The sequence below is a fragment of the Streptomyces sp. NPDC029169 genome (assembly GCF_055563935.1).
The window spans coordinates 1-56,776 of the sequence record NZ_JBVHXA010000008.1 but is presented as its reverse complement, the minus strand read 5'-3'; the positions used below and the strand labels follow the sequence as shown (position 1 = coordinate 56,776).

Annotated in this window: 45 protein-coding genes, 1 tRNA gene and 1 pseudogene (1 of these 47 cut by a window edge); 19 read left to right on the top strand and 28 right to left on the bottom strand. The window is 71.4% G+C overall.

The window, feature by feature from the left end; genetic code table 11:
* The 3 genes from pfkB to ACZ4VI_RS17215 all read right to left on the bottom strand — a co-directional run.
* Nucleotides 1–923, bottom strand: partial view of a 1-phosphofructokinase gene (gene pfkB, locus ACZ4VI_RS17225; protein ID WP_468000034.1) — the 5' portion only. It extends 31 nt beyond the left edge of the window; 923 of the gene's 954 nt are visible here — the first part of the coding sequence; the start codon lies at nucleotides 921–923; its stop codon lies off the left edge, out of view.
* The gene (locus ACZ4VI_RS17220; RefSeq protein WP_468000301.1) at nucleotides 920–1,681 is read right to left on the bottom strand and encodes a DeoR/GlpR family DNA-binding transcription regulator; all 762 of its coding nucleotides are present in this window, start codon (nucleotides 1,679–1,681) and stop codon (nucleotides 920–922) included. The genes pfkB and ACZ4VI_RS17220 overlap by 4 nt, the downstream gene beginning before the upstream one ends.
* A gap of 197 nt (nucleotides 1,682–1,878) precedes the next feature.
* Nucleotides 1,879–3,393: an MFS transporter gene (locus ACZ4VI_RS17215; protein WP_468000033.1), complete on the bottom strand. Its 1,515-nt coding sequence runs from the start codon at nucleotides 3,391–3,393 to the stop codon at nucleotides 1,879–1,881.
* A gap of 62 nt (nucleotides 3,394–3,455) precedes the next feature.
* On the opposite strand from ACZ4VI_RS17215, the gene ACZ4VI_RS17210 reads away from it, so the two are divergent.
* On the top strand, nucleotides 3,456–4,421 hold the full coding sequence (locus ACZ4VI_RS17210) for a helix-turn-helix transcriptional regulator (RefSeq protein ID WP_468000032.1): 966 nt from the start codon (nucleotides 3,456–3,458) through the stop codon (nucleotides 4,419–4,421).
* A gap of 118 nt (nucleotides 4,422–4,539) precedes the next feature.
* Here the strand turns inward: ACZ4VI_RS17210 and ACZ4VI_RS17205 are convergent, their stop codons facing one another.
* Entirely contained in the window at nucleotides 4,540–5,559 is a 1,020-nt protein-coding gene (locus tag ACZ4VI_RS17205) for a sigma-70 family RNA polymerase sigma factor (RefSeq protein ID WP_468000031.1), read from the bottom strand.
* Nucleotides 5,560–5,707: 148 nt separating this feature from the next.
* Here ACZ4VI_RS17205 and ACZ4VI_RS17200 point away from each other — a divergent pair, with 148 nt between their 5' ends.
* Nucleotides 5,708–6,235, top strand: a complete 528-nt coding sequence (locus ACZ4VI_RS17200; protein WP_468000030.1) for a GNAT family N-acetyltransferase — start codon at nucleotides 5,708–5,710, stop codon at nucleotides 6,233–6,235.
* A gap of 4 nt (nucleotides 6,236–6,239) precedes the next feature.
* On the opposite strand, the gene ACZ4VI_RS17195 is transcribed toward ACZ4VI_RS17200, so the two are convergent.
* Nucleotides 6,240–7,028 carry a dioxygenase family protein gene (locus tag ACZ4VI_RS17195; protein WP_468000299.1) on the bottom strand — a complete coding sequence of 263 codons (789 nt, stop codon included), beginning with the start codon at nucleotides 7,026–7,028 and terminating at the stop codon, nucleotides 6,240–6,242.
* Nucleotides 7,029–7,133: 105 nt separating this feature from the next.
* Here ACZ4VI_RS17195 and ACZ4VI_RS17190 point away from each other — a divergent pair, with 105 nt between their 5' ends.
* On the top strand, nucleotides 7,134–7,646 hold the full coding sequence (locus ACZ4VI_RS17190) for a MarR family winged helix-turn-helix transcriptional regulator (RefSeq protein WP_468000029.1): 513 nt from the start codon (nucleotides 7,134–7,136) through the stop codon (nucleotides 7,644–7,646).
* Nucleotides 7,647–7,679: 33 nt separating this feature from the next.
* On the opposite strand, the gene ACZ4VI_RS17185 is transcribed toward ACZ4VI_RS17190, so the two are convergent.
* Both ACZ4VI_RS17185 and ACZ4VI_RS17180 read right to left on the bottom strand, forming a co-directional pair.
* On the bottom strand, nucleotides 7,680–9,191 hold the full coding sequence (locus tag ACZ4VI_RS17185) for an MFS transporter (RefSeq protein WP_468000028.1): 1,512 nt from the start codon (nucleotides 9,189–9,191) through the stop codon (nucleotides 7,680–7,682).
* An 88-nt stretch (nucleotides 9,192–9,279) separates the two neighbouring features.
* Nucleotides 9,280–9,954 carry a TetR/AcrR family transcriptional regulator gene (locus ACZ4VI_RS17180; protein ID WP_468000027.1) on the bottom strand — a complete coding sequence of 225 codons (675 nt, stop codon included), beginning with the start codon at nucleotides 9,952–9,954 and terminating at the stop codon, nucleotides 9,280–9,282.
* 227 nt (nucleotides 9,955–10,181) lie between these two features.
* Here ACZ4VI_RS17180 and ACZ4VI_RS17175 point away from each other — a divergent pair, with 227 nt between their 5' ends.
* Nucleotides 10,182–11,456 carry a M6 family metalloprotease domain-containing protein gene (locus tag ACZ4VI_RS17175; protein ID WP_468000026.1) on the top strand — a complete coding sequence of 425 codons (1,275 nt, stop codon included), beginning with the start codon at nucleotides 10,182–10,184 and terminating at the stop codon, nucleotides 11,454–11,456.
* Here ACZ4VI_RS17175 and ACZ4VI_RS17170 read toward each other — a convergent pair.
* The 5 genes from ACZ4VI_RS17170 to ACZ4VI_RS17150 form a co-directional block, all read right to left on the bottom strand.
* Nucleotides 11,429–13,084: a class I adenylate-forming enzyme family protein gene (locus ACZ4VI_RS17170; protein WP_468000025.1), complete on the bottom strand. Its 1,656-nt coding sequence runs from the start codon at nucleotides 13,082–13,084 to the stop codon at nucleotides 11,429–11,431. The two genes, ACZ4VI_RS17175 and ACZ4VI_RS17170, sit on opposite strands and share 28 nt — an antisense overlap.
* Nucleotides 13,085–13,993: 909 nt before the next feature.
* On the bottom strand, nucleotides 13,994–15,106 hold the full coding sequence (locus tag ACZ4VI_RS17165; RefSeq protein WP_468000024.1) for an EcsC family protein: 1,113 nt from the start codon (nucleotides 15,104–15,106) through the stop codon (nucleotides 13,994–13,996).
* A 165-nt stretch (nucleotides 15,107–15,271) separates the two neighbouring features.
* A complete protein-coding gene (locus ACZ4VI_RS17160) occupies nucleotides 15,272–18,688 on the bottom strand; it encodes a HelD family protein (protein WP_468000023.1) in 3,417 nt (1,138 codons plus the stop codon).
* 93 nt (nucleotides 18,689–18,781) lie between these two features.
* Nucleotides 18,782–19,156, bottom strand: coding sequence for a hypothetical protein (locus ACZ4VI_RS17155; RefSeq protein ID WP_468000022.1), 375 nt, complete (start codon nucleotides 19,154–19,156; stop codon nucleotides 18,782–18,784).
* Nucleotides 19,153–20,175: an AAA family ATPase gene (locus ACZ4VI_RS17150; protein WP_468000021.1), complete on the bottom strand. Its 1,023-nt coding sequence runs from the start codon at nucleotides 20,173–20,175 to the stop codon at nucleotides 19,153–19,155. Before ACZ4VI_RS17150 ends, ACZ4VI_RS17155 begins: the two co-directional genes overlap by 4 nt.
* A 1,431-nt stretch (nucleotides 20,176–21,606) precedes the next feature.
* Here ACZ4VI_RS17150 and ACZ4VI_RS17145 point away from each other — a divergent pair.
* On the top strand, nucleotides 21,607–21,924 hold the full coding sequence (locus ACZ4VI_RS17145; RefSeq protein WP_468000020.1) for a hypothetical protein: 318 nt from the start codon (nucleotides 21,607–21,609) through the stop codon (nucleotides 21,922–21,924).
* A gap of 191 nt (nucleotides 21,925–22,115) precedes the next feature.
* A tRNA-Arg gene (locus tag ACZ4VI_RS17140) sits at nucleotides 22,116–22,188 on the top strand.
* Nucleotides 22,189–22,356: 168 nt separating this feature from the next.
* On the opposite strand, the gene ACZ4VI_RS17135 is transcribed toward ACZ4VI_RS17140, so the two are convergent.
* Entirely contained in the window at nucleotides 22,357–23,886 is a 1,530-nt protein-coding gene (locus ACZ4VI_RS17135; RefSeq protein WP_468000019.1) for a hypothetical protein, read from the bottom strand.
* Between the two features lie 111 nt (nucleotides 23,887–23,997).
* Here ACZ4VI_RS17135 and ACZ4VI_RS17130 point away from each other — a divergent pair, with 111 nt between their 5' ends.
* Together ACZ4VI_RS17130 and ACZ4VI_RS17125 are read left to right on the top strand one after the other, a co-directional pair.
* Nucleotides 23,998–25,176 (top strand): sensor histidine kinase, encoded by a 1,179-nt coding sequence (locus ACZ4VI_RS17130; RefSeq protein WP_468000018.1) that lies wholly within the window; start codon nucleotides 23,998–24,000, stop codon nucleotides 25,174–25,176.
* Between the two features lie 4 nt (nucleotides 25,177–25,180).
* Nucleotides 25,181–25,852, top strand: a complete 672-nt coding sequence (locus tag ACZ4VI_RS17125; RefSeq protein ID WP_468000017.1) for a response regulator transcription factor — start codon at nucleotides 25,181–25,183, stop codon at nucleotides 25,850–25,852.
* A 96-nt stretch (nucleotides 25,853–25,948) separates the two neighbouring features.
* Here ACZ4VI_RS17125 and ACZ4VI_RS17120 read toward each other — a convergent pair whose 3' ends face one another.
* A complete protein-coding gene (locus ACZ4VI_RS17120; protein ID WP_468000016.1) occupies nucleotides 25,949–26,917 on the bottom strand; it encodes a LysR family transcriptional regulator in 969 nt (322 codons plus the stop codon).
* Between the two features lie 88 nt (nucleotides 26,918–27,005).
* Here ACZ4VI_RS17120 and ACZ4VI_RS17115 point away from each other — a divergent pair, with 88 nt between their 5' ends.
* Nucleotides 27,006–27,929 (top strand): serine hydrolase, encoded by a 924-nt coding sequence (locus ACZ4VI_RS17115; protein ID WP_468000297.1) that lies wholly within the window; start codon nucleotides 27,006–27,008, stop codon nucleotides 27,927–27,929.
* Between the two features lie 83 nt (nucleotides 27,930–28,012).
* Nucleotides 28,013–29,038 (top strand): MBL fold metallo-hydrolase, encoded by a 1,026-nt coding sequence (locus tag ACZ4VI_RS17110; protein WP_468000015.1) that lies wholly within the window; start codon nucleotides 28,013–28,015, stop codon nucleotides 29,036–29,038.
* Nucleotides 29,039–29,106: 68 nt separating this feature from the next.
* On the opposite strand, the gene ACZ4VI_RS17105 is transcribed toward ACZ4VI_RS17110, so the two are convergent.
* From ACZ4VI_RS17105 to ACZ4VI_RS17090, 4 genes are all read right to left on the bottom strand, one after another.
* Complete coding sequence (locus tag ACZ4VI_RS17105; protein WP_468000014.1) at nucleotides 29,107–29,337, bottom strand: hypothetical protein; 231 nt, start codon at nucleotides 29,335–29,337, stop codon at nucleotides 29,107–29,109.
* A gap of 42 nt (nucleotides 29,338–29,379) precedes the next feature.
* The gene (locus ACZ4VI_RS17100) at nucleotides 29,380–29,847 is read right to left on the bottom strand and encodes a hypothetical protein (RefSeq protein WP_468000013.1); all 468 of its coding nucleotides are present in this window, start codon (nucleotides 29,845–29,847) and stop codon (nucleotides 29,380–29,382) included.
* A gap of 406 nt (nucleotides 29,848–30,253) precedes the next feature.
* On the bottom strand, nucleotides 30,254–32,170 hold the full coding sequence (locus ACZ4VI_RS17095) for an MFS transporter (protein ID WP_468000012.1): 1,917 nt from the start codon (nucleotides 32,168–32,170) through the stop codon (nucleotides 30,254–30,256).
* A gap of 107 nt (nucleotides 32,171–32,277) precedes the next feature.
* Nucleotides 32,278–34,824, bottom strand: a complete 2,547-nt coding sequence (locus ACZ4VI_RS17090) for a D-alanyl-D-alanine carboxypeptidase family protein (protein WP_468000011.1) — start codon at nucleotides 34,822–34,824, stop codon at nucleotides 32,278–32,280.
* A 162-nt stretch (nucleotides 34,825–34,986) separates the two neighbouring features.
* Between ACZ4VI_RS17090 and ACZ4VI_RS17085 the strand changes: the two genes are divergently transcribed.
* From ACZ4VI_RS17085 to ACZ4VI_RS17075, 3 genes are all read left to right on the top strand, one after another.
* Nucleotides 34,987–35,697, top strand: a complete 711-nt coding sequence (locus tag ACZ4VI_RS17085; protein WP_468000010.1) for a GOLPH3/VPS74 family protein — start codon at nucleotides 34,987–34,989, stop codon at nucleotides 35,695–35,697.
* A 206-nt stretch (nucleotides 35,698–35,903) separates the two neighbouring features.
* Entirely contained in the window at nucleotides 35,904–36,764 is an 861-nt protein-coding gene (locus tag ACZ4VI_RS17080; RefSeq protein ID WP_468000009.1) for a helix-turn-helix domain-containing protein, read from the top strand.
* Nucleotides 36,765–36,985: 221 nt separating this feature from the next.
* On the top strand, nucleotides 36,986–37,186 hold the full coding sequence (locus ACZ4VI_RS17075) for a DUF397 domain-containing protein (protein WP_137988782.1): 201 nt from the start codon (nucleotides 36,986–36,988) through the stop codon (nucleotides 37,184–37,186).
* Nucleotides 37,187–37,286: 100 nt separating this feature from the next.
* Here ACZ4VI_RS17075 and ACZ4VI_RS17070 read toward each other — a convergent pair whose 3' ends face one another.
* Complete coding sequence (locus ACZ4VI_RS17070; RefSeq protein WP_468000008.1) at nucleotides 37,287–38,123, bottom strand: hypothetical protein; 837 nt, start codon at nucleotides 38,121–38,123, stop codon at nucleotides 37,287–37,289.
* A gap of 82 nt (nucleotides 38,124–38,205) precedes the next feature.
* Between ACZ4VI_RS17070 and ACZ4VI_RS17065 the strand changes: the two genes are divergently transcribed.
* Both ACZ4VI_RS17065 and ACZ4VI_RS17060 read left to right on the top strand, forming a co-directional pair.
* Entirely contained in the window at nucleotides 38,206–38,988 is a 783-nt protein-coding gene (locus ACZ4VI_RS17065; RefSeq protein WP_468000007.1) for an SDR family oxidoreductase, read from the top strand.
* 209 nt (nucleotides 38,989–39,197) lie between these two features.
* Entirely contained in the window at nucleotides 39,198–40,736 is a 1,539-nt protein-coding gene (locus ACZ4VI_RS17060; protein WP_468000006.1) for a sodium:solute symporter family protein, read from the top strand.
* Here the strand turns inward: ACZ4VI_RS17060 and ACZ4VI_RS17055 are convergent.
* The 5 genes from ACZ4VI_RS17055 to ACZ4VI_RS17035 form a co-directional block, all read right to left on the bottom strand.
* Nucleotides 40,721–41,839 (bottom strand): ADP-ribosylglycohydrolase family protein, encoded by a 1,119-nt coding sequence (locus ACZ4VI_RS17055; protein ID WP_468000005.1) that lies wholly within the window; start codon nucleotides 41,837–41,839, stop codon nucleotides 40,721–40,723. The genes ACZ4VI_RS17060 and ACZ4VI_RS17055 overlap by 16 nt on opposite strands.
* Nucleotides 41,840–42,039: 200 nt before the next feature.
* Nucleotides 42,040–45,672 (bottom strand): tetratricopeptide repeat protein, encoded by a 3,633-nt coding sequence (locus tag ACZ4VI_RS17050; protein WP_468000004.1) that lies wholly within the window; start codon nucleotides 45,670–45,672, stop codon nucleotides 42,040–42,042.
* Nucleotides 45,673–45,721: 49 nt separating this feature from the next.
* Complete coding sequence (locus ACZ4VI_RS17045) at nucleotides 45,722–48,322, bottom strand: bifunctional FO biosynthesis protein CofGH (RefSeq protein ID WP_468000003.1); 2,601 nt, start codon at nucleotides 48,320–48,322, stop codon at nucleotides 45,722–45,724.
* A gap of 58 nt (nucleotides 48,323–48,380) precedes the next feature.
* Nucleotides 48,381–48,734: a hypothetical protein gene (locus ACZ4VI_RS17040; protein WP_468000002.1), complete on the bottom strand. Its 354-nt coding sequence runs from the start codon at nucleotides 48,732–48,734 to the stop codon at nucleotides 48,381–48,383.
* Complete coding sequence (locus ACZ4VI_RS17035) at nucleotides 48,731–49,192, bottom strand: prevent-host-death family protein (protein ID WP_468000001.1); 462 nt, start codon at nucleotides 49,190–49,192, stop codon at nucleotides 48,731–48,733. The genes ACZ4VI_RS17040 and ACZ4VI_RS17035 overlap by 4 nt, the downstream gene beginning before the upstream one ends.
* Nucleotides 49,193–49,310: 118 nt before the next feature.
* Between ACZ4VI_RS17035 and ACZ4VI_RS17030 the strand changes: the two genes are divergently transcribed.
* Entirely contained in the window at nucleotides 49,311–49,985 is a 675-nt protein-coding gene (locus ACZ4VI_RS17030) for a hypothetical protein (RefSeq protein WP_468000000.1), read from the top strand.
* A 19-nt stretch (nucleotides 49,986–50,004) separates the two neighbouring features.
* Here ACZ4VI_RS17030 and ACZ4VI_RS17025 read toward each other — a convergent pair whose 3' ends face one another.
* Nucleotides 50,005–50,838, bottom strand: a complete 834-nt coding sequence (locus tag ACZ4VI_RS17025) for an LLM class F420-dependent oxidoreductase (protein ID WP_467999999.1) — start codon at nucleotides 50,836–50,838, stop codon at nucleotides 50,005–50,007.
* A 101-nt stretch (nucleotides 50,839–50,939) separates the two neighbouring features.
* Between ACZ4VI_RS17025 and ACZ4VI_RS17020 the strand changes: the two genes are divergently transcribed.
* Nucleotides 50,940–52,430 (top strand): CehA/McbA family metallohydrolase, encoded by a 1,491-nt coding sequence (locus tag ACZ4VI_RS17020; RefSeq protein WP_467999998.1) that lies wholly within the window; start codon nucleotides 50,940–50,942, stop codon nucleotides 52,428–52,430.
* Here ACZ4VI_RS17020 and ACZ4VI_RS17015 read toward each other — a convergent pair.
* On the bottom strand, nucleotides 52,411–52,944 hold the full coding sequence (locus ACZ4VI_RS17015; RefSeq protein WP_467999997.1) for a GNAT family N-acetyltransferase: 534 nt from the start codon (nucleotides 52,942–52,944) through the stop codon (nucleotides 52,411–52,413). The two genes, ACZ4VI_RS17020 and ACZ4VI_RS17015, sit on opposite strands and share 20 nt — an antisense overlap.
* 109 nt (nucleotides 52,945–53,053) lie before the next feature.
* Between ACZ4VI_RS17015 and ACZ4VI_RS17010 the strand changes: the two genes are divergently transcribed.
* Nucleotides 53,054–53,803, top strand: coding sequence for a GNAT family N-acetyltransferase (locus tag ACZ4VI_RS17010; protein WP_467999996.1), 750 nt, complete (start codon nucleotides 53,054–53,056; stop codon nucleotides 53,801–53,803).
* Nucleotides 53,804–53,847: 44 nt separating this feature from the next.
* On the opposite strand, the pseudogene ACZ4VI_RS17005 reads toward ACZ4VI_RS17010, so the two are convergent.
* Together ACZ4VI_RS17005 and ACZ4VI_RS17000 are read right to left on the bottom strand one after the other, a co-directional pair.
* Nucleotides 53,848–54,294 (bottom strand): annotated as a pseudogene (locus ACZ4VI_RS17005) (GNAT family N-acetyltransferase); the annotation flags it as partial.
* A gap of 29 nt (nucleotides 54,295–54,323) precedes the next feature.
* Complete coding sequence (locus ACZ4VI_RS17000) at nucleotides 54,324–56,222, bottom strand: sensor histidine kinase (RefSeq protein ID WP_467999995.1); 1,899 nt, start codon at nucleotides 56,220–56,222, stop codon at nucleotides 54,324–54,326.
* Between the two features lie 188 nt (nucleotides 56,223–56,410).
* Here ACZ4VI_RS17000 and ACZ4VI_RS16995 point away from each other — a divergent pair, with 188 nt between their 5' ends.
* Nucleotides 56,411–56,632, top strand: a complete 222-nt coding sequence (locus tag ACZ4VI_RS16995) for a hypothetical protein (RefSeq protein ID WP_467999994.1) — start codon at nucleotides 56,411–56,413, stop codon at nucleotides 56,630–56,632.
* The last annotated feature ends 144 nt before the right edge of the window (nucleotides 56,633–56,776 follow it).

The following is a 56,776-nucleotide window of genomic DNA, read 5'->3' as shown; positions in this document are numbered from 1 at the left end:
CGGTCGAGGGGTACGTCGTCGGTCACCGTGACCGCCGACGGGTTCAGATCGGCCGGGGTGGGCATCTCGCTCCCCGGCAGTTGGACGGCCGCCGCGCCGTGCGCGACCGCCGCGGCCAGGGCCTCGGGGCCTTCTCCCCCCGCCGCGAGGAAGCCGGCCAGGGACGCGTCGCCCGCGCCCACATTGGAGCGGACGGTGTCGACGGCCGCCGTGGCGTACCAGGTGCCCGCCCCGGAGACGAGGAGCTGGCCGTCCGCGCCGAGGCTCGCGAGCACCGCGCCCGCGCCCAGGTCCCGCAGTTCCTCCGCGGCCTTCACCGCGTCGCCGACGGTCGCCAGGGGCCGGCCCACCGCCTCGGCCAGTTCGTCGGCGTTCGGCTTGACGACGTCCGGCCGGGCCGCGAGGGCCGCGAGCAGCGAGGGGCCGGAGGTGTCGAGGGCGATCCGGGCGCCCGCGCCGTGCGCGCGGGTGACCAGCTCGGCGTACCACTCCGGCGCGAGGCCGCGCGGCAGGCTGCCGCAGCAGGCGATCCAGTCGGCGGCCGGGGAGTAGGCGCCGACGGTGGCGAGGATGGTCTCGGACTCGTCCGAAGTGAGCTGCGGTCCTGGTGCGTTGACCTTCGTCAGCGTGCCGTCCGGCTCCGCGATCGCGATGTTGGAACGGGTGTGGCCGGCCACCGGCACCGGCGCGACCTCGATCCCCTGTTCCGCCAGGAGCTGGGCGACCAGCGCGCCGGGCGCCCCGCCGAGCGGGACGACGGCCACGGTCCGCCGGCCGGCGGCGGCGACGGCCCGGGAGACGTTGACACCCTTGCCGCCGGGATCCATCCGCTCGGCGGAGGCCCGCAGCACCTCGCCGCGTTCCAGGGCCGGGACCTCGTACGTCCGGTCGAGCGACGGGTTGGGGGTGACGGTGAGGATCATGTGCGTACGACTTCCGTTCCCGCGGCCTCGATCGCCGCGGCGTCCTCGGGGCTGAGCCCGCTGTCGGTGATGAGCAGGTCGACGTCGTTGAGGGTGCCGAAGCGGGCGAAGTGCTCCTCGCCGTGCTTGGCGGAGTCGGCGAGGAGCACGACCCGGCGGGCGGAGGCGATCACGGCCCGCTTGACGGCGGCCTCGGCGAGGTCGGGGGTGGTGAGCCCGTGGTCGGCCGAGTAGCCGTTGGCGCCGAGGAAGGCGACGTCGGCGCGGATCTCTCCGTACGCGCGCAGCGCCCAGGCATCGACGGCGGCCCGGGTACGGTGCCGGACCCGGCCGCCCACGAGGTGGAGGTCGATGCCGGGGTGGTCGGCGAGCCGGGCGGCGACGGGCAGGGCGTGGGTGACGACGGTCAGTCCGCATTCGAGGGGGAACTCGGCGGCGAGCCGGGCGACGGTGGTGCCGGCGTCGAGCACGACGCTGCCCTCGTCGGGGAGTTCGGCGAGGGCGGCCCGGACGATCCGGTCCTTCTCGTCGGCGGCGTGGGCCTCGCGCTCGGCGAGGTCGGGCTCGAAGTCGAGCCGCCCGGCCGGTATCGCGCCGCCGTGCACCCGGCGTACCAGTCCGGCCCGGTCGAGGGCCTTGAGGTCGCGCCGTACGGTCTCGGCGGTGACCTGGAACTCCTCGGCGAGGGAGAGGACGTCGACGCGTCCGCTCTCACGGGCGAGCCGGAGGATCGCTTGCTGTCGCTCGGGTGCGTACATGTGGGTTTGCATCCGTTTCATGCCCGAACCTGTGGTTTCTCTGCAGAGTACGTCCGGGTTTCCGCAAAGTAAACAGATTCGGGCATCAATTCAGGCATCGAAACGGGCACGGTACAGAGGGACGACGAAGCGACAGCGAAGGGCCCCGGCTCCCGGGACGTCCATCCCAGGTGCCGGGGCCCTTCGGGCTGCCCTGCTCAGGAGGCGAGCGCGGGCTCCTTGCCCAGCACGTCGGCCGAGTCGTCGTCCTCCGCGCCCTCGACGTGCTGCTTCGGCTTCGCCGGCAGCGCGAACATCACCAGGAAGATCCCGGCGACCACCGCCACCGCCCACCCGAGCGCGTTCTGGAACGCGTCCGCGAACGCCGCACCGACCTCGGCCGGGGCCTGCTTCAGACGCTCCTCGTCGATCACGCCGAAGAAGACGACCGACACGAGCCCGAGTCCGAGCGCGTTGCCCATCTGCCCGGTCGTGTTGATGAGGCCCGAGGCCGAGCCCGCGTGCTCGCGCGGCACGTCCGAGAGGACCGCGTCCGTCAACGGCGCCACGATCAGGCCCATGCCCAGGCCCATCACGACGAGCGGCGCGATCATCTGCCAGGGGGCGATGGAGGTCCCGTACCGGCCGGCCTCCCACAGGTAGAGCAGCATGCCCGCGGCCATCGTCACCGCGCCCGCCTGGAGCACCTTGCGGCCGAAGCGGGGGACGAGCTTCTGCACCGACAGACCGGCCGCCGTCGAGACGGCGATCGAGAACGGCACGCCCGTCAGACCGGCCTTCAGCGGGCTCCAGCCGAGCCCGATCTGCATGTACAGCGTCCAGACCAGGAAGAAGATGCCCATCACGACACCGAAGGTCAGCTGTACCGCGATGCCGGCCGCGAAGCTCTTCACCCTGAACAGCGACAGCTCGACCAGCGGGGAGCCATCCTTCTTCGTCTTGTACTTCTCGTACGCGACGAGGGCGGCGAAGACGACGAGGCTGCCGGCCATGCAGAGGTGGCCCCAGAGCGGCCAGTCCAGCTCGCGGCCGCGCGTCAGCGGGTAGATCAGCATCAGCAGCGCCAGCGTCACGAGCAGCACGCCGACCATGTCGAGGCGGAGCGCCTTCGGCGCCTTCGACTCGGTGATGAACTTCCGGCCCAGGATCAGGCCCGCGATGCCGACCGGCAGGTTGATGAGGAAGATCGGGCGCCACTCCAGGCCGGCGATGTTCCACTGCGTGAGCAGCGCGCCGAGGAGGGGTCCGGAGACCGCGCCGAGGCCGATGATCGCGCCGAACATGCCGAAGACCTTGCCGCGCTCGTGGGCGGGGAAGGTGACGTGGATGATCGACAGGACCTGCGGCACCATCATCGCCGCGGCCGCGCCCTGGAGGAGGCGGGAGGCGACCAGCATCTCCGGGTTCGCGGCGAAGCCGCAGAGCGCGGAGGCGACGGTGAACCCGGCGGTGCCGAGGAGGAACAGCCGCTTGCGGCCGTAGATGTCGCCGAGCCGGCCGCCGGTGATCAGACCGGCGGCGAACGCGAGGGCGTACCCGGCGGTGATCCACTGGATGGCACCGAAGGTGGCGCCGAGGTTCCGCTCGATGCTGGGGATCGCGATGTTGACGATCGTGGCGTCGACCAGGTCCATGAAGGCGGCGGTCATGACGATGGCGAGGGCTATCCAGCGCCTCTTGTCCGCGGCTCCGGCGGCGTCGTGTGAACTCATGCGATGAACATAGAGGCCATATAGGTCAGCTGATGTCCTAGATACGGCGCATGCTGGAACACATGACGGACACTCCGGCACGACTCCTGAATCTGCTCTCGCTGCTCCAGACGCCGCGCGAGTGGCCGGGCAGCGAGCTCGCCGAGCGGCTCTCGGTCTCCGCGCGCACGATCCGCCGGGACATCGACCGGCTCCGGGAGCTCGGCTACCCGGTGGAGGCGACGAAGGGCGCGGTGGGCGGGTACCGCCTGGTCGCCGGTACGGCCATGCCGCCGCTGCTCCTCGACGACGAGGAGGCGGTCGCGATCGCGGTGGGGCTGCGGGCGGGGGCCGGGCACGCGATCGAGGGGGTGGAGGAGGCGTCGGTGCGGGCGCTCGCCAAGCTGGAGCAGGTGCTGCCGTCGCGGCTGCGGCATCGGGTCTCCACGCTGCAGAACGCGACGATCCCGTTGACGCGCGGGGACGGGGCGACGGTCGCGCCGTCGACGCTGACGGCGCTCGCGGGCGCGGTGACGGCGCAGGAGCGGCTGCGCTTCGGCTACCGGGCGGGGGACGGGACGGAGTCGCGCCGCCAGGTCGAGCCGTACCGGCTCGTGTCGACGGGGTGGCGGTGGTATCTCGTGGCGTACGACCTGGAGCGCGAGGACTGGCGCACGTTCCGGGTGGACCGGGTGTCCGACCCCTTCGCCACGGGGGCGCGCTTCGCCCCGCGGGAGCTGCCGGCGGGCGGGGCGGCCGAGCTCATGTCGCGCTCGATGTCCCGCGCCCAGCCGGAACTGGACCTGGACGTGACCTTCGAGGCCCCCGCCGACTTCGTGACCGCCCGCCTCCCGGCCCACCTGACCCCGACCCCGACGGGCCCGACCACCTGCCGCGTCCGTACCCGCACCACGGACTCCACGGAGTGGCTGGCCCTCCGCCTGGCCCTGGTGGACGCCCCGTTCACGATCCACGCGCCGACGTCACTGGTCACGTACGCGAGAGACTTGGGCGCGCGCCTGGCAGTAGCGACGGCACCGCCCTCGTAGGCACCGCAGGAACGGGGGGCGGGAGCGCCCGCAAGGGCGCCGTCCCGTTGTGCCCACCCGTCCCGCCCCAGCGGGACGAATGCCCACAACGGGACGGGGCTGGTTGTCGCCGGCCGCTCTAGGCCACCGCGTCGAAGCCTGTGTCGCGGGCCATCTTTTTCAGTTCCAGGAGCGCGTGCTTCTCGATCTGGCGGATGCGCTCGCGGGTCAGGCCGTGCTCCTTGCCGACCTCCGTCAGCGTGCGCTCGCGGCCGTCCTCGATGCCGTACCGCATCCGGATGATCGACGCCGTGCGGTGGTCGAGCTTGTCGATGAGGTCGTCGAGCTCCTCGCTGCGCAGCAGCGTCAGGACGGACTGCTCCGGCGACACCGCGGAGGTGTCCTCCAGGAGGTCACCGAACTGCGTCTCGCCCTCGTCGTCCACGTGCATGTTCAGCGAGACGGGATCCCGCGCCCAGTCCAGGACGTCCACGACCCGCTCCTGCGTCGAGCCCAGCTCCGTCGCGATCTCCACCGGCTCCGGCTCCCTGCCGTGCTCCCGGTTGAACTCTCGCTGCACACGCCGGATCCGCCCCAGCTCCTCCACCAGGTGGACGGGCAGCCGGATCGTGCGCGACTGGTCTGCTATGGACCGCGTGATGGCCTGGCGGATCCACCACGTGGCGTACGTGGAGAACTTGAAGCCCTTGGCGTAGTCGAACTTCTCGACCGCGCGCACCAGGCCCGCGTTCCCTTCCTGGATCAGGTCGAGCAGCGGCAGCCCGCTGCGCGGATAGCGTCGCGCGACCGCGACGACCAGCCGCAGGTTCGACTTGATGAAGAGGTCCTTGGCACGCTCGCCCGCCGCGTACAGCGCTTCGAGCTCCTCGGGGGTGGCGCCGGACGCCTCGCTCTCCACCTCGCCGTCGAGGATCTGCCGGGCGAACACACCCGCCTCGATGGTCTGGGAGAGCTCGACCTCCTTGGCGGCGTCGAGCAGGGGCGTGCGCGCGATCTCGTCGAGGTACATGCCGACCAGGTCGCGGTCGGCGATGTCCCCGCCCACGGCGCGAACGCTGCTTGCCCGGCTGCTGCCGCTACCGCTACCACTGCCGCTGGTGGCGGAGGACTGACGACGGGCGACGGCACGGGTTGCCATGCGTGCTCCCTTGCTGAGTAGGTCGCGACACCCTTAGCGGGTGCCCTGCATCCGACGGAAACAACGACTGGAATCAGGACAGAATTCCCACGCGGCGCATCGATTTTCGCGATCATGCAGTACCCTGTGCCGCCACCGAGGGGGATGCATGGTGTCTGAACGCACAGAGACGCAGGTCAGGCCGGGCACGGAGGGTGACCTCGAGGCGCTCACGGAGCTGTACAACCACTACGTCCGCGAGACCGCGATCACCTTCGACACCGAGCCCTTCACGCCGGAGCAGCGACTTCCCTGGCTCCGCTCCCACCCTGAAGACGGCCCGCACCGCCTCCTGGTTGCTCGCGATGTCCGGAAAGGGGCGAAAAGCCGAATTCTCGGATATGTGACCAGCAGCGCTTTCCGCCCGAAGCCCGCGTACTCCACATCCGTCGAGGTCAGCGCCTACCTCTCCCCCGACGCCACCGGCCGCGGCATCGGCGCACTCCTCTACGAGCGGCTCTTCGAGGCCCTTGCGGGCGAGGACGTCCACCGCGCCTACGCGGGCATCGCCCTGCCGAACGAGCCCTCGGTCCGCCTCCACACCCGGTTCGGCTTCCGCCACATCGGTACGTACGGAGAGGTGGGCCGGAAGTTCGGCCAGTACTGGGACGTGGCCTGGTACCAGAAGGACCTCTAGCGACCTATCCGAACTGGACCGAGCGCTTCGCAAGCCCCATCCAGAAGCCGTCGATCACGCTCCGCCCGCCGTCCAGGTCCCCGGCCGCGTCCGCCGCGCCCAGGGTGACGAAGAGCGGTGCGAAGTGCTCGGTGCGCGGGTGGGCCAGGCGGCCCGCCGGGGACGTGTGCTCGAAGTCCAGGAGCGCGTCGACGTCCCGCGCCTCCAGCGCGTGGCGGCCCCACTCGTCGAACTCCGCCGACCAGCCGGGCACCCCCGCCCCGGCGTGCCGCAGCGCGGCCAGGTTGTGGGTGAAGAAGCCGCTGCCGACGATCAGTACGCCCTCGTCGCGCAGCGGCGCGAGCCGGCGGCCGATGTCCATCAGCTTCCGCGGGTCGAGGGTGGGCATGGAGACCTGGAGTACGGGGATGTCGGCCTCCGGGAACATCTCCACCAGCGGGACGTACGCGCCGTGGTCGAGGCCCCGGTCGGGGATGTCCTGCACCGGCGTGCCGGGGCCGTGCAGCAGCTTGCGGACCGAGGCGGCGAGCTCGGGTGCGCCCGGGGCCGCGTACCGCACCCGGTAGTAGTGCTCGGGGAAGCCCCAGAAGTCGTAGACGAGCGGCACGGTCTCGGTCGCGCCGAGGGCGAGCGGGGCCTCCTCCCAGTGGGCGGAGACCATGAGGATCGCCTTCGGCCGGGGCAGCCCGGCGGACCAGGCGGCGAGTTCGCCGGGCCAGACCGGGTCGTCGGCGAGCGGCGGGGCGCCGTGCGAGAGGTAGAGGGCGGGCATCCGTTCCTGCGTGGCGTCCATGACGACCGCCTCCAGACGTGACCGTGGAAGGTTCATTGAAAGTTCAAGCTATGCGCCTACACAGCCTAGAACTACGTAGTTCAACTTTCAAGAACGAGTCGTACGATGGATGGCATGACGACCGCACCCAACGACGCGCCTCGCTGGCTCAGCGACGAGGAACAGTGCGTCTGGCGCGCGTACCTCCACGCCACCACCCTCCTCGAGGACCATCTCGACCGCCAGTTGCAGCGCGACGCCGGGATGCCGCACATCTACTACGGCCTGCTCGTCCAGCTCTCCCAGGCGCCCCGGCGGCGGATGCGGATGACCGAGCTCGCCAAGGGCGCCAAGATCACCCGTTCCCGGCTCTCCCACGCCGTCGCGCGCCTGGAGAAGAGCGGCTGGGTGCTGCGCCAGGACTGCCCATCCGACAAGCGCGGCCAGTTCGCGCACCTCACGGACGAGGGGTACGAGGTGCTGAGGCGGACGGCCCCCGGCCATGTCGCCGCCGTGCGCCAGGCGATGTTCGACCGGCTCAGCCCGGAGCAGGTGGCCCAGCTCGGCGAGATCATGAAGGTGATGGCGGAGGGCCTCCAGCCGGACGGCCCGGACGCGGACCTGCCCTGGCTCCGCTGAGCGGAACCAGGGCAGGACACCAGGCCGTAAAGGTCAGTGCGCGACTACCGGGATCTTCACCTCGTCCTCCGCGCCCTCACCCGACCCGGAGCCCGTCACCACGCCCGTCTCCGGCTTCCCGGTGTTGATGAAGGTGACGGCGATCGCGGCCGAGACGACCAGGATGCCGACGGCCCACCAGATGGCCGCCGCGTAGCCCTCGACCATGCCCTGGAGCTGGAGCAGCTTCTGGGCGCCCCCGGTCGTGGCACCGGCCGCGTGGTCGGCGATGTACGCGGTCGTGGCCGAGGCCGCGATCGTGTTCAGCAGCGCCGTACCGATCGCGCCGCCGACCTGCTGCGAGGTGTTGACCATCGCGGAGGCCACACCGGCGTCCCGCGGGTCCACGCCGTGCGTGGCGAGCGACATGGCCGGCATGAACGCCGTACCCATGCCGAGGCCGAGCAGCAGCTGGGCGGGCAGGATCAGACCGGCGTACGAGGTGCCGATCTCCAGCTGCGTGAGCAGCAGCATGCCGACGCCGGCGGCCAGGAAGCCCGGGCCCATCAGCCAGCGCGGGGGGACCCGCGTCATCAGCCGCGTACCGATCTGGGTCGAGCCGACGATCATGCCCGCGATCATCGGGAGGAACGCGAAGCCCGTCTTGACCGGCGAGTACCCCTTCACGACCTGGAGGTAGTACGTCAGGAAGAGGAACAGGCCGAACATCGCGATGACGGCGAGGCCCAGCGAGAGGTACACACCGCCGCGGTTGCGCTCGGTCAGGACGCGCAGCGGCAGCAGCGGGGACGTGACCTTCGCCTCGGTGAGGGCGAAGGCGGCGAGGAGCACGGCGGAGGCGACGAACATGCCGATCGTCGTGGCGTCCGACCAGCCCTCGGACTCGGCGCGGGTGAAGCCGTAGACCAGCGCGACCAGGCCGAGGGTGGACAGGACCACGCCCGGGATGTCGAGCGGCGAGCGGTTGCGGCCGCCGGCCGGCTCACGGATCACGAAGTACGCGCCCGCGGCCGCGACGATCGCGAAGGGGATGTTGACGAAGAAGGTCCAGCGCCAGTCCAGGTACTCGGTGAGGAATCCGCCGAGGATCAGGCCCACGGCGCCACCGCCACCGGCGATCGCACCGTAGATGCCGAAGGCCTTGGCGCGCTCCTTGGTGTCGGTGAACATCACGGCGAGCAGGGAGAGCGCGGCGGGCGCGAGCAGCGCGCCGAACGCGCCCTGGAGCGCGCGGGCGCCGAGCATCATCGCCTCGCCGGTCGCGGCACCGCCGAGCGCGGAGGCGGCGGCGAAGCCGATCAGACCCACGACGAAGGTGCGCTTACGGCCCCAGAGGTCGGCGATGCGGCCGCCGAAGAGCAGCAGACCGCCGAAGGCGAGGGCGTAGGCCGTGATGACCCACTGCCGGTTGCCGTCCGAGATCCCCAGGTCCTGCTGGGCGGAGGGCAGCGCGATGTTCACGATCGTCGCGTCGAGCACGACCATCAGCTGGGCGAGGGCGATGAAGACCAGCGCTTTCCAGCGCCTGGGATCTGTTTCGGACATGGGGGTAGCCACCTCTTGGTGCGGAAAGGTCAAAACGGGACGTAAGTAGATGGGTGCCGGCGTGCGTTACGGGACGGTCAGCTCGGGATCACGACTCGCAGGAGTCGCCCCGCAGGTCCTCCAGAGTGGCGGCCGAGCCGGGCAGCACGGAACGCGCGGGCGTTTCGAGTCCGTCCAGGAACAGCTGCAGATGGCGGTGGACGAAACGGTCCATGTGGGGGCAGGCGGTGCCCGGGAGCGGGCGGGTCAGCTGGGCGACGGCCACGATCAGGTCCCCGACACCGACGTCGGTGCGGAGGCTGCCCGCCGCGTGCGCGCGGTCGACGAGGCCCTGAACGGCCGCCTCAAGACGCTCGCGCTCGGCGTGCAGTTCGGGGTGGTTCTTGTCGAAGGCGTCGTCGAGCATCGGGCACAGAGCGCCGATGCGTTCTTCGGCGGCGCCATGGGTGAAGCGGCGCAGCGCGTCGAAGGCACCGGACTCCCCGGCGTCGACGGCCGCGGCCGCCTGCTCCGCGAGGTCCGTGGTGCGGGAGGTGACGGAGACGACGACCTCGTGGATGAGGTCACCGCGCTCGGGGAAGTTGCGGTAGAGCGTGGCGTTGCCGACCCCGGCGCGGCGCGCGATCTCGTCGAGCGGCACCTGGGGGCCGAACTCGACGAACATCTCGCGGGCCGCCGTCACGATCCGCTCGCGATTGCGCAGGGCGTCGGCCCGCGGGCGGGGTACGCGGCGGACGGGCGCGGTCTCGGCTTCGGTGGTCACGCCACGGCCTCCTTCCGGTGATCCGGGGACCAAGTCCCCACTTCCTCGAACACAGGCGTAAACGGGGAGTGAGTCCCCGGTTATTTCCCGGGCTGCTTGTGACCTGAGTCACACCCCTGGGACCTCGCGGAATACCCACGATCGGTCCAACCCGGCGCGCGCCCCCGCACCTCTCGACACAGGCTGATCGAACAGCAGCGCTGACCGCTGACCAGAGAGGCGACCGCATGCAGCAGCCCCGCCGGCACATACGCAGAACCGTCGCTCTCGCCGCGGCGACGGCCCTCGCCCTCGCCGCCCTCGCCTCGGCCAGCAGCACGCTCCCCGGCCCGCCACCGGCCTCGGCGGGCCCCGTGGCCACCGCGCCCGCCGAGGCCGCCGCGCTCGGGCCGTGCAGGATCGCGACGACGATGGGTGTGCAGATGTCGGAGGGGATGCCCACCGCCCCCGGGTACGTCCGCTCCACGGGCCGCATCACGGCCCTCAACCTGATGGTCGACTTCCCGGACGCGCCCGGGGACGGCACGGCACTCGACCGCTACGCCGAGTTCTTCCCGAAGACCACCGAGTGGTTCACCACCAGCTCGTACGGGCGCCTGCACTACGACCCCGAGACCCCGATACCCGACTGGCTGCGGATGCCGCGGCCGTTCTCCGCGTACGGGATAGAGCGCGGCTCACCGTACGAACCGGGCTACCGCGGCCTCGTCGAGGACATCGTGAAGTCCGCCGACCCGAAGGTGGACTTCAGCGCGTACGACCTGGTCAACGTCCTGGTCACCCCGAACGCCGGGCCCTCGGCCGTGGACACCGTCCTCTCCGTCACCTTCTCCGGAAACGACGAGGCGCCTTACGCGGACGGGGTCCCGCTCGCCAACACGTCCTTCGTCTACAGCCGCCAGGACGACGGCTCGGGGACGTACGCCGAGACCGGCTACCGCGTCCTGCCGCACGAGAACGGCCATGTCTTCGGCCTGCCCGACCTCTACACCGTGGACGGCGGGGGCACCGTCGGGCACTGGGACATCATGTCCGAGGACTGGGGGGCCAACAACGACCTGCTGGGCTGGCACAAGTGGAAGCTGGGCTGGCTCGACGACGACCAGGTCGGCTGCGCGTCCCGGAAGGGCACCCGCGAGTACCTCCTGACCCCGCTGCCCGCGGCGGGCGGCCCGAAGCTGGCCTTCGTACCGCTCTCCGAGAAGTCGGGGTACGCGGTCGAGGTCCGCACCCGGGGAGGCAACGACGAGGCCGTCTGCGAGCCGGGCGTCCTGATCTACCGGGTCGAGTCGGACGTCGACACCGGGCACGGCCCGGTGAGCGTGGCGGACAGCGACAGGGACAGCGGCGGCTGCACGCGCCGCCCGAACGTCCACGCGGAGCTGTCGGACGCGCCGTACGGCCCGGGCGAGACCTTCACCGACCGGACGAACGGCATCCGGATCACCGTCCTCGACGAGGACGCGTCGGGCGGCTACCGCGTGCGCATCACGCGCAGCTGACCTCGAGCCTCCTGCCTGAGCTCTCGCTTGAGCACCTTCCCGGTGGCGTTGCGGGGCAGTGCGGTGTCCCGTACGAAGACGTGGGCGGGCACCTTGAAGGCGGCCAGCCGGGCCCCGACATGCGCCGCGAGCTCCTCGGCGGTGACGCTCGCCCCCTCCCGTACGCGCACGACGGCGGCGACCTCCTCCCCCAGGGTGGGGTGGGGCACGCCGAGGACGGCGGCGTCGAGGACGGCGGGGTGGTCGTGGAGGACGGCCTCGACCTCGACGCAGTACACGTTCTCGCCGCCGCGGATGACCATGTCCTTGAGCCGGTCGACGATGGTGACGCGCCCGTCGCGGAGGTGGGCGAGGTCGCCGGTGCGGAACCACCCGTCGTCGGTGAAGGCGTTCCTCGTCGCCTCCTCATCGCCCCAGTAGCCGCGGACGAGGGACTGCCCGCGCAGCAGCAGCTCGCCCACGCCGTCGGCGTCGGGCCGGTCGATGCGGACCTCGGTGGCCGGGGTGGGCCGGCCGACGCTGCGCGGATGGGCGCGGTACTCGGCGCCGAAGTTCGCGAACACGCCGCCGCAGGTCTCGGTGAGCCCGTAGCCGTTGCGGGGCTCGACGCGCTCTCCGTACGCGGCGGTGATGCGGGCGACGATCTCGGGCGGGGCGGCGGCGCCTCCGGTGTTGAGCATGGTGAGGCTCTCGAGCGGATCGCCGGTCCGCTCGGCGAGGTCGAGAAGCTGGAGGGCGGTGGTCGGGACACCGGCGTAGTGGGTGACGCGATGGCGCCGGATGAGTTCGAGCGCGTGTCCGGCGTCCCACTTCCGCATGAGGACGAGGGTCCCGCCGGCGGCCATGACGGAGTAGAACGAGGTGAAGGCGGCCACGTGGAAGAACGGGAACGTGGTGAGCGAGACGGGCGCGGGCCCCTGCCCGGGGACGGTGCCGCGCCCGAGGGCGGAGGCGGCGGCGTAGTACCGCGGGTTCATCGCGGCTCCGGCCTGCGCGAGGTGGGTGGCGACGGCGCCCTTGGGGCGGCCGGTGGTGCCAGAGGTGTAGATGATGGTGGCGTCGTGCTCGGGCAGGACGTCGACGGGCGGCGGCCCGAGGACGGAGTCGGTGTCCCGCACGTAGGCCTGGAACCCCTCCTCCGCCTCCCCGTGGAACACGATCCCGGGCACGCGGTTCTTCCGCGCCCACGCCCGCACCCTCGGGACACGCTCCCCGTCGACGAGGAGGACGCGGGGCGAACAGTCGTCGAGGGCGTACGCGCACTCGTCCTCGGTCCACCAGGCGTTGAGGGGTACGGCGACGAGGCCGGCGAGCTGGGCGGCCCAGAAGGCGATCTGCCACTCGGGATGGTTCCGCATCGCGACGACGGCCCGGTCCCCCGGCCTGAGCCCGTACTGCCCGACGAGGCTCCGGGCAAGCCCGCAGGCGGCGTCGAAGAACTCCCGGTAGCTCAGCACCCCGCCCTCGGACACGAGGAACGGCCGGTCCCCGTACGCCCAGGTGGCCTCGACGAACTCCCGCAGCGTGCGGGGCCCCTCGACGTACACCCCGCCCTCGACGGCGAAGGGCGCCCCGGGCGCGGCCAACCGGGCGGCGACAGCCTCCGCCGCCGTCTCTCCTGCGCCCACGATCGCCCCTCTCCCCGCGCTTGCAGCCGTGCCGTCGGCCGACGGCACGGCTGATTCTGCCCGCAAACGCAAAAAAGCGCCCCACCCGAAGGTGGGGCGCTCATTGGGGACTGTTCTGAGTGATACCCCGGGGGCACCGCGCCTGGAACGACGCGCAAGATGGCTGCTTTTACCCCACAAGAATCCCCGCCCCTCAGGCCCCTCCCTTCCCCCGGTCCCCAACCAACAGACAAGTCTGTTTGTTATGAACGGACACGGCGAGGCCGAGGTACCGGAAGGAAGGAGGGAGGGAGCTGGACGACGGAGCGCTCCGCCGCAGATCAGGGCGAATGCACTGGAAGGCCAGCAAACGCGCCAGGGCATTTTTCCCAACGAGTTTCCAGGTTCGCGCAGGTCACGCCAGGCCCCACGCCGTTCACCGGCTGCCACTCGGAGCGCTGACTGAAGCACCTCAGCCCATCCCTCTGGACCCGTCAGCTCACCCATCTGACGGCTCAGGAGTTGCTACTCAAATAGCATCGCGTGAGGCTTGAGACGTGACTCTTCACGCTGCCCCTTGGGTGCCCTGGCCCCGCTTCGACGGCGGCGCGCACCCACAGGTCCGCATGACAAGCGGGGCCCGGTTCATGGAGTCTACGGATTCCGGCAGTCGCGCGCCGGCGACAACTGGGAGTTCGATCGCGTGACGGCGGCACGTGTCTTCATCGTCCGCATCAGCGACACCGAGGGGGCGGCAATCGAGCAGAGATCACCCACACACCCTCGATGGGGTGTCGCAGACCTACGAAGACGGAGGCGGGAGATCCACCCTGAGGGCATCGTCTTGCTGACCACCGGATACACCGGGGGGCAGAACAAGACTTGCCCAGCTCTCTTTCGACCCGTGCCGGGCATGTGAACCGCCTCGATTCAGCGGAGGTCGGGGCCGCCCGCCTCTGCGAGTTCGCCGAGCAGGCTGATCTCCTCGTCGGTATCCTCCTGAGCCTCCGGGCCGACATCAGGGAACGATTCGGCTTCTTCCCCTTCACCGAGATGTGGGTACTTCTCAAGGAGGAACCGCCGCCGGTACGCCGTGTCAGCGGCGTCGACGATCGCCTCCAAGGTGGTCCAGTTAAGGGTGCCTCCGACGATAATCCCGAACGCGGGTACGGCCTTGCCAAGTCCCTTCTTGGTGAGACGAAAGCCGAATGCCTTCGCGAACTGCTGGGAGACCTTGGCGACTACCGCCTCGTTCAGGACGTCCCACGCCTTACCGCGGACGAGTGCTTGGGTGAGCCGTGAGATGTCGGCCATCGCGGCGCTCTTGGCGGTGGCCGACGTCGCCGTCCCGGCGTTGACGACAGACATCACGAAGAGCTTCTCGGCGGGCTCTTCGGGGTCGTAGCCGTAGAGCAGCGAGATCTGGCCGACAGAGCGAGACGCGAGTCCGAGGACGACCGCGGCATCAGCGGTGAAAGCGCCGACGATCGCACCTCCTGAAGGCGCTGCCGCAGCGCCGGCGGAGGCGGCGACGGCGAGCTGCCCGCCGGAGATCACAAGGCCTGCGCTCGCTCCCGAGAGCGCTGCGGCGGCCGGGTAGTACCAACTCGCCGCTCGTCCACGGACAGCGTCGATCTGCTCGAGGTCAAGGCGGCGCAGATCGGACAGCGATGCGATGTCGTGCCCGCGCTTCGTGTGGAGCGCCACCACTCGTTTGGAGGAGAGTCCCGCTCGCGAGACCCGCCCCACCGTCTGCCGTACGGACTGAAAGGCGGTGCCGCTCCAGTCGGGGAGGGCATCGGTGGCTCCACGGGCCCCGGCGCTGACCTTGCGAGCGCCCTTGGCAGCGATCTCTTGCCCACGCGAAACCGCCGACCGGGCCCGTGGGTGGTTCTCCAAGTACTTCGTGGCACGCTTGCCGAGCTCCGCGGCGCCAGTGGCCACTTGTTCGCCAGCGCTCCTCATCACTCGTGACAGAGGGCGGCCCTTGAACCGTTGGATGTCACGCCATGCCGCGAGCTCGTAGTCCGAGGGATCTGCCATACCGCGATGGTAAGGGCCGAGGCCTACGCACAGTGCCGTAATGCCGAACATCGGATCACACGCACAACAGGGCCTCCACTCTCCCGACTTCACTACCAACCGACGTGGCAACATCTGCGCCTGCTTCGTCTGCTCCAGCAGGCGAAGGAGCGAACTGAACAACGGCTATTGGTGATTACTCACCCCGGAGGAGCCAAAGGCGGTGTGCGCGTTCTCGCCGCCCCAGCCGGTCGGGCTGCGCCAGATGACATTGACACGGAAGACGTCGCGAATCGTGTCTACAGACCAGTCTTCGGCAGGCGGTTCGGAGAGGACGAGGTAGAGACCGTCGGCCGGCGCGGGCAGCGTGTGGTTGATCTCGAGCAGGCGGGTCGCGCCCGATCGCAGGTCCGCATAGGTGGAGCAGCCTGCACCCAGGGCCTCGTAGAGGAAGAGACCGTGCTGGGTGACGCAGCTGACATCGACGACCGAGGAGTCGGCCGGCTGGAGGTCCGCCCAGAGAAGTGCTGCCTTCAGCGCATGGCGGACCGCCTCGTGCTTCTTGCAAGTACGGTCGTCCCCGGCAGCCGCTTCCAGCGCACGGAGGAAACTGTCCTTCGTGGTCGCAGCCGGTGTTGCGGCGGTGGTGTCCGCGATGGTCATCTGCACCTCTTCCTTCTGATCGGGTTGCGTCGGGGCGACGGGGACCGCGCCGTCGGACGGTGAGTTCGGCTTCGTCGCCGTGCCGAAGCGCTCCTGGAGCTCTCGCCGTGCTTCAGCGAGGGGCCCTGCCCAGCCGGAAGCATCCAGCCCCTCCGCGAGCCGACCTGCGTCGAAAGTGCCCTCCTTGAGTGCACGGTTGGTTGTCGCGGCAAGGTCTCGAAGAACTCCGAGTCGTTCTCTGTCCGGATCACCGAACAGGTGAAGCACGTCGACCCAGTCGGCCTGGTCCCGGCGAAGGATGCGGTTGGCCATGCCCTGGAGTTCGGAGAGGCGGCTGCGGGCCTCGGGAACGTCGCCGTCGCTGCCGGTCAGCTCTCCCAGCACGTCCAGCGCCGCGACATAGCGCCCCGCCATCCGCTCCGAGACGGGCGACCGGCCACGCTGATCGGCGGTGAGCACCGTCTGACTCGTGTCGTTCGCGAACACCCAGCAGTCCAGCTCGTCACCCCGGCGCGGGGGAACCGAGCCCTGGCGGACGGTGAGCACGAGCGGCCGACCGATCACCGAAGACAGCGGCCTGACCTTGTACCGACCGCCAGAGACGTGGCCCACGACCTCGACCCGGACATCGCTGCCGATCCGGGGAAGGCGATCCGCCGCGCCCGCCGGCCGGGCGTCCGGTGCCGCGGGTTCGGTGTCGTCCGCGGAGGCGGTGAGCGCCTCCGGCAGCGGGGCGGTGTGCAGGACGGTCAGGCTCTGGGTGCTGCGGGTGAGGGCCACGTACAACTGGCGCAGTCCCGCAGGGCCGCGGTCGGCGATGGTGGCGGGCTCGATGACCAGGACGTGGTCGTACTCCATGCCCTTGGCCTGGGTGGCGGCCAGTACGGACACAGCCTCGCGGTGCTGCTCGCCGATGGCATCACCCTCGTCGATCCTGCGGCTGATCGCGTCCAGCCAGTCCGAGTCGTCGGGAACGATGACGGCCACGGAGCGGGGGGTGCTGCCATCACTGGTGTCCATGAGCCGGGCCACGTGGGCGACGGTGTCGTCGAGCAGCTTCCACGGCTCGGTCGCCACGGTCCGTACGGCGTCCGCTCCCGCCTCCCGGACAGCCTGCGGGTACGGCAGGGCCGGAGCGATCGTCCGTGCGAGCGGAGCAACGAACTCCATGATCTCGGCGGGGACGCGGTAGCTGGTGGTGAGCTGAGCCACGCTCCAGTCGCCGTGGTCGGAGAGGAGTGCGCCGAGCAGGTCCCAGCTAGTCGGGATGTGGGCGCCCGTCGCCTGCGCGAGGTCGCCCAGGACGGTCATGGAGCCGCCCACGGCGCAGCGCCGTCGCAGGGAGCGGGCCTGCATGGGCGTGAGGTCCTGGGCCTCGTCGACGACGATGTGGCCGTATCGCGGTGGGGTGTCGCCGCTGATCAGCACCCGGAGCTCTTCAAGGCAGACCTGGTCGTCGAGGGTCCACGGATCGGCGTCGGCGCTGGCGGCGCGGGCCCGCAGCAGGGCCGCCTGCTCGTCCTCGTCGAGGATGCCGTCGGCGCAGTCCCGCAGGTGGTCGGCCGAGTCGTAGAGGCTGCGCAGGGCCTCCCGGGGGCCGGGGGACGGCCAGACGCGTTCGACGAGGCGCTCGACCCGACGGTTGCGCTCCAGGTCACGGCGGATCGTGCTGGCCTGCCCGCGGCGTGGTGCGATGTCGGCGAGCTCCTGGAGGAGCCGGTCAACGAAGAGGCCTCGGAAACGGTCGCGACGCTCCCGGAAGGGCCCGTCGCCGGCGTGAGCGCGGTCGAGGAGGGCGAGGACCTCGGACTTCGGCACGCGAAGGGTCGTACTGCCGGCGGTGACGACGATCGCGGGCTCGTCGCCCTCGAAAGAGGGATCGACGGTGAGGGCGTCGAGAGCCTCAGGGCGGTAGTCGCTCTCGACGCGACGCCGCAGGACGGCCGCCATGCGTTCGTCCGACTTCACGAGGCGCGCCTTCGAGGAGTCGGTGCCGAGGATCTCGCCCTCCCACAGGCGGTCCAGCTGGACGGCGTTGACGTCCCGGGTACCGAGGGTGGGGAGGACCTGGCCAACGTAGTCGAGGAACCGCTGGTGCGGGCCGATGACGAGGATGTCCTGAGCCTTGAAGTGCTCATTGTTGACGAGCCAGGTCACCCGGTGGAGGCCGACCGCCGACTTGCCGGTACCGGGGCCGCCCTGCACGACGAGGATGTCCGAGGGCGAGCCGGTGACCAGCTCCATCTGGTCGCGACGGATGGTCTCGACGATGTCCCGCATCCGGCCGCCGCGCGACCGCTGGAGCTCCCGCAGCAGGAAGTCGTCCGGCTGGAGCGCCTTGCGCCGCTGCCGCCGTACGACGTCGCTGGGGGTGGGGGCCAACGTACGCTCCGGGGCGGGAGACGCGTCCATCTCCTCCGCCGCGCTGTCGTCGGCGGCCTGGCGGGGCTCCGGTACGGCGGCGGGCTCGGGTACGTCCAAGGGAACGGGAGCGGGCGTCGGCAGGGAGATCTCGTCGAAGTAGCTCTCGACGATCCGCTGCACGCAGCGGAGCTGCCGCCGCAGGACCACCTCGCCCGGGTTCTCGGGCCGGGTCTCGATCCACTTCTTCGCCAGGGGGCTGGTCCACAGCAGGACCACCGGCTCGTGCGAGGCGTCGTGCACGCCGCGGCGTCCGATGTACCAGGGACGGGGGTCTCCTCCCGGGTCCTCCGGCGCGTCGACGCGGGCGAAGACCAGGGCTTCGTCGCCGAGCCCTCCGTAGGCCTCCGCACGAGCCTCGGCCTCGGCCCGGTTGGCGATTCCGTCCTTGCCGCTCGCCGAGGCGGTGGCGGCCGAAGTGCCGCTCAGTTCGGCCAGTTTCGAGGTGTAGCAGTCGTACGCGTGGTCCACCGCCCGCTGCTCGCCGGCGAGGATCTCGTCCCGAGTGGTGGTGCTCATGTGCGTCCTCCCTGCGGTGCCGGGCGACACCGCCACGGGCATGTGCCCGTACCCCGCTGAAACAACTATCAGAAACTGGATAGTGACGAACAGTCAGTGGATCAGTTCTCGGACGAGGTCGTCGACCTCGGTCCGCCAGACCCGTACCTGGTCGTACGTGGGCCCGAGCTCGTACAGGTGGTAGTGGCATCCCAGACTCAGCTGGGACCAGAGGGCCTTCGCCCGTCGGGCCGTCTCCGCCGGCGCGACGGAGTGCAGGAGGAGCAGCTTGGCGCGCCCAGTGGTGCGGGACAGGCCGGGCGTCGCGGCTTCCAGCGCCCGGTCGACGCAGAGCTCCAGCGCGGTCCGCAGCGTGAGGCAGGCGCCGCGGTGCCGGCCGGCGGTGGTGGCGTCGGCGAGTTCGCCGTCGAGGAGGTAGTCGGCCGTAAGCAGCAGACCTTCGACGGAAGCGGGGGAAGGGGTGGTCATGCGGTCACCTCCAGCTTGCGGATCTTCTGCGCCAGGTTCTCGACGTCCGTGACGAAGCGGTGGGGGTTGGGGATCGTGGCGCCGTCGGGGTGGGCTCCCTTCTGGCACTGCTGGATCAGGGAGCATGCCGGGCTTCCGTAGCGGCGGCGCACCTCCTCCCTGACGTCGGTGCCGCGCTCCACGTCGCCGAAGAGGGCGAAGGCCGCGACCTCCTGGAACCTTTCCGCGCTGTCGATCGCGGTCTGGAGGTCGTGCTCCGAGCCGCCAGTGCGGTGGTGGCGGATCCAGGCGGCCTCCAGGAACGCGTTCTCAAGGGCGATCCGGCACAGGCCGGGCAGCACGTGGCTGTACGTCTCGGGGGGAAGTCCCGGAGTGGCGGCGATGGCCCGGGCGTCGCCGATGGCCTGCGCGACCGGGTCGTCGACGCAGTCAACCTTCACCCGGGACCCCTCGCCACGCGTCACCTGGAAGACCGTGACCGGCAGCTCCTGGTCGGTGAACGCCTTCTGCAGACGGGGATCGTGGGTGAAGACGACGATCTGCCGGTGCCTGCCCAACTCGTGCAGCACCTGGGCGAGTCCGTGCACCTTGGTCGGGTCCATGGACTGCACGGGGTCGTCGATGACGAGGAAGCCGAACGGGCTGTCCGCGGTCGTGGCCCTCGGCAGGAAGAGGGAGAGCGCGAGGGAGTGCAGCTCCCCCTGGCTCATGACGTCGAGCGCCGGGGCGTCCTGGCCGTCGACGGAAGCCGCCATGAACTTGCCGCCCGTCGACCAGCCCGCCAGGACGTGCCCACCGTCGACACCGTACGCATCGCCATTCCAGGAAATCCCTGCCTTCGCCTCGAGACCGTGCGGGCGCACGTCGTCGCTGAACCAGCGCCCCGGCCAGGGCGCGGAGAACCAGCGGACCTCGCCGGTGTCGGCGGCCTTCGCCTCGACGGTGTAGCCGTTCGATGCGACGTGCAGCATGGCGATCAAACCGGAGCGCGGTGCGGCGGTCACGGGAGTGGTCCGCACCGCTCCTGGAACCCAGGTCAAGGTTGCGTTCCACCCGTTGGCCGGGTCGTAGGCCGAGGGCAGGTTCAGCTCTTCGAGCGGCTACGCCTGGCTGGTCGGCTGGGCAAACCCGTTCTCGCCTTGATCGCGGCCGTCGCCGGCGGCACAGCCCGCCACCAGAGCCGCCGCCAAGACAACCCCGCCCACCGACGTGGCCACACGCATGTCGCTCTCCCTCTTCACCCCCATGACACCCCCTGGGTGCCGTGATCAAGCGTTCAGCAACGCTACCAGGGGTGACTACACATGCATTACGGGCAATTACCCTCTGTTTGCAGGCGCGGTACGTTCACCTGGTCTTCCGGCTGGCACCGTGGAAGCAGCGCCAGTGCGCCCGGCGTGGAAGCACGTACAGATTGGCTGATACGGGCCTCTGTATGGCGGGGAGCTGACCTTGACCGGGCTTCGTGGGAGCTGGTCCGCTTATGCGCGATGGGGGGCGTCGGAATCGGGGGTTGCCTTCGTGACCAGATCGATAGTGGGAAGGCTGAGCCGCGCCGCAGGCTGCCAACCTGAACGGGCCAATCCCTGCTCCAGTCAGACCCCGCGCGCATGAGACTACGGCGGGGAATCGCGGTCGCCGTCGTGGCCGCCGGCGGAGCCGTCACGACCATGCTCGTCGGGCTCGTCACCAACGCGGTGTCCGAGTCGGAGTGGCCTGGGTGGCTGGGATGGTTGCATCAGCATGCCTGGTTCTCGTTCGCCATGCTGGGCGGAGCACTGGTCGGGCTGACCGTGCTGCTTGCCGCGCTGTCGGGAACGCAGGAACGCCCTGCCGAGGTGGCGCCACAACCGGAGGAAGGGGCGGAGCCTCCCGGTGCCGCCCTCGTGCTGCGCTCTCTGCCACGCGACACAACCGCGTTCACCGATCGGACTGCCGAGCTGGAGGCGCTCGTGCGGTCCGTCCGGAACTCGCAGGAGGGTGGCGAGGCTCTGCCTGTGCATGTGATCGATGGAATGCCGGGCGTCGGGAAGACGACATTCGCCGTGCACGCAGGCCATGTGCTGTCGGAGCGGTTTCCTGACGGCCAGCTCTTCGTGAACACCTCAACGGTCACACGACGGGCAGACCCCCTGTACAGGCCACCGAGGCGCTGGCCTCCTTGCTGGCGGCGACCGGAGTGCCGGCGCAGCGGATTCCCGTCGGCAGCGACCTGGGCGCGGTTACCGAAGCTCGGGCCGCCATGTGGCGGAGCCAGCTCGCGGACAAGAAGGCGCTGCTCATCCTCGACAACGCGGCCAGCTATCGGCAGCTGGAGCCCCTGCTGCCTGGCGGGAGCAGCTGTCTCGTGCTGGTGACCAGTCGGAAGCGGCTGGCTGCGTACGAGGAAGTGGTCCTGCCCGTGGAAGCGTTACCCCCGGAACACGCGGTCGATCTATTCGTACGGCTCAGTGGACGGTCTGCTGACTCGCTCGATCGAGCTGATCCCCGTCTATGAGACGAAGGAGGACAGGGCACTCGACCCCAGAACCGAGCGACCGAAATTCAACCGCTGCGAGCACCTCCGCCAGATCCCACCGCACACCGACCTCGGGGTCCACCTCAAGGGATTCCGCCAGGACAGCGAGTCCACCAACTGCACCCTCGACTACTCCCACTGGGACAAGCGCCTCCCCGCCTATGGCGCCCCTGGAGCCGCTCATCTACCTCGGCTTCGCCTGGTGATCAACTCCATCGCCCTCGGCACAGTGGGTGAGCCAGGCAGGTGACGCGCCGCCTGGCTGGCGGCCGGGCAGCCGTCCGCCCGGCGCCGGGCGGGTAACCCCCTCGCCTGCGCACCCCCACCCGCTACACTGACGGCGGCGCGCCAGTCCGCTGGCGCACCGCTGGATCAGTGGACCGATGTGTCCGGGATCGCGGCTTCCGCCGCAATTTCCTACACATTTTCCTACAGATCCCCGCCTTCGTAGCTCAGGGGATAGAGCACCGCTCTCCTAAAGCGGGTGTCGCAGGTTCGAATCCTGCCGGGGGCACAACGTATTACCGCTCTGACCTGGGGTTTATCCCCCAGGGAGGGGTCCTGGTCGGCCTCGGACGTCTCGTCCGGGGCCGTTTGCGTGAGCGGACGGATCGCCAGGCCCTGAAATTTCACTCGGTCCAGCGTTCCGCAGGGATCTCGTGGGCTCCTGCGCCGTCATGTGTCACCTCCAGTCCCCGGGCTGCTCGGCCCGCTCATCTCCCTGCGGCAGGCGGTTCAGAGCGAGCCCCAGAAGCATCACCGTGTACGCACACAGCACTGCGATCCCGGCCCACCACGGAAGCGGGAAGTATCCGGCGGAGGGCGCGTAGTGGGCGACGACCTGCGGATGTTCGACGAGGGTCTGCTGGGCGGCGAAGCCGGCGGCCGGAGTGACGCGCAGCAGCCACTGTGACAGGCCGTCGGGCAGCAGCGGGATGGAGGTCACGACGTACGGGACCGCGATCGTCAGGACGGCGACGAGGATCGCGAGCCAGGTGCGCCGCAGCAGGGAGCCGAGCGAGAGGGCGAGCACGGCGGCGAGGGCCAGGGCGGTGGCCGTGCCGACGGCGACCCGTGTGCCGGTGAGCGCGGACACCGCGCTGACGGGGATCCCGTTGTCCTTCAGGATCGTCACGCCGGCCGGGATCACGATGCTCATGGCGAGGAGCGCGGTCGCGAACGTGACGGCTGCGACGACGATCGCCTTCGCCGCGAGTCGGGGGCGGGTGACCGTCCCGTCGCCTGCGGGCCCGGCTCGGTGCGCGGTGGTGGCGAACCGCACCGCGACCACGAGCACGATGAGCAGCGCCAGGGCCAGGCCGCTCAGGGTGCGTTCCACCGGGCGGGCGCCGTCCTCGGCGCCTGCCGGGCCGATGTCGCCGGTGCCGGTGACGGTGATCGTGCCGTTCTTCTCCACCGCCCCGGACGCCAGGTGGTACTTCTCCCAGTCCGTCCGGTTCCGCTCGCCGACGGCGTCATCGCTCCAGCCCCCGGCGGCTGCGCCCTGGAGGGCGATGTTGTCGAAGGTGCCGCCGGCCTGTGTCCAGCGCACCTGTTCCGTGGCGCCGCCCAGGCCGGTCTGCCGCAGCGTCAGGTCTCCGGGGGAGGTGGCGAACAGGCCGACCTGCGCGGTCTTGGGAAGTCCGGGCAGCCGCACGGTGCCGACCTTCGTCCACGTCGTGCCGTCGGCGGACTCGTGGCCGGTGACGGTGTCGCCCGACCGGGTCAGCCGCAGCCAGCGCGGCGCCCCACCCGCGATCCCTCTGCCGCTGCCGGCGATGTCATGGCGGTAGTCGTACTGCATCCGCACGCCGTGGCTGCCGGTCACCATCAGCGCCGCGTACGAGGAGCCCGGGCGGACACCGTCCTTGATGATGATCCCGGCCTTCGCCCACGGCACCAGTCCCGGGACGATCTGATCGTGGTTCGGTGGCGGGTAGGTGATCGTGCCCGTCATGGACGTCAGCCGGACCGTGATGCTGCCGTCGGTGCCCATGTCGCGGTGCAGGAAGGAGAACTGGTCGTTGACGAGGGAGCCGTCCGGCCCGGTCGGTTCGGCCGGGCAGGGGCCGTCGCACGAGGCGTGGTTGCCGGACGCGTAGAGCAGACCCAGGGCGACGACGGCCAGGGCCGCGACCGCCATCGCGACCAGCCTGCCGATACGCCGGAACTCAGTCCACTCCCGCCGGAGTTGTTCGTTGGTCGGAAACATGCTTCTGGTCTACGGATACGGCCATAACGCGGTCCGAACCGCGGCTGTCACATCGCTGTTAGGTGCGGCCGGGCATGCTGGGTCCGGCCGGACGCGAAAGGGTGGTGGACCATGGGCAGGCTGCGGGGCGGGACCGTCCGCCGGCGATTCACGATCCTTTACGCCGGGGGGTTCCTCGGGTCCGGAATCGTGCTGCTCGCCCTGACCTACCTGATGTCCGGAAGCCGAGTCACCACGCTCGCCCCCGAACAGATTCCGAAACAGGTCCCGGAACCGGTCCCGACGGGTCGGTCCGACCTCGCCTCCGCCGAGCAGCAGATCCGGGATCTGGGGAGGCAGCTCTGGGACGTGCACGCGCAGCAGAACCACCAGTTTCTGGTCGGCTCGCTGACCGCGCTGGCGGTGATGGCGGGCGTCTCGCTCCTGCTCGGCCGGATCCTCGCCGACCGGGTACTGCGCCCGCTGCGGCTGATCACCGCCGCGACACGGCGGATCTCCGCGGAGAACCTGTATCAGCGGCTCGCCGTGGCCGGACCCGCCGACGAGGTCAAGGAGCTCGCCGACACGGTCGACGGTCTTCTGGAACGCCTCGAAGCCTCGTTCGTCGCACAGCGCCGGTTCGTCGGCAACGCCTCGCACGAACTGCGTACGCCGCTGGCGACGATGCGGGCGTCGCTGGACGTCGCCGTCGCCAAACCGGAGCCGGCGGCACAGACCGTCGCACTCGCCGGCCGGTTGCGGGCCGAACTCGACCGGGTGGATCACCTGCTTGACGGCTTTCTCGTCCTTGCGCGGGCGCAGCACGGCACCCTGGCCGACCGGAGCCCCGTGTCGCTCGGCGAGCTGGCACGCAAGGCGCTGACCGCCCGGGCCGCCGACATCGCCGCGAAGACACTGACCGTCGACGACGAGGTGCGGGCGAACGTCTGGACGGAGGGCAGTGAGGCGCTGCTGTCCCGGATGGTGGAGAACATGGTCGACAACGCGATCGTGCACAACGAGGACAGCGGCTGGATCCGGATCTCCACCGAACACACCGCTACGGAGGCGCGCCTGGTCGTCGAGACCGGCGGCCGCCTCCTCGACCAGGACCAAGTTGACCGGCTGACGCAGCCGTTCGAGCGGCTCGGCGCCGACCGGACAAGGTCGGAAGGAAGTTCCGGACTGGGGCTGTCGATCGTCGCAGCGATCGTCGCAGCGCACGGCGGCCGCCTCGCCCTCCTGGCCCGGCCGGAGGGCGGCCTGCGCGTTGCGGCGGCACTGCCGTCGGCAACCGGTTCGGAAGGGTGACACGGTGAGGGTTCTCGTCGTGGAGGACGCGCGGTCGCTGGCGGAGGTCGTCGCCGAGGGACTGCGGGATCAGGGGATGGCCGTCGACCTCGCGCACGACGGTCTGGCCGCCGCCGCCAAGCTCGACATGAACACGTACGACGTGGTGGTCCTCGACCGCGACCTGCCCGGCATCCATGGCGACACTCTCTGCCAGATGATCAGCGAGCGGGACGATCGCGCGATGGTGCTGATGCTGACGGCAGCCGGGGCGCCCGGCGACCGCGTCAGCGGCCTCACCCTCGGCGCCGACGACTACCTCGCCAAGCCCTTCCACTTCCCGGAGCTGATCCTGCGCATCCGGTCCCTGGCCCGCCGCAGGCCGGCCGCCCGGGCCCGCACGCTGCGCGCCGCCGGCCTCGAACTCGACCCCATACGCAGGACCGCCCTCCGCGACGGCCGTCCGCTGGAGCTGTCCGTCAAGGAATTCGCCGTCCTGGAGGCGCTGCTGCGCGCCAGTCCGGGCTTCCTGAGCACCGAGGAACTCCTGGAACAGGTGTGGGACGAGAACGCCGACCCGTTCACCAACACGGTGACCGTCACCATCGGCCGGTTGCGCCGCAAGCTGGGCAGCCCGCCGGTCATCACGACGACGCCCGGGGTGGGCTATCGCATCACCGAGACTCCGACCGTCTGATGGACCTCCGAAGAATGCGTACCCGGCGGCGTCCATGCCCTTGTCCCAGGATGAAGCGGCGGAACGGCGTGCACACACGAGCAACAGGGCTCGAACCTATCCGTAGACCACCGACCACGGGCGCGGGGAATCGTCCGGCGGGCGGGGGACGCCCTCGCGCCTTGGGGTTGCGGTGTGGTCGCGGGCCAGGACGTCGGCCGCGAGTTCGGCGAAGCGGCGGGCGGCCGGGTGGGCTCCGCGGCCGGTGGGCCAGGCACCGCTGATACGCAGGGTCAGGGGGCGGTCCGCCAGCGGCCGCCAGGCGACGCGGGGCTCTTTGCGGGCCACCGGCCCCTGGTCGAAGGCGACTCCGTGACCCGCCGTCACCAGGGCGAGCAGGAACTCCGGGTTGGAAGCGTGTCGGAGGCGGCCTGGGACGAAGCCTTCGGCGCGGCACACGTCGAGAATCCGGTCGTACCGGCCGGGTGCATGTGCCCGCGGGAAGAGCACCAGGTCATGGCCGGAGAGCTCGCCGAGCGCCACCTCCGGCAGCCGGGCCAGCGACGAAGTCCGTGGCAGGACGACACCCAGGTCGAGTGAGATCTCGGGGCCGAGCTGCAGTTCGGTGGCGTCGACGGGATGGTGCACGAGTCCGACGTCCAGGCCGCCGGAGGAGAGCAGCCGCATTTGCTCCTCGGTGGTGACCTCCTGCAGGTCGACGGACAGCCCCGGAGAGCGCTCCGCGCAGGCGGAGAGCAATGCGGACAGCACGGCGGCCGTGGTGTCGGGCGGTACGCCCGCGCGGAGCGTGCCGAGTCCACCGTCGGCGGCGCGGCGGGCCAGCGTGCGCAACCTCTCCTCCCGGGCAAGGAGTTCGTGGGCCTCGTCCAGCAGCGCCGCCCCGGCGGCGCTCAACCGGACGCCGCGCTGCGAGCGGTCGAAGAGCTCGGCACCGAGCTCCTTCTCCAGCCTGCGGATCGCCTGGCTGAGCGGTGGCTGCGCCATGCCCAGCCGCTCGGCGGCCCGGCTGAAGTGCAGCTCGTCGGCTACGGTGACGAAAAGACGCAGGTGGCGTAAGAGGTCCACGATCAACGACTCTACGTGAGGGCCGCGGCCGGCAGGACGGATCAATGGGGCAGGGGCCGACCAACCGATGGCCAGGGGGGACGAAACGGTGATCGAGGAACGGATCCGACAGGTTTTCGCCGAGACGGGCGCCGAAGGGCAGCTGCACGCCATCCCCGTCCACGTGCGCTCGACGGTCGCTGGTGAGGACGGCGCGGAGCCGGGTCCCCGTGAAGTCGCCGTGGGCGCCGACGATCCCGTCGTGATCGCCTCGATCTTCAAGGTGCTGCTGGTGCTGGAGTTCGCCCGGCAGGTCGTTGCCGGCCAGCTCGACCCACGGGAGCGGGTGCGGGTGACCGCCGCCGACCGGCTCGGCGGCTGGGGAACCGCCGGCTGTCTGGACGACGTCGAGCTGTCGCTGCGCGACCTGGCCTACTTCACGATGTCGGTCAGCGACAACTCGGCGGCCGACCTGCTGCTTGCCCGCGTCGGCCTGGACACCGTCCGACTGCTCGCGAAGGAACTCGGACTGGGCCGGACCCGGATCGTGGGCGGCCCGCGAGACCTGTTGGAGTCGATGCTCGCGGAGGTCGGGGCGCGCGACGAGAGAGAGTTCGCCCTCCGCTACCCGGCGCTGCCGGACGACCACAAGAGACGGCTGGCCGTGCTGGATCCCCGCCACACCACGGCGAGCACACCCCGCGAGATCACGCGGCTGCTCCGGCTCATCTGGAGCGACGCCGCCGGGCCGCCGGAAGCCTGCGCGCTCGTACGCGACCTGATGAGCCGCCAGGTCTTCCGCCACCGGCTGGTGACGGGCTTCCCGGACGACGTCACGGTGGCGGCCAAGACCGGAACCCTGCCGGGGCTGCACATGGAAGCGGGCGTCGCCCGCTACCCCGACGGCGAGTGCTATGCGATCGCCGTCTTCGCCCGCACGCACGACCTGACCGCTTCCCGCCCCACGGTGGACGCCGCGATAGGCACCGCCGCCGGAATCGCGGCGGGCTTCCTCCGCGGCGACGGCCGGTGACCAGATCACATATGCGTTCGCGTATCGGAAGGGCGGGAATCTGGTCTTGGACACAGGAGTTCGCGCCCTGATCTCCTGACGCCATGACTCAGGACCCACATGTCACGGGCGGATCCGACGCGCCCTCCAGCCGCAGGCTCGACCGTCGTACGGTGCTGCGCGGCGCCGCGCTCGGCGTAGCCTCCCCGCTGATCCCGGTCACGGCCGCCACGGCGTCCACGACCGCGGGCCGCGGCCGAGGCAGTGGCGGAGCTGCTGGTTCCGTATCGTTCCGCTGGCTCGGCACCGCCGGCTGGCGCATCGACGTCGGCGACCGGACCGTGCTCTTCGATCCGTACCTCACCCGCTTCACCACAGGCCTGTTCGACGGCGCCTTCGACCCGCGGACCCGACTGGAAAGCCGGCCCGCGGTCGTGGACGCGCACATCGGCCGCCCCGAACTCGTCCTGGTGAGCCACTCCCACTGGGACCACCTCGCCGACGTGCCCCACATCGCCAGGACCACCGGCGCCCGTGTCATCGGCACCGAGACCACGTATCACCTCCTGGTCGCCCTGGGGGTCGACGCGGGCCAGATCTCCGTGGTGAAGGGCGGGGAGGTGCTGGACTTCGGCGGGATCACCGTCGAGGTCGTGCCGAGCCTGCACAGCCGCAACAAGAAGTGCGCCTACTTCGCCCCCGGCACGCTTAACTCCACACCCTCGATGGTCCCGAGCACCATCTCGGACCTGCCGGAGGGCGACACCCTCGCCTTCCAGGTGATGGCTGGGGACAGTGGCCCGTCGGCGTTCCTCATGGGAGCCAGCGACTTCTCCGAGCGTGCGGTACGGGACCTGCGCCCCGACCTCGCGATGATCGCCGTACCCTCCAGCACCGCCACCCACCGCTACGTGCCCCGGCTGCTGCGCGCGCTGGACACTCCAGGCATCGTCGTCCCCGTCCACTGGGACAACTTCGAGGTGCCGCTGACCGGTTCCCCGGTACGTGACCCTGCGATGGACCTGGACGCGTTTCTCACCCAGGTCGAGAAGGTGTCTCCCGCAACACGGGTCGTCACCCCGGACTACCACACCGTGTACGACGACGACATGCGCCCCCGCAGTAACTAGCGGCCACGGTTCTGTGTGTTGTTCGCGGGTGCCGACCTACGGTGCATGCCGGCCGGCTGGCGGGCTCGTCACGGCAAGATCCAGAGACCCACCGAGGCCGGCGCCAGCAGGGCGATCCCCACGCCGGTGAGCACGAACGCGCCCACCGGCAGCACGAGCCGGTTGCCGCCGCGCGCGACCCAGAGGCGTCGGGCGAGCCAGGACGCGCCCAGGACGACGAGGACCGCGCCGCCGATCCAGACCAGCAGCAGGGCCAACTGGACGAGGAAGAGCAACGCGTACGACAGCAGCACACCCATGCCCCGATCCCCCTCCCTCGCGCGTGATCCACGGCAATGAGATCAGCTCGATCGAACCGCGTCAACGCATGTCAGGCGCATCTGGCCCGCCGCATGGTGCGCCCCTTCCCGGGCCGCCGTGCCCCAGTCCTGGCCGCGGTCCAGGAGGCGCACCGTGAACGTGGGCGTGCGCAGGACGTGGGTGCCGGCAGAGAGGAGGGTGCCGGGGTGGGCGGCCTGGTCGAGGGTGAAGGTGGCGTACAGGGTGCCGTTCGCCAGGACCTGGTAGACCGACGGGTCGCCCGCCGCGTCCCGCGCGCGTGGCGGGCTGGGGATGTGGACCGCCAGGGCGCACGTGCGGTAGCCGGGGCCGACGTGCCAGCTCCAGGTGGCCGCGTTGTCATGGTCCTCCGTCGGGCTGCCCGACATCGGCAGGGCCGAGAAGCGCCCGTCGCAGCCGCCGCCCCGGTAGCCGCCCGTCGCCACCGTGTACCAGCCCTCGTCGCCGTCCTCGTACCTCCCCGTCTCCACGTACGACCCGCCCGCACAGCCCGGGCCCGCCCACACCTCGTAGGGAGGAGGCGAGGTGGGTGTACGTGTACGAGTCGGAGCGGCGGTCCTTGGCGGCGCGCTCTGTGTCGCCGCTTCCCCGCCCGGGCCCGGGAACCCCGTCGGACCGTTCCTCGTCGGCAGCATCGGCAACGTCCGCACCGGCGGCTCGCCCCCCGTCCGCGCCGGCGCTTCGGTTTCCTCGGCCGTCAGCGACACCGCCGCAACCACGCACCCGACGGCCACCATCACCGCGACCGCCACCCGCACTCGGCCCCGCCGCGACCCCACCGAACCGCCGCAGTGCCGGCACGCCATTCCCGGCAGCGGGCCCCGGCCCACACCGCCGCACTCGTCGCACGCCATAGCGGCACACCCTAAGGCCGACTCAGCGGAGTTCCTCCGGGCATGCGGTGCCTCGCGGAAAGAACTTGTACGGCGCCGACAGCCGGTACACGCCCGCCTTCGGAGCCACCAGCTCCGTCCACTCGTCGCCCTCCCCGTCCGCCTCCGCCTTCAGCAGACAGCCGGACTCGTTGAGGAAGACCTTCTCCAGCTCCGTCGCCGACGCCTCCCGCGCCGCCTTCGACGCCTCCGTCTCCTCCGGCGGCTCGATCTTGCCGCCGTTCTCGTCGACCAGCGCCAGCCACGGCGAGTACGGCACCCGGATCAGGACCCGGCCCGGGGCGTCGACCTCGATCACGACCTCGTTCGCGCCCGCCCGCCGCACCTCGGCCGGCGGGTCCGCCAGCGGGGTCGGGTTCTCCACCTCGTACAGCCGCCAGTTCTCGTCCGACCAGACCTGCCTCAGATACGGCAGCCCGTCCCCGACCAGCTCCGCCTCCAGCTCGGCGCCCGAGTCCGGTGCCCCGGTCGGCAGGACCACGTAGTGCACCGCCCAGCGGTCCAGCCAGTCCTGGTAGTTCACGGCGTTGAGGGTGTCGTCGTAGAAGAGCGGGTTCCGCTCCATGTCCGCCTGCCGGTTCCAGCCCCGCGCCAGGTTGATGTACGGGCTGAGCGCCGAGGACTCGCGGTGGCTGGACGCCGGCACGACCTCCACCCGCGCCTTCTCCGCCCCGCGCACCTGGAGCTGGTTGATCAGCGGCGCGACCTCCCGCGTCCACGACGCGTCAGGGGCGGTACGGATGACGTCGTCGACGCCCTTGAAGCCGATCCAGAAGTTCAGCCCCACGAACGCGAGCACGATCGCGTACCACTTACGGGAGCTCGGCACCGCGTACGGCAGCGCGGCGAGCAGCACGACGCCCGCGAAGAGCATCACGAGCCGCGAGACGTTCGACCCGATCTGCGAGTCGATCAGCCAGGTCAGCAGCGTGCCCGCCGCGTACACGGCCGCGCCGGTACGGACCGTGCGCCAGTCGCGCGGTACGAGCAGGAAGCACAGCACCCCGAAGAGGAACGGCAGCGCCGTCGACGCCCACGACATCGGCTGCGTACCGGAGAAGGGGAACAGCCAGGAGGAGAGCGCGACGACCAGGACCGGGGCGAGGCCGAGGGCGTACGCGCCCGGCCGGCGCCGGTTCAGGAAGAGCGCCGCCGCCGCGACCCCGAGGAAGAGCCCGGCGACCGGGCTGCAGGCGGTCGCGACACCGGCGAGCGGGGCGGCGACCGCCGCCTTCGCCCACCGCTTACGGCGCCAGCGGTGCGGCCAGCAGAACACGGCCGCGACCGCGCCCAGCGCGAACATCATGCCGAGCCCGAACGTCACCCGCCCCGACAGCGCGTTGCACAGGAACGCGAAGACCCCGGCCAGCGAGCACGCCAGCGGATTGCGCACCGCCCGCACCCGCACCAGGATCAGCGCCGTGAGCCCGGCCGAGACCGTGCCCGCGATCATCATCGTCGAACGGACGCCGAGCACCGACATCACGTACGGCGAGACGACGCTGTACGAGACCGGGTGCATCCCCCCGTACCAGGCGAGGTTGTACGCGGAGTCCGGGTGACGGCCCACGAACTCGGCCCACGCGTCCTGCGCGGCGAGGTCGCCGCCACTGTTCGCGAACAGGAAGAACCAGAGGACGTGGGTGAGCGCGGCCACGGCCGTCGCGATCATGACGGGGTAACGACGGCGGCGCCGGGGACGCCGCCCGGGAGACGCCTCGGCGGGCTGCCGGGGGGTCGGGACGTCTACCGGGAGGTCTGCGGCGACGTCCGCCGGGAGGTCTACGGGGACGTCTGCCGGGACGTCTGCCGGGACGTCTGCCCGGGGGTCTATTCGCGAGGGCAGAGAGGTTCGCGGCGACGCACTCTCGTCGGCGCGTGCCGGCTCGGCGGTGGTCACTCGCGGCCCTCTCCCGTGCTGCTCCCGAACTGCCTTTCGCCCATGTCCTGGTCCCCGGAACGCTAACAGCAGGGCGTCCCCTTCGAGACCGGGGACGCCCTGACACGTCAGCCCAGACGGGTCAGCTTCCTGTCGAAACCGGGCTCCACGAGGTCGGTCTGGAGGGAGACGGGTGAGCTGACCTTGCCGGCGCCGGTGCCGATGGACACCTGGCCGACGATGTCGCCCGCCTTGCCGGCGTGCGGAACGGCCCTGCCGCCGTCGGTCAGCGCCAGGTCGACCTTCAGGCCCGGCCAGCCGACGGCCTTGAGCTCCTTGTCCGCGACGACGGGGGTGCGGCCGCCGAGACCGTCGTCGACGTAGCCGACGACCTGGCCCTTGCGGACCACGGCGGCGGAGGTGACGTCCTTCTGGGCCTGCTGGATCAGCTTGAGGCTGTAGTCGATCGACAGCTGGAGCTTCTCGTGCAGCAGACCGGCGTCCTTCGCACCCATCACGACACCGAGGATCCGGCGCTCCTTGCCGTCGACCACGGTGTTCGCAGACCAGAGGAGGTTGCCGCCGGCCGGGGTGGACGAGCCGGTCTTGATGCCGGAGACACCGGGCTCGAGAAGGATGTTGTTGTTGTTCTCGATCCGGCCGGGGATGCCGTCGACAGTCAGGTTCGGCATGTTCACGATCTCGCGGAACACGTCGTACTGCATGACCGCCTTCGCCAGCTTCAGCTGGTCCAGCGGGGTGGAGACGGTGGTCGACTGAAGGCCGGACGGGTCGGTGTACGTCGAGTCCGTCATCCCGAGGTCCTTGGCGGCGGCGTTCATCTTCTCGACGAACGCGGCCTCCGAGCCGGCGTCCCAGCGGGCGAGGCGCCGCGCGATGTTGTTCGCGGATGGGATCATGAGGAGCTGGAGGAGCTCCTTCTCCGTGTACGTCTGGCCTTCCCTGACGGCGGCCGTCGACTCGTCCTGGGAACCGGCCTCGTCGGCGGCCTTCTTGTCGATGCTGATCTCGGGACCGTTCTCGTTCCCCTTGATGGGGTGGTCGCGGAGGATCACGTATGCCGTCATCGTCTTGGCCACGCTGGCGAGCGGGGCGGGCTTCTGGGCCCCGTACGTCCCGAGCGAGCCGACGCCCTCGACCTCGGCGGCGCCCTGGCCCTCGGTGGGCCACGGCATCTGGAGCTCGCCGCCCGCGAAGGTGAAGGTGGGGGCGGCGGAGAGGGTGAGGGTGGGCGCCGGGAGCGGCCGTACGAACTGTACGACCGCAAAGACGATCAGCAGCAGGACGACGAGCGGCGTCCAGATCCGCACCCGCCGAAGGGTGGTGCGGAGGGGGGTCGGCGGCGGGGGCGGGGTGTTGGTCAGCTCGGCGAGCAGGTCGAGCGGGGGCAGCGGCGGCATGGGCTGCTGCTTGGTCCGCTCGGCCTCGGTGAGCGAGGGCGGCGGCGGGGGTACGGGGGTGGGGGCGGGGGCGGCGGGTGCCTTGGGGGCCGGGGCCTTGCCGTGGACGTCGGGGCGCAGGGGCACGAACGCGCTCGTGCGCTCGGCGTCGGGCTCCGGGGCGCTCGGGGTCTTGGGCAGCGGCGGGATCTTCAGCGCGGTCGTCGGCTGATCCACGACGGCGGGCCGGACGGCCTTGAACACGGTGGTGGGCTGATCGACGGCGGCGCCCTCCTCCCCGCCGGTCTTCCGCGTGGCGAACCAGGACTCCCCGGCGGGGCGAGCCTCGCTGCCGGGTTCGGTGCCGGTGCCGGTGCCGGTGCCGACGGAAGCCTCACGGGCCGCCGGACGGGCTTCGGTGCCGACGGAAGGCCCGTCGGCCGGCGCCTGGGGCTCGCCGGAGCGGGCGCCGGACGCGTCCTGGGAGCCGTCGTCGGCACCCGCGGCGGCAGCGGCGGGAGTGCCGTCGCCAGGAACGTCCGCCGAACCGACGGCAGCCCTGCCGTCGCCGTCGGCGGCGTCCCCGCCGGACCGGTCGGCCTCATCGGCCACGGGGTCGGGGACGGTACCTGCGGAAGCCTCGTCGGCCGCCGGGGCGGCGGCCGTGTCCGACGCCTCGTCGCTGACGGTCCCTGCACCCTGCGGCGCCGTGGAAGGCGTGACGTCGGCGTCAGCCGCCGTCACGGAGGCCGCGCCCAGAGCGTCGTCGCCGTCGGCGTCGGCGCCCAGCGGCGCGGAGGGCGTGACGTCGGCGTCAACGACCGCCTGGCCGCCCGCCGCAACGGAGTCCGCACCCGAAGCATCGTCACCAGCGGTCCCAGCGCCCGGCGCGGAGTCCGCGCCCGGAGCGTCGGCGTCGCCGACGGCCGCCGTGTCGTCAGGGGCCGCTGCCGCGGCCCCGGGCGCCTCCGTACCTGCGTCCTCGGCCTCGTCGCCGGAGGCGACCCACGCCGCCACCGCCGCCCTCAGGCGGTCACCCTCAGCCGGTTCCGACGGTTCCGACGGCTCCGACGGCGCGTCGTCCTCCGAGGTCCGTGGGGACAGCGTCTTGAAGACGGCCGTCGGCTGGTCGACCTGGACCGGTGACGCGGGCTCACGGAGTACCGACAGCCGCGGATCCCGGCCACCGCCACCCGCGGGCGTCTCCTTCGAAGACTCCTGCTGCTCCGCCTTGTCGGGGGACTCGCCCGCCACCGTGCCTCCTCCATGCGTCATGCGTACGTCCGAACCGTCTACCAGTGTCCTGTGTGAACCCCTTGGCCCCCGTGCTAGACGAGAACGACATACCTACTGGTTCCCGTACGAACCACCCAGGCACTCTCGACAGATGAATGTGAGAGGGGTCACCCTGTGACTCATCCACGCGGGGAGGCATGGATGGGCAGGAGCCGCAGAACAATTCCGGAGGAGCTTCTGCTGCTCGCTCTGGACCCGGCCACGGGTACCACAGCGCAGCCGCAGTCGCTCGACCTCGGCCTGGCCGGAGCACAGCTAGTGGAGCTGGCTCTGGCAGGACGGATAGCCCCTGACGGGGATCGTATCGCCGTGGTGATGCCACGGCCGACCGGAGATCCGACCTTGGACTCCGCACTGGAGCTGCTGCGCCGTCGCGGCAGCCCGGTTCGGGCTGTCCATTGGATTGGCGGGCCCCGACTGGGGCTGCGTCAGATCTACCTCGCTCATCTGGAGCGCTGCGGCATGGTGCATGCCGTGGAGGGCCAGATGTGCGGAGTACTGCCGACGACTCGCTACCAGGCGACGGACACGGCGATCAGCCGGGACATCAGGGCCCGGCTGGACAGTGCGATCCGCACCGGTGTACCGCCGGACCCGCGGACCGCGGCGCTCGCCGCGCTGGCCCACGCGGTCGGACTCGGCAAGCACCTGTACCCGGGGAACGAAGGACGGTCGTCGCGGTCCCGGCTGCGCGACCTGATCCGGCACGACCCCATGGGCGGACTCGTGGCGCACGCCGTGATGGACGTCCAGAACGGTGTGGCCGCCCAGCCGCGCCGCAGTGCGCCGGGCCCGGGTGGCGTGCCACAGCAGCCGCGCCGCGGCAGCATGGCGCGTGCGGCCGTGCACTGAGCACGTACGCACCACCCAGTACCACCGAGTACGTAGCACCGCAGAACCCGATCCGGGAGCCGCACGGACGACGTGTGCGGGGTAGCCGTCACGGCCACCCCGCACACGTTGTCGTCATTTCCCAGCGCACACCACGCCTTTGGTGGCAGTCTGCCAAGCAGTAGATACTCACAGCTACGCAGCCGACAGCCGGAGGTGCAGTTTCCGTGGCGTCCAACGTCAACCCCACCGTCAGGCGACGCCGATTGGGCCAGGAGTTGCGCCGGCTCCGGGAGCAGAAGAACATGACGGCCGAGCAGGTGGCCGAGCGTCTTCTGGTGTCGCAGTCCAAGATCAGCCGGCTCGAGAACGGCCGCCGGTCCATCAGCCAGCGCGATGTCCGTGACCTGTGCGGCGTGTACGAGGTCGAGGACGAGCGCGTCGTCGAGTCGCTCATGCAGATGGCCAAGGACTCCCGCCAGCAGGGCTGGTGGCACGCCTTCGGCGACATCCCGTACAGCGTCTACATCGGCCTGGAGACGGACGCGGAGAGCCTGCGGGTGTACGAGCCGCAGATCATCCCCGGCCTGCTGCAGACCCACGGCTACGCGGAGGCCGTGATCAGCGGCGCGCTGCCGGAGTCGAGCCCGACCGACATCGACAAACGGGTCACCGTCCGCACCCGGAGACAGGACCGGATCAAGGACGAGGAGCGTCCGCTGCGGCTGTGGGCGGTCATCGACGAGGGCGCGCTGCGCCGGGTCGTCGGCAACAAGCAGCTGATGATCGAGCAGTTGGAGCATCTCGTCGAGCAGTCGCACCTGCCGCACGTCACCGTCCAGGTGCTGCCGTTCGACATGGGCGCCCATCCGGGCATCAGCGGGCATTACGCGATCCTGGAATTCCCGGACACGTCCGACTCGAGCGTCGTCTACATCGAGGGCGTGACGAGCGATCTGTATCTGGAGAAGGCCCAGGACGTCGCCAAGTACAGCGTCATGTACGAGCATCTGCGGGCGCAGGCGCTGAATGTCGAGGCGACCCGGGAGTTCATTTCGGACATCGCCAAGTCCTATGCCGCGGGCTGATCCGAATTCTCTGATTCGGGGGTGAAAGCGGCTATTCGGCCCGCCCCCCGAGGAAGAGGTGGGTACGGTACACCCCCGACTCGCCCCAGCGGAAGCCCACTTGGAATATGCCATCCGGTCGGGTGAACGCCGCCCCCACGCGGCGGACCCGGCGAGTAGCGTCGATCACGCCAGCACGAAGGTTGGCGCGACACACTACTGGCAGAACCGGAGTGAAGAACATGGCCATTATTCAGGGCGCTACGGACACCTGGACGAAGTCCTCCTATTCCGGCGGCAATGGGGCTTGCGTCGAAGTCAAGTCCCCCGTCGTCGCGGCGATCGCGGTCCGGGACTCCAAGGCCCCCGAGGGTCCGTCGATCGCTTTCGGGTCGGCGTCGTGGAACGCCTTCGTCGGCGAAGTGAGCAACGGGGCCCTCTGAGCCCGGGCATGAACACCGCACAGCACCAAAGGAAAGAGCCCTCTCGACCGGTCCGCCGTCCTGGCCGAGGGGGCTCGGCCTTGCCCTCGTTCCGTACGGCTCAGCGCAGCTCGTCCACGTACCGGTCCGTGCCCGGCACCGTCGGGATGAACGGCGCCACCAGTTCCACCCGGCCCGCCTCCCCGCCCACCGTCTCCAGGTCGGCGAAGTGCTCCGCCCAGCACGCGCGCGGGTCGTGCTCCAGGAACCACAGCAGGGTCAGCCGGGTGTCGACCCCCTCGACCTGCTTCACGTAGGTCATCCGGTCTCCCGGCAGCGGCGTCGGGCGGAAGACCGTCACCATCGCGGCTGGTGAGCCCGCGAGCCGCGTCGGCAGTTCGCGCGCGACCAGCCGCTCGAGCAGCTCCGCCCGGGCCCCGGGCCCCTCCGCGTCGATCACCTGGAGGATCAGGCCCTGGTACGGGTGGTCCAGGGCGTGGAAGTCGCGCGGCCCGGCCGCCCCGTCCCGGTACACGGTCGCCTCGTGGTCCTGGAAGGCCGTGAAGACGTGCGTACGGTCGCGGTAGACGCGGGCGTCGCGGTTGAGCCGCTTGTTGATGGCGACGGTCCACTTCATGTGCTCGTCGTAGCGGCCGTCGGTGACCCAGTACGTGGAGAGGTAGCAGCCGGCCGTGACGGGCTGGGCGACGGCGGACTTCTCCGGCCGGCGCAGCTCCTGGAGTTCACGGGTGGCGACCCAGCGGCGACCCGCGTACATCCAGGGCATCGCCATCGCGCCCGCGTAGTAGTGGTCGTCCTCGTACCAGCGGTTGTACGCGTACTCGTGGCCCGGGTGCGGTTCGACCATCGTGATCAGCGCGTGGCCGGGACGTATCCCGTACGGCCCGACCGCCGCCAGCTCCGCGTACGTCTCGGCTCCCGTATCGCCGTCGTGCATGCCCGTACCCCTTCCCTTGCCCTCCGGAGGCTCCTACTCTGACGGGTCGTCAGATCGATCGCCAGACTCGGGAGGCACCCGGATGCTGCTCCAGGGAAAGACCGTGGTCGTGTCGGGTGTCGGCGCCGGGCTCGGGCACCGGATCGCCGAGACGGTGGTACGCGACGGGGGCAACGCCGTGCTCGGGGCGCGCACCGAGGCCAACCTCGCCAAGTCGGCGGCGGAGATCGACCCGGAGGGCCGCCACACCGCGCACGGCGCCACCGACATCACCGACGAGGCGCAGTGCGAGGCGCTCGCCGCGCTCGCGGTCGAGCGCTTCGGCGCGATCGATGCGGTCGTCCATGTCGCCGCCTGGGACAGCTACTTCGGCGGGATCGAGGACGCCGACTTCGCGACCTGGCAGGGCGTCCTGGACGTCAATCTGCTCGGCACCCTGCGGATGACCCGCGCCTGCCTGCCGGCCCTGAAGGAGCGCGGAGGCGCGGTCGTCCTCATCGGTACGCAGTCGGCGGTGGCCGCACCCTCGCAGGTCCGGCAGGCGGCGTACGCGGCCTCGAAGGGGGCGCTGACCTCGGCGATGTACTCGATGGCCCGGGAGTTCGGCCCGCACCGGATCCGGGTCAACACCGTGCTGCCCGGCTGGATGTGGGGCCCGCCGGTCCAGGCGTACGTACGGTTCACGGCGGACACCGAGAGTGTGCCGGAGGCCGAGGTGCTGGCCCGGCTCACGGACCGGATGGCGCTGCCGGAGCTTGCGACGGACGGGGACGTGGCGGAGGCGGCGGCCTTCCTCGCCTCGGACCGGGCGCGGGCGATCACGGGGCAGTCGCTGCTCGTCAACGCGGGTGAGCTGATGCGGTAGCGCCCGCGCGACTCGTAGGGGCTGCACGGTACGCGACGGCGGACCGTGCGGCCCTTTTTGACCCCATCTGGATTCACAGATATGAACACAGGTCAGGAAGCAGAACGATTTTGCTTGTTCTTGACCCTACTCCGCGTTGTCCTGGGTCCGCAACTCCCCACACCATGAACGGCGTTCACAAGGCGGACCGGACCCCTGGAGGGGGCTCAATGAACAGTCTCGACTGGGCCGTGCTCATCGGCTATTTCGGCGTCATGGTCGCGATCGGAGTCTGGTCCCACAAGCGCGTGGACAACGTCTCCGACTTCTTCACCGCCGGCGGCAAGATGCCGTGGTGGCTCTCCGGCATCTCGCACCACATGTCGGGCTACAGCGCGGTGATGTTCACCGGGTACGCCGGCATCGCGTACACCTACGGCGTCACCTCGTACGTCACCTGGTCCTTCCCCATCGCGATCGGCATCGCGATCGGCGCGCACCTCTTCGCGCCCCGGCTCAACCGGCTCCGCTCACGGCTTCATGTGGCCTCCCCGCTGGAGTACCTGAAGAACCGGTACAACCTGCCCACCCAGCAGGCGCTCGCCTGGTCGGGCGTGCTCCTCAAGATCGTCGACGTGGGCGCCAAGTGGGCCGCTATCGCCACCCTGCTCTCCGTCTTCACCGGGATCTCCCTCAATCAGGGCATCCTCATCACCGGTGTGATCACCGGCATCTACTGCACGGTCGGCGGACTGTGGGCCGACGCGCTCACCGAACTGGGCCAGTTCGTCATCCAGTTCTTCGCCGGCATCGCGATGCTCGTCGCCGTCCTCGCCAAGCTCGGCGGGGTCAGCGCGCTGTGGGAGGTGTGGGACCGGCCCGAGCTCCAGGGGCACACGGCGCCGACCGCCGGCCCGTACACGCTGACGTTCCTGCTCGCGTATCTCTTCATCAAGACCTTCGAGTACAGCGGCGGCATGTGGAACCAGGCCCAGCGCTACATGGCCACCCCCAACGCCCGCGAGGCCACCCGCTCCGGCCGGCTCTCGGCGGTGCTGTGGTTCATCTGGCCGCTGGTCCTCTTCTTCCCGATGTGGGTCGCTCCGCTGCTCGTCGACCCCAAGAAGCCCGACGCCTCGGACTCGTACGCCCTGATGACCGAGCAGCTGCTGCCACACGGACTGCTCGGCCTGGTCATCGTCGGCTTCTTCTCTCACACGATGGCCATGTGCTCCTCCGACGCCAACGCCATCGCGGCCGTCTTCACCCGTGACATCGCGCCCGTCATGAGCAAGGCCGCGCGACGCTGGACGCAGCGGGCCGGGCTGATCGCGGCCCGCTGGTCGACGATCGCGTTCCTCGGCCTGTCGATGGCGGTCGCCACCCAGGTCAACTCGCCCACCTTCAAGGACATCATCACCGTCGTCATCAAGTGGGTGGCCGGTCTGATGGGCCCGATCGCGATCCCGTTCATGCTGGGTCTGCTGAGGACCTTCCGGAAGTCCGGCCCCACGGCGGCGCTGGTCTCCTGGGCTGCGGGTCTGTTCGCCTTCTGGCTGACCAACTACGGCCTGGACGGCATCGAGCTCCAGATCCAGATCGTCTCGCCGCTCGCCACCTCCCTCATCCTCTACATCCTGATCGGCTTCATCAGGCCGGAGGACACCCCGGAGCGGGACGCGGTCCTGGACCGGATCAACTCGGACGGCGGTGCCTCTGCCGTACCGCCGCAGGCCGAGGGCGAGCGCGCCACTCAGCCCCTGGGGTAGCGGGCGAGCCAGCCGGGGTGCGACTCCGCGGGGCTGTGCAGGGCGGCGCCCTGGGTCATCTCCATCGCGAAGTCGTCCGCGAGTTCGAGCACCGTGGAACGGCCCTCCAGCTCGGCCAGCCAGGCCGGCGGGAGGGCCGTCTCGCCGTGCAGGGCGCCGAGCAGGGCGCCCGTGACGGCTCCCGTCACGGCCGACGGGCCGTCGTGGTTGACCGCGAGGCGCAGGCCGTGGCGGATGTCCTCGCCGACGAGCGCGCAGTACACGGCGGCGGCGAGCTGGCCCTCCGCCCGGTCCTCGTCCGCGCCGAGATCGGTGACCCGTGTCGCATTCGGCATCCCCTGGCGTACGGCTCCGAGCGCCCGCTGGAGCGCGTCGGTGACGGGTTCGTGGCCGGGGCGCTGGGTGAGCTGGGCCAGGGCCCGCTGGACCGAGCCGTCCACGCTCTCGCCGCGTGCGAGACCGTGCACGACGACGGCGAGCGCGCCGGCGGCGAGGTAGGCGGCCGGGTCGCCGTGGGTCTGGGCCGCGCACTCCACGGCGAGCTGGCACACCAGCTGCGGCTCCCAGCCGACGAGGAGTCCGAAGGGCGCCGAGCGGACGAGCGCCCCGGAGTCGGTCGCGCCCGGGTTCTTGGGCCTGTCGAGGGTGCCGAGGATCTCGTCGCCGAATCCGGTGAGGCAGGCGCGGGCCGGGTCGCGGCGGGCGTAGAGCCACTCCTCGCGGGCGAGCCAGCCGTTGTCCTTGCGGCGCTCGTCGGGGCCCCAGTCACGCTGGGTGGCCGCCCAGCGCAGATGGGCACGGTGGACGTCGGTGGGCGGGTGCCAGGCGCCGGTGTCGCGGCGGACCTGGGCGCGTATCAGTCCGTCGACGGTGAACAGCGTCATCTGGGTGGCGGCGGTGACCGCGCCGCGTCTGCCGTGCGCGGGGACCGGCTCGGTGAGGCCCTCCAGGCCGTGGGCGGCGCGTATCTCCGCCAGCGAGAGCCCGGCCACCCCCGCCCCGAAGGCGTCGCCGACGGCGCCGCCGAGGAGGCAGCCCCGGACCCGGGCCCGGAAGTCCTGCTGTTCGGCGCGGCCCCACACGGCCGCTGCGGTCGTGGTCACGGTGTGCCCTCCCCCGGAAAGCCCTCGGCGTCGCACAGGTCTCGCAGCACTGTAATGGACCGTGTTCGCACGTTCGCAGGACAGAACGTTTTGCGATCCGACGCCTTTCTGCCCCTCTTCGACCGCAGTTCACCGAAAGGTTCGTCGCGACGTGAACCGTCCGCCGCTGAAGCAGGGCCTCGGCATCGACGCCCACGAGCTCAAGGGCCTGAAGCGGGACCTGCTGGTCGGCTGACGCCCTCCGCTGCCGCGCTCAGGGCGACCGTCCTCGCCCTGACCGGCCCGAGAAGGGCGTCGAGGCGGGCGGCGTCGGCCCCCGGGGAGTCGGCGAGCTCCACGAGGAGGTTCCGGAGGTCGACGACGTCCGCCCAGAAGTGCGGCAGCCCAAGCATCCGCCGCCAGGCGCGCTCGGCCGCCTCCCACCGGGCCAGGGCAGCCTGCGCGACGACCAGCGTGCCGAGTTCCTCGACCGTCGGCTCGTCCGGGACGGTGAAGGTGTGCTGCCGTTTGTACGCCAGCCACAGCTCCCGCGCACCCTCGGTCCCCAGGATCCGGCTCTCCGCCGTCGCGAGCAGCAACAGGCCCTCCTTCTGCCCGGCCTCCCGCATCCGCTCCGCGGCCTCCCTAGCCTCCTGGAGCCGCCCGAGGCGCAGCAGCGTCCAGGTGAGCGTCTCCAGCCGCTCCCCCCGGTCGCCCGGCGGCATGGCCAGCATCAGGTCCAGCGCTTCCTGATGGCGCCCCAGATGGAACAGGGCCACCGTCCGACGACCCGCCTTCCACCTGGAGCCGACGTCCGGGCACCGCGCCAGATCGGCGAGTGCCCGACCGGACAGGCCCACCAGTTGGAGCAGATACGCCCTCTTCTCCAGGGCTTCGGTCTCGGACCCGCGGCTCGCGGCGACCAGGTGGTCCATGTCGGCCAGGCCGCTCGACGGATCGCGGAGGAGGCACCGCACGTATGCCCTGCGTTCCCGCGCCCAGCGGTGCTCCGGATCGAGTTCCAGAGCCCGGTCGAGGTCGGCGAGGGCCTCGTGCAACCGCCGGGCCGCCGTACGTGCCGACGCCCGGCGGACCCAGGAGGCCACGGAGTCCGGGGCGAGCGCCGCCACCATGTCGCACCGGGCGCGCCCCTCGTCCGTTGCTCGGGCCTCCCGGTAGGCGACCAGACGCAGCAGCAGCAGCGCCTCCACCCCGGGCGCAAGCTCCACCGCCCGCTCCAGGTCGTCCAGTGCGCGCAGCGGCTGCCGCGTCTTCCGGTACGCCTGGCTCCGCACACTGAGGGCGTACCAGCTGTCCGGGTCCAGCTCGAGCGACCGGTCGAGATCCTCCACCGACCTCTCGAATCGCCCGGCCCCCAGATGCGCGTCGGCGCGTTCCCTGAGCGCCATGGCCGTGTCGTCGGCGGCCTCGACCGCCCGGTCCAGCGCGGTGAGCTGGGCGTCCGCGTCCCCCAGCCGCTGGAGGATCCGCGACCTCTGCACCATGGCCCAGCCGTAGTCCGGCCGCATGTCGAGGGCACGCTCCAGATCCGCGAGCGCTTCGTCGAGGCGCCCGAGGTCCGTCAGCGCGAGGGCCCGGCTGCCCAGCGCCCAGGAGTAGGACGGGTCGAGGTCGAGGGCCCGGTCGTAGTCGGCGAGCGCCTGCTCGTACCGGCCGCGCCTCGCGTGTACGAAGCCACGTTGACCAGGCACCCACGCCATCCGCGGACGCATCTCCTCCACCCTGTCCAGGTCGGCGAGGGCCCCGGCCTCGTCCCCCGTCTCCAGGCGCACATCGGAACGCTGCAGCAGCGCCCACCAGTACTCCGGATCGATCTCGACAGCGCGGTCCAGATCGGTCAGCGCCTCCCTCGCGCGCCCCAGCCGGAACCGCGCCTGACCGCGCGTCGCCAGCACCTCGGCCCGCTCGGGTCCGAGCGCCAGCGCCCGGTCGCAGTCCGCCACCGCCTCCTCGTACCGTTCGAGGCGCCGGTGGAGCTCTCCTCGTTCCCTGAGGATCCACGGCGTGTCCGGCGCATGGGTGTCCGCCCGGTTCAACCGTTCCAGGGCTCCCGCCAGGTCGCCCTGGAGCAGAAGCACCATCCCGAGACCGTAGTGGGCCCGGGCGCACTCCGGGTCGAGGGCCAGCGCCCGCTCGTAGTCGGCGGTCGCGCGGGCGTGATCCTCCGCCCACCGGCGGTACTTGGCGCGCACGACCAGCACGGCCACCTGGCCCTCCGGCCCGAACCCCGCGCGCGACAGCAGGAGGCCGAGCAGCGCGGCCGGCGGCTCGCTCGCGCTCTCCAGGGCCGCCAGCGCGTCCCCGCCCCACCCGCGCAGTACCTCCGCGTCCGTGTCCTCGCCCGCGTCGGCGAGCACCCGCGCCCAGCGGCGGGCGGTCGCCACGCCCTCGTCGCAGGCGTCGACGCCGTCGCGGAGCACCGCGGGCAGCGCGGACTCCGGGGCCGCGCACAGTCGGTGGTACGACTCCTCGAGGCGCGCGTCCCGCCAGGGCCCGAGCTCCCAGCGCTCGCCCTCCGGCACGCCCTCGCCGGCCGCCTCCGCCCGGGCCGCGAAGGCGGCGGCCAGCCTTTCGTGGTCCTCGCTCCAGCGGCGGGGCGAGCGCGTGCGCCGCAGGTGCAGCATCGGGCCGCGGACGACGTCGTGGTACTGGAGATGCCCGTCCCGGTCGGCGACGAACGGCAGGGTCCGCAGCCAGTCGAGGAGCGCCGGATCCTCCTGGGAGACGGAAGTGAAGACCTCCTCGTCCAGGCGCCGGGGCAGCGCTCCGGCCTGGGCGGCGGCGCGGCGGACCGGGTCAGGCTCCCAGCGCAGGAAGCGGTCCACGGCGGTGGCGCTGGGGGCGCCGACCTCGCCAGGATGTGCGGCGAGGGTGGAGACCAGGACCGGGAGGCCCCCGGAGAGCCGCAGCACGTCCTGGACGACGCCCTCGTCCACGACTCCTTTCGCCGTGAGGAGTTGCCGCGCCTCCGCCTCCGTGAACGGGTCCAGCGGCATGTCCTGGACGAAATCGGCGAAGTCGGACCAGTAGGCCGGTTCGAGCCGGTCGCGGCCGGCGACGACGAAGACGGTGGCGGCCGGCAGCGCTCCGTACCGCTCGGTGGTGATCAGGTCGCGCAGCCAGCCGTCGAGATAGGACGCGGTGCGCTCGTACGTGTCGAAGAACAGGGTGAGCCAGGGGACCTCGGCCGCGACCCGCTCCAGGTCGGTCAACAGGACGGGGGTCAGGACGCGCACCGGGTCGAGGACGAGCTGGACGTCGTCCTGGTTGCGGAACCGGGCGCTGAGGACCGCCCGCAGCCGGTCGGTGCCGTGGGCGAGCCGGGACGGGTCGACGGCTCCCGCGAAGGCGCCCACGACGGGGAGCATCCCGGCGCCGATCAGCCCCGCCTGGGCCAGGGCCGAGCTGCTCGCCGAGGGGGCCGCCCCGGGTGTCTCCTCGCTCTCCCCGGAGACGGCCGACGCCGCCTCGGCCTCGTGCCGCCGCTGCCGGTAGGCGGCGAGCTGCCGGTCCAGCGTCTTGAGCGGGTGCCCCTGCCGGGCGAAGCAGGCGGCGATCTCGGCCATGACCTCGGGGACGCTGTTCAGCCCCTCGTCGACGTAGGCCGTCACCGCTCCTCGCCCGGCCGCGACATCCCTCAACCGGCCGACGAGCGTGGTCTTTCCGACGCCCGCGTCGCCCCGCACATGAAAGACGAAGCGATGCCGGTCGTCCTCCACCGGGAGGTCGAAGTTCTCCCGGAAGAGGGCGAGTTCGTCGCGCCGGCCGACGAACCCGGCCCTCTTGCGCCGCTGGAGCAGCTCCTGCATCGAAGGCCGCGCGCCGCTGGTCATGCGCCGAGTCTCCCAGCCGGGACCGACCCGCGCGAGCCGTTCCCCGGCCTCAGTCCCCCAGCACCGGCAGCAGTTCGGGCAGGTGCCCGTCCGAGGCCGTCGCCGCCCGCTGCCTCTCCTCCGGGACCTCGTCGTACAGCGTCGTGCGGGGGCGGGACGGGCGGCCCGCCGTCTCCGCGATGGCGACGAGGTCCTGGACCGAGCGGTAGGAGCCGTAACTGGAGCCCGCCATGCGGGAGATGGTCTCCTCCATCAGCGTGCCGCCCAGGTCGTTGGCGCCCGAGCGGAGCATCTCGGCGGCGCCGTCCGCGCCGAGCTTCACCCAACTGGTCTGGATGTTGGGGATGTACGGGTGGAGGAGGAGGCGGGCCATCGCCGTGACCGCGCGGTTGTCGCGGACCGTCGGGCCGGGGCGGGCGATGCCCGCGAGGTAGACGGGGGCGTTGGTGTGGATGAAGGGCAGCGTCACGAACTCGGTGAAGCCGCCTGTCTCCTGCTGGATGGCCGCCAGCGTGCGGAAGTGGCCCAGCCAGTGGCGGGGCTGGTCCACATGGCCGTACATCATCGTGGACGAGGAGCGGATGCCCAGCTCGTGGGCGGTCTTCACCACCTCGATCCAGGCGGCGGTGGGCAGTTTGCCCTTCGTCAGGACCCAGCGGACCTCGTCGTCGAGGATCTCGGCGGCCGTGCCGGGGATCGAGTCGAGCCCGGCCTCCTTCGCCGCCGTCAGCCACTCCCGGATCGAAAGCCCGGTCCGGGTCGCTCCGTTGACGACCTCCATCGGGGAGAAGGCGTGCACGTGCATACCGGGCACGCGTTCCTTCACGGCCCGCGCGATGTCGAAGTACGCCGTGCCCGGCAGGTCCGGGTGGATGCCGCCCTGCATGCACACCTCGACCGCGCCGACCTCCCACGCCTGCTGGGCCCGGTCGGCGACCTGGTCGAGCGAGAGGGTGTACGCGTCGGCGTCCGTGCGGCGCTGGGCGAAGGCGCAGAAGCGGCAGCCGGTGTAGCAGACGTTGGTGAAGTTGATGTTCCGCGTGACGATGTACGTGACGTCGTCGCCGACCGCCGACTTCCGTACGTCGTCGGCGATCCGGGTCAGCGCGTCGAGCGCCGGCCCGTCGGCGTGCAGCAGGGCCAGGGCCTCCTCGTCGGTGAGCTTCGTCGGGTCGTCGGCGGCGGTCGCCAGGGCCGCCCGTACGTCCGTGTCGATGCGCTGCGGGATCATGCCGGGGGCCGCCGCCTCGCGCAGCGCCTCCCAGTCGCCGTACACCTCGTCGAAGTCCTCGCGGCGGTCGTGGGTGCGGCCGGTGGTGTCGATCGTGCGGTGCAGGTCGGTGCGGCCGGCGGCGGTGAACGCCTCGTCGGGTTCCTGCCAGGGCAGTCCGCGCACGATCGCGTCCGGGTTGGCGAGCCCCGTCTCCGGGTCGGCGAGCGCGCGGACGTGCGGGAGCAGGCGGGGGTCGAGCCAGGGCTCGCCGCGGCCGACGAACTCCGGGTAGACGCAGAGCCGTTCGCGCAGTTCGAAGCCGGCGGCGCGGGACTTCTCGGCGAGGGTGTCGATCTGCGGCCAGGGCCGCTCCGGGTTCACGTGGTCGATGGTGAGCGGGGAGATCCCACCCCAGTCGTCGATCCCGGCGCCGATGAGCCGGCCGTACTCCTCGTCGACGAGGTTCGGCGGGGCCTGGAGGCAGGCGCTCGGGCCCATGATGTGGCGGGCGACGGCGATCGTGGCGATCAGGTCGTCCAGTTCGGCGTCCGGCATGCCGCGCATGGCCGTGTCCGGCTTGGCGCGGAAGTTCTGGATGATCAGCTCCTGGACGGAGTGGTACGCGCGGGAGACGCGGCGCAGCGCGAAGAGGGACTCGGCCCGCTCCTCGTACGTCTCGCCGATGCCGATGAGCAGGCCGGAGGTGAAGGGCACGGAGGAACGGCCCGCGTCCTCCAACACCCGCAGCCGGACGGCCGGTTCCTTGTCGGGGGAGCCGTAGTGCGGGCCGCCGGGCTCGGACCAGAGCCGGGTCGCGGTCGTCTCCAGCATCATGCCCATGGACGGGGCGACGGGCTTGAGCCGCTGGAAGTCGGTCCAGGACAGCACGCCCGGGTTGAGGTGCGGGAGGAGGCCGGTCTCCTCCAGGATCCGGATCGCCATGGCCCGTACGTACGCGAGGGTGTCGTCGTACCCGTGCGCGTCGAGCCACTCGCGCGCCTCGGGCCAGCGGGCCTCCGGCTTGTCGCCGAGGGTGATCAGGGCTTCCTTGCAGCCCAGTTCGGCGCCGCGCCGGGCGATGTCGAGGACCTCGTCGGGGGACATGAACATCCCGTGCCCGGCGCGGCGCAGCTTGCCGGGGACGGTGACGAAGGTGCAGTAGTGACACGTGTCCCGGCAGAGCCGGGTGAGCGGGATGAACACGCTCTTGGAGTACGTGATGACCCCGGGCCGCCCGGCGGCCTCGAGGCCCGCGTCCCGCACGCGCGCGGCGGAGGCGGCGAGGTCGTCGAGGTCCGCACCCCGCGCCTGGAGCAGCACGGCGGCCTCGGCGACATCGAGCGCGACGCCGTCCCGGGCCCGCTTGAGGGCGCGCCGCATGGCGTTCTCGGTGGGACGTCCTGCCTGTCCGGAGCGTTCGGGCTGCTGATCCGTCATGGACCGAGCATACGAGTGCCCTCGGAAAGCCGGGCCTCCTCCCGAACACTCGGTCCGGTCACTCCGTGTCCTTGGGGTTCCGTGGCGCCGCGTAGACCAGATGCACCGTGCGACGCGCCTCGTCGACCAGGTAACGAACCCGGCCTCCGGCGGTGACCTCGTACTCCCACTGTGGATAGGCATGGCCGCCCAGCACGCCGGTGGCGAGACGGCCACGGAGTCGGTGCTGCCGGTCGGGGTCCCCGTGTGCCACCGGATCCCGGCGCAGCGCCTCGAAGCACCGCCGGGTGTTGCCCGGTGCCTCCGCCGCGAGTTCGCCCCAGCCCTTGGCCGCCTCGTTCGTCGCGAACCGCAACCGCCACTCCGTGCCGATCGCCGGTGGGGCGACGTCGTCCCCGCGCTTCGGGCTCACGGCGCGGACACCTCGCCGTGGTCCTCGTCCGGGAGCGCGCGGGTGAGCGTCTCCGTCAGGGCCGGATCGGCGAGGATCCGCGCCGTCGCCCGCCATTCGACGATCGTCCGGTGCAGGTTCGCGTGCACGTCCAACTGCACGGCGTCGTACGTCGCGTCGATGAGCTCCTGGACGAACTCCCTGAGCTCCTCGGCAGAGAGGTGCCGCACCCAGGGAAAGACCGCGGGAAGCGCTCGCGCTATGGCCCGGGCACCGTCGTCGGCCGCGAGGAGCGCGGCGAGCAGGCGGGCGGTGATCTCGGCCGTCTCCTCCCGCTCCTGGTCGTGACGGGCCGTGGTGAGGTAGAGGTCCTGCCCGTCCCGCCGCGTGACGAGCAGGCGATGCGCCTTGTCGAGCGTCTCGGAGACTCGCTTCGAGTTCTTGGAGAGCTCGGAGAACGAGACAGTCGGGGTCACCATGCCCTCGACCATACTTCGGAACGTATTCCGAAGTCAACGCGGCTGAGTATCCGCACCCACCCCGCCTGAGATCCCCCGCGCATACCCGGCCGCCACACCCCGTCCTACGATCATGATCATGACGAACGACGAGCTGATGGACGACGTGACGGAACCGCGGACACCGGCGCGGAGTGCCCTGAAGATCACCCTCTACGTGGTGCTCGCGGCCGTCGCCCTGCCCGTGCTGCTCGTCGTCGGGTTCCTCGTCGTGTACGCCGTCGAGCGCGGGACCGACGAGGGGTATCCCGAGGTGGCCCCGGAGGTGATGGCCCAGCGGGCCACCTCGCGGACGCAGGAGCTGTACGACGTCGCGGGGATCGGCGGTGAGCTGCCGCCGGTCATGGCGGGCGCGGACTACCACGCGGCCGAGAACACGATCTCCGCCGACCTCTGCTACCCCACGGGCCTGGAGTCCATCGCCGACGAGCCTGTGGAGGGCGCCTACCGGCTCGGGCACAACTGGCGGATCGCCGGCGTCTCCGAGCAGGAGGGCATGCCCGCGCTCCGCCGGCTCCGCGCCCACGTGGAGAAGACCGGCTGGGCCGTCACCGACTTCCGTGCGAGCGGCGACGACTGGGTCCTGCGGGCCCAGCGCGACGAGGACGAGTACGACTCCGATCGGATCGTCGTCACCTGGCGGTCCCACTGGCAGACCCTCGACGGCTACACGGCCATGTCCTGCGCCTACGACCCCTCCGGCGCCGGCGGCGACGAAGCCGTCGCGGACGTGAAGCCGCCGACGCTCCGTTGAGGGCGGCGCTGACGGCCGGTCAGAGGTACTGCGCGTACTCGTCCAGCACCCCCAGCACCTCCGCCTCCTCCCCCGGCGGCAGTTGCAGCACGACCTCCTCGCACCCCAGCTCCTCGTAGTGCGCGAGCTTCCCCGGGTTCGGGAGGACCGCGTACGGGACGACCTGGAGAGCCTTCGGGTCGCGGCCGGCGCGTTCCCAGGCCTCCCGCAGCACCGGCATCGACTGCGTCAGGCCCCGCCCGCCGATCGGCATCCAGCCGTCCGCGTACTCGGCGACCTGCGCGAAGAGCTTCGGTCCCGCCGCCCCGCCCAGCAACGTCCGGGGCGCGCCGCCCGGCGGCTTGGGCCAGGCGTAGGACGCCCGTACCGACACCCCGAACTCGCCCTCGTACGCCGTCGGTTCGGCCGCCCACAGCGCCCGCATCAGCCGCATTCGCTCCCGGCCGAGCTCGCGCCGGGTCGCCCACTCCACGCCGTGGTCGGCGGCCTCCTCCTTGTTCCAGCCGAAGCCGACGCCGAGGGTGAAGCGCCCGCCCGAGAGGTGGTCGAGCGTCGCGATCTGCTTGGCGAGCGCGATCGGGTCGTGCTCGGTGATCAGCGTGACGCCCGTGCCGAGCCCGAGCCGCTCGGTGACGGCGGCGGCCTGGCCGAGGGCGACGAAGGGGTCGAGGGTACGGCCGTACTCCGGGGGCAGTTCGGCGCCCGCCGCCGGGTACGGGGTCGTCCGCTCGGTCGGGATGTGGGTGTGCTCGGGGAGGTAGAGCCCGGCGAAGCCGCGCTCCTCCAGCTCGCGCGCGAGCCGCACGGGCGTGATGGTCTCGTCGGTCAGGAAGATCGTGGTCGAGATCCGCATAGCGGCACGGTAGGGCGTGCGGCGGGGATTTCCGAGAGGTGCGACACGACAGGCCTCTTGCGTTGTCCGGGAGTTCATGCCCTCCTACGAAGGTGCCGGACATGAGCGAACCGACCAGACGAACGCTCCTCATGACCTCAGCCGCGTCCGCCCTTACGTTGGGAAGCGTGAGCTTCGCCCACGCCTCCCAGGACGGCGGCGACCGTACGGAGACGGTCGGCGGCACGCTGCCGCCCGGCTCCCCCGACTATGTGTACCTCCCGGTCGAGATCCCGCGCGGGGTGCGCGAGATCCATGTCTCGTACGCGTACGAGCGGCCGGCCGTCCCCGCCGGGACGCAGGGCAACGCCCTGGACATCGGCATCTTCGACCAGCGCGGCACCGAGCTCGGCGGCAAGGGCTTCCGGGGCTGGTCCGGCGGGGCGCGCAAGGAGTTCTTCCTGCGCACCGACGAGGCGACGCCCGGCTATGTCGCCGGTCCGCTGAAGGCCGGGACCTGGTTCGTCGTGCTCGCCCCGTACACGGTGGCGCCGCAGGGGCTCACGTACTCCGTGACGATCACCCTCCGCTTCGGCGCCTCCCTGCCCGTCGCGAAGGCGGTGTACCCGCCCGAGCGGGCCGCGGGCCGGGGCAGGGCCTGGTACCGCGGCGACAGCCACGTCCACACCGTGTACTCCGACGGGCGCCGCACCCCCGCCGAGGTCGCCGCCCTCGCGCGCGCCGCCGGGCTCGACTTCCTCACCACCACCGAGCACAACACCCATGCCGGGCACGGCGCGTGGGCCGATCTCGCCGGGGACGACCTGCTGATCCTGCTCGGCGAGGAGATCACCACCCGCAACGGTCACGTCCTGGCGCTCGGCACGGACCCGGGCACTTTCCTGGACTGGCGCTACCGGGCGCGGGAGAACCGTTTCGGGCACGTCGCGCGCGAGATCCGCCGGGCGGGCGGCCTCGTCGTCCCGGCGCATCCGCACGCCACCTGCATCGGCTGCAACTGGAAGTTCGGCTTCGGCGACGCGGATGCGGTCGAGGTGTGGAACGGCCCCTACACCCCGGACGACGAGGTGTCGCTGGCCGACTGGGACGCGGCGCTCGCCAGGGGCCGCTGGACCCCGGCGACGGGCAACAGCGACGCGCACCGGGACCCGGACCGGGTCGGCTCCCCGCAGACCGTGGTCCTGGCCGACGACCTGAGCCGGGAGGCGATCCTGGAGGGCCTGCGCGCGGGCCGTTCGTACGTCGCCGAGTCCTCGTCGGTGTCCCTGGACTTCACGGTGACCGACGGCCGGGGGCGTACGGCGGGCATCGGCGAGCGGCTGAAGGTCCCGGCGGACGAGCCCGTCACGGTCCGGCTGACGGTGACCGGCGCCCCGGCGGGCGGCTCGGTCCGCTTCGTCACGGACCAGGGCGTCCTGCACACGGCGCAGGGCGCGGGTCCGGTGGAGTGGGTGACGACGGCCGCGTACGCCTCGTACGTACGGGCGGAGGTACGGCACCCGGCGACGCTCCCGCCGCTGCCGGGGGCGCTCGCGGCCTTCACGAACCCGGTGTTCCTGGAGGCCCGCCGGCTCAGCCCTGGTACTCGCTGAGGTCGATGACGTGCACCCGCAGCGGGACGCCGAAGACCGGGTGGTCCGTCTCGCGCTCCGGGGTCATGCCGAGTTTGCGCATGACGTTCTCGGAGGCGGTGTTCGAGATGTGGGCGATGCTGACGATCCGGTCGAGGCCGCGGTCCTGGAGCGCGAACTCGAGGACCGCGTGGGCGGCCTCGGAGGCGTACCCCTGTCCCCAGAACTGCCGCCCGAGCCGCCAGCCGATCTCCACCTCGTGCCGCAGCTCGGGCAGGTACTCGGGCACCGAGAGCCCGGCGAAGCCGATCAGCTCGCCGGAGCCGAGGAGCTCGACGGCGAAGAGCCCGAAGCCCTCCTCGTCCCACTCCTCCTCCCACCGCTCGATGTCCTCGGCGGTCTCCTCCAGATCGCGGGTGGAGCCGTCGCCGATCCAGCGCATGACCTCGGGGTCGGCGTTGATCTCGGCCATGGGGACGAGGTCGTCGTCGGTCCAGCGGCGCAGGACGAGTCGGGGCGTGAGGATCTCGGTCATGGGTCCATCATCGCGCGTCGCCGGGGATCGCCATAGCGAGCAGGGACACTGTCCGGTGCACGTCAGAAATGCGTGTCGCGTCGGCGATCATGCCTGCTTGGATGGCGGCATGCTGACGCGACTCGAGACCTATTACGACGCGGTCCCCCGATCCGCCGCCCGCGCCGAGGAGTTCGGCCCGCTCACCCTGTTCGTACGGGAGGGGCAGGGCTGGCCGTACTACGCGCGGCCCGCGCTCGGCCACGCCGGGGAGGTTCCGGCCGAAGCGGTGGAGAAGGTCCGGGCCCGGCAGCGGGAGCTGGGGGTGCCCGAGGCGTTCGAATGGGTCGCGGAGACCACGCCGGGGCTGCGGGCGGCCGTCGAGGCGAGCGGCCTCGTGGTGCACGAGCACCCGCTGATGGTGCTCACGGCGGAGCCGGAGGAGCTGCCCGCGCTGCCGGAGGGCGTGACGGTACGGATGGTGGGCGCCGACGACCCGGCCCTGGAGGCCGCGGTGGCCGCCCCGTACGCCGCCTTCGGCGCCACGCCGGCGCCCGGCGCCGCCGCCCAGGTCGCGGCCAGGATCGAGGCGGGCCTCACCCGGCTCGCGGCGGCCCTCGACCCCTCCGGCGCCGCCCTCGCGGCCGGCCAGCACCAGCCGGTCGGCCCGGTCTCCGAGGTCGTCGGCGTCGGCACCCGCCCGGAGGCGCGCCGACGCGGCCTCGGCCTCGCGGTGACGGCCACGCTCGTGGCGGACGCCCGCGATCTGGGCGTGGAGACGGTCTTCCTGACGGCCACGGACGACACGGTCGCGCGCCTCTACGCCCGCCTGGGCTTCCGCACCGTCGGCACGGCGCTGATCGCGGAACCGGCCTCCTGAGAGGACTTCTCCGGAGGTGTCACATCCGCGTCGCGCACCATGAACTCGCGCACCATGAAGACGTCGACCGGGTCCTCGGACTCGACCGAGAAACCCGCGCGCTCGTAGAGGCGCCGGGCCGCACTGCCCTGCAGTACCTGGAGCCGCACGGGGAGGGACTCCTCGTCCGCCCGGGTCAGGAGTTCCCGCAGGACCGCCGTCCCGAGGCCCTGTCCCTGGGCCTCGGGAGCCAGGTAGAAGTGCTCGAGGTACAGCCCCTGCCCGTCCTCGGACGGGCGGAGCGTCACACAGCCCGCGAAGGCCCCGCCGGACTCGACGACCTGGGTGTGCTCCGGCGAGAAGCCGTCCCGCAGCCGCTGCCGCACCCGATGGTCGTCGTAGCGGCCGAGCCGCACGAGGTCGTCGCGCATCACCGTCGCCCGCAGCTCGGCGATCGTCTCCACGTCCTCCGCCCGCCCCGGGCGCAGCGACCACGTCAATGTCGTATGCACGTACGCATCCTAGGGAGCGCCCGCCGGGGCTATGTGGTGGCGGGTACCGGGATCTCGGGCGCGAGCACCGTCGCCGGCAGGCCCACGTACGCGGTGATGCCGTTGCCGTCCGTCGGGCGCAGCTCCACGTGCGCGCCCAGGCGGGCGGCGAGCCGGCCGACGACGTAGTGGCCGAGGTAGCGGGTGGGGGCGACCAGGAAGCTCTCGTCGCCGGACAGCCGGGCGTTGGCGCGGGCCAGGTCGTCCGCGCCCATGCCGACGCCCCGGTCGACCACCGCCAGGCAGTACTCGTCGAGGTCCCGCCAGCCGTACACCTCGACCGGCAGCTGGACGGCGGAGTAGACGAGCGCGTTCTCGATCAGTTCGGCGAGCAGGTGCGACAGGTCGGCGACGGCGTCGCCGCGGATGCGGCAGGGTTCGATGTCGGCCGTCGCGACCCGCTGGTAGTGCTCGACCTCCGCGACCGCCGACTGCACCACCTCCCGGGCGGTGACCGTGCCCGGCCAGGCCCGCTGTGGCTCCTGTTCCCCGGCGAGGACGAGCAGCGACTCGGCGTTGCGCCGCATCCGGGTCGCGAGGTGGTCGAGTTCGAAGAGTTCGCCGAGTGCCTCCGGGTCGATCTCCTGGCTCTCCAGGGTGGTGATGAGCCCGAGCTGGCGTCGCAGCAGGCTCTGGTTGCGGCGGCCGAGGTTGGCCAGCGACTCGGAGGTGTTACGGCGCAGGGCGGCCTGTTCGGCGGCGAGGCCGACGGCCGTCCGCTCCACGTTGCGCAGCGCGGTGGCGAGCTGCGTGATCTCCTGGGCGCTGCCGGGCACGTCCGGACGGTACGGAAGCGACGTGGCCGCCTCCGTACCGCCGTCCGCGTCCTGGATGCGTCGCACCGCCTCCTGGAGCCGTACGCCCGCCACCTCGTCGGCCTCCTCGGCGAGCGCGCCGAGCGGGCGGGTGATGGAGCGCGCGGAGAGTACGGCGAGGGCGGCCGCGACCGCCACGATGAGGAAGCCGAGCGCGACGAACCCGGCGAGCTGCCCGGTGGCCGCCGAGCTGAGCTGCCCGGCCCGGGCCCGCGCGTCCGCGCCGACGCCGCGCTGCACGCCGTAGAGGTCGTCCACGAGGACGGTCATCGACGTCCACCACAGGTCGGGGTCGACGGTGACGCGGGAGCCGTCGGCCGCCGCGGCTGCCCGTTTCTCCAGCTCGGCGACGCGGCGGGCGTCGGTGGTGGCGAGGGCCTTGTCGAGGGCCGCGCGCTGGGCCGGGGTCGCGGACGTGGCGTACTGGCGCAGGGCGGCGACCCGATCGGCCCGTACCTCGGCGAAGGCCAGGTACTCGTCGGCCCGGAAGCGCCCGGCGGCGAAGACCCCGTTGAGGGAGCCGCGCTCCAGCGCCACGGACTCGGTGGCGTCGCCCAGCGCCCGCAGCGCGTCCATGGCGTCACCCAGGGCCCGGTCGCCCCCGGCTGCATCGGCGCTGTGGCTGCCGGTGAGGGTGGCGATGGCGTCGGTGTAGAAGGCGAAGCTCTCGGTGCGCGAGCCGCCCGTGTCGACCGTCGAGCGCACCGTCGTCAGCCGGCCCAGTGGGTCGGCGCCTGGCAGGTCGCCGAGCGCGGCGCGGGCGGTGTCGGAGCGGGCCCGCTGGGCGTCGAGGTCGTCGCGGTACTGCCGCGCGCCGCCGAGAAGCCCGTTGCTGAGCCCGCGCTCGCGCTGGAGTTCGTGGACGAGGGCCTGGACGGCGAGGACGCGGTCGACCCGGTCGCGGGTCTCGCGGGCGGCGGCCCAGTCGCCCGCGCGGTCGGCGACGGCGAGGCCGGTGAGGACGAGGAGGAGGCAGGTCGGTACGGCGAGGACGACGGCGACCCGACCGCGGATGGTGCGCCAGCCGGGGGTCAGCCGTACGAGGCGCCGGATGACATGTGCTGTGGGAGTCACGCCGTACGACGGTAGACAGGAGCGCGTCGCCCGCCATTTCCCTTCCGTAAGAGGGCAGTTGCGCTCCACTCACCCTGGCGGGTTCGAACGGAATGTGGCGGGGGTCACCTGCGCGTAACGCGCGCGTCCGCCGTGGCCGCGGACCAGCCGCTCGTAACCCACCGTGCGGCCCTCGCGTTGGTGCGGGCATGAAGAAGATCCTCACCGCAGCCCTGACCGGTCTCGCCGTCGCCGGGAGCATCGGCGCCGCCGGGTCCGCCGTCGCCGACACCACCACCGACCTCGGCAACGCCAACCTTCCCTCCGTCGTCCCGCTGAGCGGCCTGCTGAACCCCCAGGGGAAGCAGATCCCCGTCGCGGACATGCCTCCCGTGAACGCGGCCGTGGAGCGCCTGCTCCCCGGGCACTGAGAGCCGAAGGAAAAACGAACGAGGTGGGGGGGGGGGGGGGGGGGGGGGGGGGGGGGGGGGGGTGGGGGTGGGGGGTGGGGGGGGGGGCGGGGGGGGCGGGGGCGCGCCCACAGCAAGCAGTCTGCGCATGCCTATCGCTACCTT

Bases quoted from the DNA above. Each gene is read 5' to 3' on its own strand.
- ACZ4VI_RS17220 (WP_468000301.1), bottom strand. From the start codon at position 1,681: ATGTACGCACCCGAGCGACAGCAAGCGATCCTCCGGCTCGCCCGTGAG.
- ACZ4VI_RS17215 (WP_468000033.1), bottom strand. From the start codon at position 3,393: ATGAGTTCACACGACGCCGCCGGAGCCGCGGACAAGAGGCGCTGGATA.
- ACZ4VI_RS17210 (WP_468000032.1), top strand. From the start codon at position 3,456: ATGACGGACACTCCGGCACGACTCCTGAATCTGCTCTCGCTGCTCCAG.
- ACZ4VI_RS17205 (WP_468000031.1), bottom strand. From the start codon at position 5,559: ATGGCAACCCGTGCCGTCGCCCGTCGTCAGTCCTCCGCCACCAGCGGC.
- ACZ4VI_RS17200 (WP_468000030.1), top strand. From the start codon at position 5,708: ATGGTGTCTGAACGCACAGAGACGCAGGTCAGGCCGGGCACGGAGGGT.
- ACZ4VI_RS17195 (WP_468000299.1), bottom strand. From the start codon at position 7,028: ATGGACGCCACGCAGGAACGGATGCCCGCCCTCTACCTCTCGCACGGC.
- ACZ4VI_RS17190 (WP_468000029.1), top strand. From the start codon at position 7,134: ATGGATGGCATGACGACCGCACCCAACGACGCGCCTCGCTGGCTCAGC.
- ACZ4VI_RS17185 (WP_468000028.1), bottom strand. From the start codon at position 9,191: ATGTCCGAAACAGATCCCAGGCGCTGGAAAGCGCTGGTCTTCATCGCC.
- ACZ4VI_RS17175 (WP_468000026.1), top strand. From the start codon at position 10,182: ATGCAGCAGCCCCGCCGGCACATACGCAGAACCGTCGCTCTCGCCGCG.
- ACZ4VI_RS17165 (WP_468000024.1), bottom strand. From the start codon at position 15,106: ATGGCAGATCCCTCGGACTACGAGCTCGCGGCATGGCGTGACATCCAA.
- ACZ4VI_RS17160 (WP_468000023.1), bottom strand. From the start codon at position 18,688: ATGAGCACCACCACTCGGGACGAGATCCTCGCCGGCGAGCAGCGGGCG.
- ACZ4VI_RS17155 (WP_468000022.1), bottom strand. From the start codon at position 19,156: ATGACCACCCCTTCCCCCGCTTCCGTCGAAGGTCTGCTGCTTACGGCC.
- ACZ4VI_RS17135 (WP_468000019.1), bottom strand. From the start codon at position 23,886: ATGTTTCCGACCAACGAACAACTCCGGCGGGAGTGGACTGAGTTCCGG.
- ACZ4VI_RS17130 (WP_468000018.1), top strand. From the start codon at position 23,998: ATGGGCAGGCTGCGGGGCGGGACCGTCCGCCGGCGATTCACGATCCTT.
- ACZ4VI_RS17110 (WP_468000015.1), top strand. From the start codon at position 28,013: ATGACTCAGGACCCACATGTCACGGGCGGATCCGACGCGCCCTCCAGC.
- ACZ4VI_RS17105 (WP_468000014.1), bottom strand. From the start codon at position 29,337: ATGGGTGTGCTGCTGTCGTACGCGTTGCTCTTCCTCGTCCAGTTGGCC.
- ACZ4VI_RS17090 (WP_468000011.1), bottom strand. From the start codon at position 34,824: ATGACGCATGGAGGAGGCACGGTGGCGGGCGAGTCCCCCGACAAGGCG.
- ACZ4VI_RS17085 (WP_468000010.1), top strand. From the start codon at position 34,987: ATGGGCAGGAGCCGCAGAACAATTCCGGAGGAGCTTCTGCTGCTCGCT.
- ACZ4VI_RS17075 (WP_137988782.1), top strand. From the start codon at position 36,986: ATGGCCATTATTCAGGGCGCTACGGACACCTGGACGAAGTCCTCCTAT.
- ACZ4VI_RS17070 (WP_468000008.1), bottom strand. From the start codon at position 38,123: ATGCACGACGGCGATACGGGAGCCGAGACGTACGCGGAGCTGGCGGCG.
- ACZ4VI_RS17065 (WP_468000007.1), top strand. From the start codon at position 38,206: ATGCTGCTCCAGGGAAAGACCGTGGTCGTGTCGGGTGTCGGCGCCGGG.
- ACZ4VI_RS17060 (WP_468000006.1), top strand. From the start codon at position 39,198: ATGAACAGTCTCGACTGGGCCGTGCTCATCGGCTATTTCGGCGTCATG.
- ACZ4VI_RS17050 (WP_468000004.1), bottom strand. From the start codon at position 45,672: ATGACCAGCGGCGCGCGGCCTTCGATGCAGGAGCTGCTCCAGCGGCGC.
- ACZ4VI_RS17045 (WP_468000003.1), bottom strand. From the start codon at position 48,322: ATGACGGATCAGCAGCCCGAACGCTCCGGACAGGCAGGACGTCCCACC.
- ACZ4VI_RS17035 (WP_468000001.1), bottom strand. From the start codon at position 49,192: ATGGTGACCCCGACTGTCTCGTTCTCCGAGCTCTCCAAGAACTCGAAG.
- ACZ4VI_RS17030 (WP_468000000.1), top strand. From the start codon at position 49,311: ATGACGAACGACGAGCTGATGGACGACGTGACGGAACCGCGGACACCG.
- ACZ4VI_RS17025 (WP_467999999.1), bottom strand. From the start codon at position 50,838: ATGCGGATCTCGACCACGATCTTCCTGACCGACGAGACCATCACGCCC.
- ACZ4VI_RS17020 (WP_467999998.1), top strand. From the start codon at position 50,940: ATGAGCGAACCGACCAGACGAACGCTCCTCATGACCTCAGCCGCGTCC.
- ACZ4VI_RS17015 (WP_467999997.1), bottom strand. From the start codon at position 52,944: ATGACCGAGATCCTCACGCCCCGACTCGTCCTGCGCCGCTGGACCGAC.
- ACZ4VI_RS17010 (WP_467999996.1), top strand. From the start codon at position 53,054: ATGCTGACGCGACTCGAGACCTATTACGACGCGGTCCCCCGATCCGCC.
- ACZ4VI_RS16995 (WP_467999994.1), top strand. From the start codon at position 56,411: ATGAAGAAGATCCTCACCGCAGCCCTGACCGGTCTCGCCGTCGCCGGG.